We start from the raw sequence: 51,839 nt of genomic DNA, 5'->3' as shown, positions 1-51,839 counted from the left end.
ATTGAGCGGGGCGATCGGCCCCCGGCCGATCCGACCGCTCAATCCCAACACCGGCTTCCAGGCGATCTCGCGCGCCTCGGCGAAGCCGAGGCAGAAAACACAGCCGAGGCGAAAGGACACGGAGTGGACGTCGCCGAGGCTCGGCGGGTGAGTGCGCATGTCGCGTGGGTGCTCGTGCTCGCCGTGGCGACGGAGCTGCGTGTGGGCCGGTTCGGCTTCCATCCGTCCGACCAGGGCTTCATCCTCGCGCAGGCGTGGCGGGTGTTGCAGGGCGAAGTGCCGCATGCCGACATCATCTCCGCGCGGCCGCTCGGCTCGGCGATCCTGCACGTGGTCGATTTCGCGCTGCCGGGGCCGCTGTTCTTCGCGTCCAGCTGTCTGGCGATGGTGCAGATCACCCTCGCGACGATCGCGTTCGCCGTGCTCGTGACGCGGCGGCCGGTCCTGTCGTGGGGACCCGGCCGCACGGCACTGGTCGCGGCGGCGGCCCTGCTGAACCTCAACGGCTTCCCGCTCATGGCATGGCACACCGTCGACGGGATCACGCTCACCGCGTGCGGCGCGTGGGCCCTGGATTCCGGGCTGCGCAAGGGAAACAAGTACGCGCGGCTCGGCGGGCTCGCGCTGCTGGGCGCGGCGGTGTTCGTGAAGCAGAGCTTCGTGCTCGCCGCGGTGATCGGGCTGGTCTGGACCTTGTGCTACCCGAACCGGCTGCGCCGCCTGCCGGGTGACCTGTTGGCGTTGGGCGCGTTCGGGATCGCCTACGTGGCCTGGGTGAGCATCGGCGGCGGCTTCGGCGAGATGGTCGGGCAGCTGACGGGCGGCGTGCCCGCGTACGGCGAACGGCTGCTCGGCCTGTGGCTGGAAGACCCGCAGGTGCTGCTGCACCCTCCGGTGCGGGAGCTCACGTTCTTCGCCGCCGTCGCCGTCGTGCTGCTGGTGCTGCGGCTCGCGGGCGAACGGCTCGGCGCGGCCGGGCGCGCGGCGTCGTGGCTGCTCGCGCTCGGCGGCGCGGCCGCGGTGGCGTGGACGGTGGTCGACGGGCGGCTCACAGCTTCGTCGCGCTGGGCCGACGTGCTGTGGTGGATCCTGGCCGTCGCCGTCGTGGTCCACGCGACCGTGCGGCGCAAGGTTTCCTGGGCCGGGCTGCTGGTACTCGCGACAGGGTTCATGACGAGCCTGTCGTGGGGCAACGACACCCCGACATTGCTCACCGGCTCCCTGGCGCTCACGGCGTTGCTGCTGCTGGGTTTCGTGCTGCCGGACCTTTCGCCGGTGTTGCGCCGCACGTGGCTCACCACCACGGCAGGCCTGGTCACGGTGGCGCTGTGCGGCTGGGCGGTCGTGGCGCACCACGACGAAGCCGCGTACCTCGACCTCTCGCACGACAAGCTCACAGCCGACCTCGGCACGGTCAGCCCGGCCATGCGCGGCATCCGCACGAACCCGGCGACCTACACCTACGTCGCCCAGATCCGCGACTGTCTGCAGCGCTACCCGGCCTCCCGCGTCGCGGTGCTGCCCGACAACCCGTTCGCGTACCCGGCTTTCGGCCTGCGCAACCCGTTCCCGCTGGAGTGGCCGCTGCCGTTGGAGATCGTCGGTGACGCGCCGCAGCGCATGCTCGACACCGCGGCGGATCTCGATCGCGAGGGCGACTACCTGGTGCTGTTCGAAACCGTGCCGAACAAGACGCTGGCGCAGGGCGGCCCGGTGCCCGCTCAAGTGGCGGTGGATGCGCCGATCGTCGACTACCTGGGGCTGGAGAACGCCTTGCGCGCGCGGCTGACCGGACAACCGGTGGCGTGCGGGAGCTTCGTCGGCAAGTGGGTGCGCTGAGGCTTCAGTCCGGCAACGTGTCGTCGGGCGAGCCGGCCGCCAACGTCGCGAGGACCTCGAGCGCGGCCGCGAGGGTTTCCTTGGGTGGCGCCGAAACCGCGAGCCGCACGGCGTTCGGCGCGTGACCTGGGAGCACCGCGAACGAGGCTGCCGGCGACAACGCGATGCCGTGGCGGGCGGCGGCGGCCACGAACGTCTCCGCGCGCCACTGCTCAGGCAGCTCCCACCAGCGGTGGTACGCGGCCGGATCGCCGACGACCGTGAACCCGGCGAGGCGCTCGTCGAGGATCGTGGCGCGCTCGGCAGCGTCGATGCGCTTCGCGGTCTCGACCTCGGCCAGCGCGCCGCCGGTGATCCAGCGCGTGGCGGCCTCCATCGCGAACCGCGTCGAACCCCAGCCACCCGAACGGACGGCGCCCGCGAGCCGCGCGGTCCAGGCCGCCGGCGACACCACGAACCCCGCGGTGAGACCGGGCGCGACCCGCTTCGACAGGCTGTCGACGAACACCGTGCGCTCGGGCGCGAGCGCGGCCAGCGGTTCGACGTCCGGGCGCAGGAACGTGTAGATCCCGTCCTCGATCACCGGCAAGTCGAGGCGTCGCACGGTGTCGGCCAGCTCGGCGCGGCGCGCGGGCGACATGGTCGGCCCGAGGGGGTTGTGCAGCGTCGGCTGCACGTACAGCGCGCGCACGGGCGCCGCCGCGTGGGCGGCTTCGAGCGCGGCCGGGACGAGGCCGTCGGCGTCGGTTTCGATGGGCACGAGCTCGGCACCCAGCCGCGTGGCCAGCGCCTTCACCACGGGGTACGTCAGCGCCTCGACCGCGAGCCGCTCCCCCAGCGGCACGAACATGGAGATCGCGGCGGCGATGCCCTGGCGGCCGTTGCCCGTCACCAGAACCGTCGCCGGGTCGGGCTCCCAGCTGCCGCGAGACAGCAGTCCCGCCGCGGCTTCACGCACCGCTTTCGTCCCCGCGGCGCCCACGGGGTGCAGGGCGTCGGTGAAGACGTCGGCGCGAAGCAGCGGCTCCAGCGCGTACGCGAGCTTCGCGGATTGGCTCGGCAGCACGGCGAAGTTGAGCTCGAGGTCCACGCGCGCGTCGCCGGGTTCGGCCAGCGCGGGCTCGGGCGCCGGGCGCGCGGCCCGTACGAAGGTGCCCCGGCCGACCTCCCCGACGGCCAGGCCGCGGCGGATCAGCTCGCCGTAGACGCGGGCGGCGGTGGAGCCGGCGATGCCGCGGTCGCGCGCGAACCGGCGTTGCGGCGGGAGGCGGTCGCCCGGCCTCAGCCGGCCGGCTTCGATGTCGGCGGCGAGCTCGTCCGCGACGACCCGGTAGTCATCCATCGCCACCTTCGCTTACGCCGTGAACCGCACAGAACCCCGTCCGCATGATGACACCGGCTGGTCACGTTCGGCCAATGCGACCCAGGGAACTCCCCGAACGAGGGTCACTAGGTTAGCCTAACCTGTGTGGAACAGACGATCGCGGAAGCACCGGCCCGGACCGAACCCCGGCTGCACGCCGAGGAACTGACCCTCGCTTACGACGGGCGCACCGTCGCCGAAGACCTCGGCGTGGTCATCCCGGACAAGTCTTTCACGGTCATCGTCGGCCCCAACGCGTGCGGCAAGACCACGCTCCTGCGCGCGCTCGCGCGGATGCTCAAGCCCCGCAAGGGCTCCGTCTACCTCGACGGCTCGGTGATCTCCAGCTACGGCGCCAAGGAGGTCGCGCGCCGCCTCGGTCTGCTGCCGCAGAGCTCCGTCGCGCCCGACGGCATCACCGTCGCCGACCTCGTCGCGCGCGGTCGCTACCCCCACCAGCGCCTGCTGCGCCAGTGGTCCCGCGACGACGCCGCCGTGGTCGCCGAGTCCATGGCGGCCACCGGCGTCTCGGACCTGGCCGAGCGGCTCGTCGACGAGCTGTCCGGCGGACAGCGCCAGCGCGTGTGGATGGCGATGGCACTGGCCCAGCAGACCGACCTGCTGCTGCTCGACGAACCCACGACCTACCTCGACATCGCGCACCAGATGGACATCCTCGATCTGTGCGCGCAGCTGCACGCCGAACAGGGCCGCACCCTCGTCGCCGTGCTCCACGACCTCAACCACGCCGCCCGCTACGCCACCCACATGATCGCCATGCGCGACGGCCAGGTGCTCGCCACCGGAACGCCCGAGGAGGTCGTGACGGAGGAGAACGTGGCGAAGATCTTCGAACTGCCATGCCGCGTCATGCCGTGTCCCGAGACGAGCACCCCGCTGGTGATCCCGAAGGCGGGCCGGCGCGCCGCATAGTCGCTAGGTTGGTGCCGGAGGTGCCATGACCCGCGAACTCTGGACCGCAGTCGACGACTACCTGGCCGAAGCCCTGCTCCCCGCCGACCCGGTGCTCGACGCCACCCTCGCCGAGTCGGGCGCGGCCGGCCTGCCGGCCATCGCCGTGTCGCCCACACAAGGCAAACTGCTCAACCTGCTCGCTCTCACCGCCGGCGCCCGCTCGATCCTCGAGATCGGCACGCTCGGCGGCTACAGCACGATCTGGCTCGCCCGCGCCCTGCCGCCCGGCGGCACGCTGGTGACCTGCGAATACGACCCGAAGCACGCCGCCGTGGCGCGCGCGAACCTCGACCGCGCCGGCTTCGGGCCCGACGTGGCCGACATCCGCGTCGGCGCCGCTCTCGACACCCTGCCCACGCTCACGGGGCCGTTCGACTTCGTCTTCATCGACGCCGACAAGGCCAACCTCGCGCCCTACGTCGCCGAAGCCGTGCGGCTTTCGCGGCCGGGCACCACGATCGTGGTCGACAACGTCGTCCGCGACGGTGCCGTGCTCGAAGCCACCAGCACGGACCCGTCCGTGCGGGGCGTGCGCGAGATGTTCGCGGCTCTCACCGGCGACGACCGCCTCGAGGCCACCGCGATCCAGACGGTGGGAGACAAGGGTTACGACGGTTTCGTCCTCGCCCGCGTGCGCTGACCTGATCGCTTCCCGTGAACGGCGCTCGTGAACGGCGCCCTTCACGGGAAGATCAGCGACCGGGTGGGGCCGTCTGCTTCGCGAGCGGAGGGGCGAACCTCGGCTCGACCCCGCCGTTCTCCTTGATCGGCTGCCCCTGCTCCGCCTGCACCATGAACGTCCGCCAGATGTCCGCGGGCACGGTCGAACCCATCAGTTTCGTCCCCTGCGCGTCGAACAGCCGCCGTTCGTCGTCGGAGCCGACCCAGACGGCCGTGGCCAGCTGCGGGGTGTAGCCGATCGCCCAGGCGTCCTGGTTGTCCGACGAGTTGCCGTGCTGGAACTCGCCTGTGCGCAGGGCGGCGGGACGGCCGTCGGGCAGGAACGTCTGCAGCACGTTCGTCACCTCGGCGGAGATCTTCGCGCTCACCCCCGGGTCGTCAGAGAACGCGGGGTGCTGCTCGTCATCGTGCTGCCACACGACGCTGCCGTCCTGGTCGAGCACCTTGTCCACGAGGTGCGGCGTGACGCGCATCCCGTCGGCCGCGAAGGTCCCGTACGCCCCGGCCAAGTCCAATGGCCGCAACGGATACCGCCCGACGGCGAGGCCCGAGCCGATCAGGAACCCGTCCTTCTCTCGCAGGGTCGGCGAGCCGTCGACCGCCTCCGGGATGCCCGCGTCGCGGGCCGCGGCGCTCACCGCGTCGGCGCCGACGCGTTTGGCCAGCCCGATGTACGGCGTGTCCGCGCCCGAGGTCATCGCCGTGCGCAACGTACAGGTCGCCGGGCATTTCTGCGGGTACTCGAAGTCCTCACCCAGGAAGTCGATCTTGCCCGGCGCTGCCGTGGGTTCGTCGGGCGAGACGCCGGCGCGCAGACCCGCCGTGAGCGTGAAGGGGTAGAACGCCGAGCCCGCCGGGTGTTCCGTGCCGGCGTAGTCGCGGACGCCGTTGTCGCCGCCGTCGTACGCGCGCACCGCCCCGGTGGACGGGTCCACGGACACGAGCGCGCCCCGGAACTCCTTCGGCTCGCCCTTCAGGCGATCGGCCAGCGTCGAGCGCGCGGACGCCTGCGCCTTGCGGTCGAGCGTGGTCTGCACGACCAGATTCCCTTGCTGCAGCCGGGAAAGCGAGAACCCGTTTTGTTCGAGCTCGCTGAGCACCTGCTGCTTCACGTGGTACTCGTCGTAGGTCACGCTCGCGCGCGTCTCCGAGGGCGGCAGGATTTCCTTGCCGGGGTAGGCCATCGTGGCGGCGTCGGCGGGCTTGACGTAACCGCGCTGCACGAGCTTGTCGCGCACGTACGTCCAGCGTTTAGCCGCGTGTGCGTCGCCGGAAACGGCGGGGTCGTGCACCGAGGGCGACTGGATCATCCCGGCCAGGAACGCGGCTTCGCTCCAGGTCATGGAGTCGTCGAGCGGCCGGCCGAAGAACGCGTTCATCGCCGCGGCCGGGCCGAAGGTGCCGCGGCCGAAGGAGATGATGTTCACGTAGCTGGTGAAGATCTGTTCCTTGCTCTGCTGCTGCGTGATCTTCGTGGCGAGCACCAGCTCCTGCAGCTTGCGCCCGAGCGTCGCGTCGTCGTCGCCGGTCGACTTCTTGATGTACTGCTGCGTGATCCCCGAGCCGCCGCCGACGCCGGTCAGGAACGCGCGGCCGATGCCGGTGGGGTCGAAGCCCGCGTTGTCCCAGAACGTCGGGTCCTCGGTGGCGATGATCGCGTCGCGCAGCTTCGAGGGCACCTTGTCGTAGGGCACGAAGGAGCGGTCGCCGTCGGCGGGCAGGACCTTGAGCAGCTCGCTGCCGTCGGAGTACTTCAGCTCCACGGTCTTGTCGAGCGAGGCGAGCACGTCCTGCGGGCTGCGGACGTCCATCAGCAGGTAGGCGACCCAGAACGCGATCAGCGGCAGGCCGACGAAGACGCCGAAGCCGCAGTACGCGATGCGGCGGATCTTGCGCCACCGGCGGTGACGGCGGGCGCGGGGATCATCGGGCGGCTCGTTCGTGACACTGCTGGTGGCTCCATCCGTCTCGGCATCCGTGTCGCGTAGCACGATGGGACGACGGCCGTACGGGTGAAAAGGTTGTGCGGTTCGGTGAGAAATTCACGGCGGGTCACGACAGGAAGGCGCGCAGCAGCGACGCCGTGCCCTCGATGTGCTCGGTCATCGCATGGCGCGCGGCCACGGGATCGCCGGCGAGGATGGCGTCGACGATCGCCTCGTGCTGGGCGTTGGAGTGGTCCAGGTTGGGCTCGAGCAGGGGGATGCGGTCGAGCAGCTGGTTCACGCGCGTGCGGGCGTCGGCCATCGCCGTGGTGAGCGAGCTCGACGCCGTGACCTCGGCGATCGCGAGGTGCAGGCGGGAGTCCTTGCGCCGGTAGTCGACCAGGTCGGCGGCCGCGGCCTCCGCGAGCGTGGTCTTGAGGTGCTGCCGGTCGGCCGGGCTGAGCGTCCGCGCGGCAGCGGCCTCGGCGGCGCCGGTTTCGAGCACGTGGCGCAGACACAGCGCGTCCTCGAAGGCGGCCGCGTCGATTTCCCGCGTTTTGCTCGGTGGCGGCTCGGGCAGGTTCTCGTTCACGAACGTGCCGCCGTAGCGCCCCCTTCGTGACTCCACGTAACCCGCATCGGCCAGCGCGCGGATGGCCTCCCTGAGCGTCACGCGGCTCACCCCGAGCCGCTCCGCCAGCTCGCGCTCCGACGGCAGCCGCTCCCCCGCGCCGACCACGCCGAGGCGGATGGCCTGCAGCAGGCGTTCGACGGTCTCCTCGAACGCGTTGCCCGCGCGCACCGGCCGGAACAGCGCCTCGTTCGCGCTAGCCACCGACGTCTCCACGATGGCGAGTCTAAGCCCGCCTAATCGCAGAGACCTCTTTGCAAAGGATCCTCTGCGGTCTACAGTGGTGCCATGAGCTCTCATGGACGCACCGAACGGATCCTCGACGCACGCACCCTGCGCGCGCTCGCCCACCCGCTCCGGATGCGCCTTCTGGACCTCCTCGAACGCGACGGCCCCGCGACGGCCACCGGGCTGGGCAAACGTGTCGGCGAGAGCTCCGGCACCACGTCCTGGCACCTGCGCCAGCTGGCCGACGCCGGATTGGTCGCGGAAGACCCCGGCCGAGGCTCGAAACGCGAACGCTGGTGGAAAGCAGCGCAGGACTCGACGACCATGCGCGCCGGCGACTTCGCGGGCGACCCGGAACTGGCCGGGCACCTGGCTTCGTTCCTGCACCAACTCGTGGTGCAGCGCTACGAGGAGGAGGCGCGGTTCGTCGCTGAGCTTCCACGGTGGCAGGACAACTGGGAACAGAACGCCTCGATGGCCAGCAACCAGCTCTCCCTGACGCCCGAAGAAGCCCGGCGAATGTCCGACGACATCCTCGCCGTGGTCGACCGCTACCGCCGGCCCGCCCGCCCGGGCGACGACGCGGTGGTCACCCACTGGGCCGCGTTTCCCCGCACCGCCCACCCCGAACCCGACGCCGAATCCACCGAAGAACTGGGGACACCATGATTCCGCACGACTTCACCGAACACTTCGTCCACGCCCGTCAGGCCGAACTGCGCGCCGCCGCCGCGCGCCATCACGCCCGGCCCCGCAGCCACACGCCCCGACAACGCCTCGGCTGGCTCCTCGTCCACGCGGGCCTCCGCCTGGTGACCGAACGGAGCGAACGCGCGCCGTTCAGCCTGCCCGCCTGACCCCTGCCTCGACAGGGCTATTCGCCCAGCGACGGGGCCACTGACGCACCGCTATCGGTGAGACGACGCGCGCCCCGCTCACCAACTGGTGCTCCAAAAGCCGCCGGGGCAGGTCGCCGGAAACCCATCGAAAAGCAAGATGGGACCGTTCGCCCTCCGAACGGTCCCATCCAACCAACACCCAACGAGCACCTCAGCACTCGATGACGTTCACCGCCAGTCCACCGCGCGCGGTTTCCTTGTACTTCACCGACATATCGGCCCCGGTCTCGCGCATGGTCTTGATCGCCTTGTCCAGGGTCACCACGTGGCTGCCATCTCCGCGCATCGCCATCCGCGCAGCGTGGATCGCCTTCGAAGCGCCCACGGCGTTGCGTTCGATGCAAGGGATCTGCACCAGCCCACCAACCGGGTCACACGTAAGACCCAGATGATGCTCGACACCGATCTCCGCCGCGTTCTCCACCTGAGCCGGCGACCCGCCCAGCACTTCGGTCAACGCTGCGGCCGCCATGGCCGAGGCCGAGCCAACCTCACCCTGGCAACCGACCTCCGCGCCCGAAATGGAACCAGTCTGCTTGAGGATCGAACCCAGCGCCCCCGCCGTCAGCAGGAAGGTGACGATGCCGTCGTCCGAAGACCCGCGGATGAAGCGCTGGTAGTAGTGCAGCACAGCCGGGATGATCCCCGCGGCGCCGTTCGTCGGAGCCGTGACCACGCGCCCGCCGGCAGCGTTCTCCTCGTTCACCGCCAGCGCGTACAGGCTGACCCAGTCCATGGCGTACAACGGATCCCCGACGCCGTCCTCGGCGATCAGCTTGTCGTGCAACGCCTTGGCGCGCCGCGGGACCTTCAGGCCGCCCGGGAGCACGCCCTCGTGGGCGATGCCCGCCGAAACGCACGCGGCCATCACGTCCCAGATCTCCAGCAAGCCGGCCCGAACCGAAGAAGCGGAACGCCACGCCAGCTCGTTCGCCAGCATGATCTCGCTGATCGGCAGCCCCGTCGCCGCGCAGTGGCCGAGCAGGTCGGCACCGGTGCGGAACGGGTACGGCACCGGCGTCGAGTCCTCCACGAACACCGCGTCCGTCTCGTACGACTCGTCGCGCACGAAGCCGCCGCCCACGGAGTAGTACGTCCGCGTGCGCAGCTCGGAAGAGCCGGAGAAGGCCCGGAACACCATCCCGTTCGGATGCGCCGGCAGAGACTTGCGCCGGTGCATCGTCAAGTCGGCATCCTCGTCGAACGAGATCTCCCGGACGCCACCCAACAGCAGCCGCCCCGAAGACCGGATCGCGGCGACCCGCTCAGGCACCGTCTCCGTCTCGACGGACTCCGGACGCCCACCCGACAGCCCCAGCAGCACGGCCTTGTCACTGCCGTGGCCGAACCCGGTCGCGCCGAGCGAGCCGAACAGCTCCGCCTGCACCCGCGTCACGCGATCCAGCACGCCCTCGTCGACGAGACCGTCCACAAAGGTCCGCGCGGCCCGCATCGGGCCGACCGTGTGGGAGCTCGACGGCCCGATGCCGATGGAGAACAGATCGAAGACGCTGATCGCCATTGACCCGCCCCTTCCCTCTAGTGTCTGGCCAGCAGCGAGCTGGCCTCTTGCGCTGCGGGGCCTTCGGCCGCGAGGTGCGCCAGGTTCTCCGGCAGCTCCTCACCGCGGTGGGCCTTGGTCTGCGCGTACAGCCGGCCCGCCCGGTACGACGAGCGCACGAGCGGTCCCGCCATCACGCCGGCGAACCCGAGCGCCTCGGCTGCCTGCGCGTGCGCGACGAACTCCTCCGGCTTCACCCACCGGTCCACGGGGTGGTGCCGCGGCGACGGGCGCAGGTACTGCGTGATCGTGAGGATCTCGCAGCCCGCCTCGTGCAGGTCCCGCATCGCCGGCTCGACCTCGTCCGCCGTCTCCCCCATCCCGAGGATCAGGTTCGACTTCGTCACCAGCCCGGCCTCACGCGCCTTCGACAGCACTTCCAACGACCGCGCATACCGGAACCCCGGACGGATCCGCTTGAAGATCCGCGGCACCGTCTCCACGTTGTGCGCCAAAACCTCCGGCCGTGAACCGAACACCTCCGCCAGCTGCTCGGGATCCGCGTTGAAGTCCGGGATCAGCAGCTCCACGCCGGTGCCCGGGTTCAACTCGTGGATCTGCCGGACAGTCTCCGCGTACAGCCAGGCACCGCCGTCATCCAGGTCGTCGCGCGCGACGCCCGTGATCGTCGAGTACCGCAAACCCATGGCCTGCACCGACTCCGCGACCTTGCGTGGCTCCGTGCGGTCCAGCTCGGCGGGCTTGCCCGTGTCGATCTGGCAGAAATCACACCGCCGCGTGCACTGGTCACCACCGATCAGGAACGTCGCCTCACGGTCTTCCCAGCACTCGTAGATGTTGGGACAGCCCGCTTCCTCGCAGACGGTGTGCAGGCCCTCCCGGCGCACCAAGCCCTTCAGCTCGGTGAACTCCGGCCCCATCCGCACCTTCGTCCTGATCCACGACGGCTTCTTCTCGATCGGCGTCTCACTGTTGCGGACCTCCAGCCGCAGCAGCTTGCGCCCCTCGGGCTGCGCGCTCATCGCGACAGGTCCGAGTACAGCGGGTGCTTCTTCGCCAGCAGCTCCACACGCCCGCGCAGCGTCTGCGCCACGGAGTCGTCGAAGTCCGGCTTCAGCGCCTCGGCGATCACGTCGGCGACCTCGGCGAAGTCCTCTGCGCCGAACCCGCGCGTGGCCAGCGCCGGCGTGCCGATGCGCAGGCCCGAGGTGATCATCGGCGGCCGCGGGTCGAACGGCACCGCGTTGCGATTCACCGTGATCCCCACGGAGTGCAGCCGGTCCTCGGCCTGCTGACCGTCCAAAGCGGACTGGACGAGGTCCACGAGCACGAGGTGCACGTCGGTGCCACCGGTGAGCACACGCACTCCCGCCTCGGCGCAGTCCGAACGCGACAGCCGGTCGGCCAGGATCCGCGAGCCCTCGAGCGTGCGCTCCTGCCGCTCGCGGAACTCGTCGCTCGCCGCGATCTTCAGCGCCACGGCCTTGGCCGCGATCACGTGTTCCAGCGGCCCGCCCTGCTGACCGGGGAACACCGCCGAGTTGATCTTCTTCGCCAGCTCCTCACGGCACAGGATCAGGCCGCCGCGCGGGCCGCCGAGGGTCTTGTGCGTGGTCGTGGTGACGATGTCCGCGTGCGGCACCGGCGAAGGGTGCAGCCCCGCGGCCACCAGGCCCGCGAAGTGCGCCATGTCCACCATCAGGCGAGCGTCGACGAGGTCGGCGATGCGGCGGAACTCCGCGAAGTCGAGCTGGCGCGGGTAGGCCGACCAGCCCGCGATGATCAGCTTCGGCTTGTGCTCCACGGCCAGCCGCTCGACCTCGGCGACGTCGACGATCCCGGTCTCTTTGTCGACGTGGTAGGCCACGACGTTGTAGAGCTTGCCCGAGAAGTTGATCTTCATCCCGTGCGTCAGGTGGCCGCCGTGTGCCAGGTCGAGGCCGAGGATCGTGTCGCCTGGCTTCAGCACGGCGAACATCGCCGCCGCGTTGGCCTGGGCGCCCGAGTGCGGCTGCACGTTCGCGTGCTCGGCGCCGAACAGCGCCTTGGCCCGGTCGATCGCCAGCTGCTCGACCACGTCGACGTACTCGCAGCCACCGTAGTAGCGGCGGCCGGGGTAGCCCTCCGCGTACTTGTTGGTCAGCACCGAACCCTGCGCCTCGAGCACACCCACGGGCGCAAAGTTCTCCGAAGCGATCATCTCCAGCGTCGACTGCTGGCGGTCGAGCTCAGCCGCCACGGCCGCGGCGACCTCCGGGTCCACATCGGACAGGTGGGCGTCGAACGTCGTCATTCAGTTCTCCTGGGTGAGCGCGGCGTACGCGGTCGCGTCGAGCAGCTCCGGGACGTCGCCCGTGAGCCGCACCTTCAGGAGCCATCCTTCGGTGTAGGGGTCGGAGTTCACGATCTCGGGGGTGTCCGATGTGGTCTCGTTCACCTCGACGACCTCGCCGCTCACCGGCGAGTACAGCTCGCTCACGGACTTCGTCGACTCGACCTCGCCGAACACCTCGCCCGCGGTCACCGTGCCGCCCACGGCGGGCAGCTGCACGAACACGATGTCGCCCAGCGACTCGGCGGCGAAGGCGGTGATGCCCACGGTCGCGACGCCGTCCACGACGGACAGCCACTCGTGTTCCTTGGTGTAGGACAGGTTCTGGGGGATGCTCACTGTGCTGGAATCCTTTCAGTGCGGCGCAGCCGCTCCGTTGAGGGTGGCGGTGGGGCGGGGGCTGGGCTCTCAGGCTCGGGAGTAGAAGGGCAGGGCGACGACCTCGACGGGCTCGATCCTGCCCCTGATGTCGACGGAAAGCTTCGTACCAGGCTCGGCGTAGGCCCGATCGACGTACGCCATCGCGATGGGGTAACCCAACGTCGGCGAAAGCGCACCACTGGTCACTTCGCCCACCGAAGCGTCGCCGGAAAGCACGGCGTAACCGTGCCGAGGTGCCCGGCGGCCGGTGGCCCGCAGCCCGACCCGCACGCGCGGAACGTCCGCCTTCGCCAGCTCCTCCAGCGCGGCCCGGCCCACGAAGTCACCCGGCTTCTCGAACTTCACCACGCGGCCCAGACCGGCGGCGAACGGGTTCAGCTCACGCGAGAGCTCGTTGCCGTACAGCGGCATCCCGGCTTCGAGCCGCAGCGTGTCACGGCACGCCAGCCCGCACGGCACGAGCCCGAACGCCTCACCGGCGTCGGTCAGCGCTCGCCACAGCGCCGGCGCCTCGGCTGCCGGCACGTACAGCTCGAACCCGTCTTCACCCGTGTAACCGGTGCGGGCCAGGAGCACGTCGTGCCCCTTCACCACGGCGGGCGCGCTCGCGTAGTACTTCAGCGCGCCCAGGTCCGCGTCGGTCACCGCGGCCAGCACGTCGACCGCGCGCGGGCCCTGCACGGCGATCAAGGCCGTGTCCGCGGACCGGTTCTCCACCACGGCGTCGAACCCGGCCACGCGCTCGGCCAGCGCTTCGGCGACCACGTCGGCGTTGCCGGCGTTGGCCACGACCAGGTACTCCTCGTCGTCGAGCCGGTAGACGACCAGGTCGTCGAGCACGCCGCCGTCGGCGTCGCAGATCATCGTGTAGCGGGCGCGGCCCGGCTTCACGCCGGTGAGATTGCCGACCAGCGCATAGTCGAGCACGTCGGCGGCCTGCGTGCCGCGGACGTGGATCTCGGCCATGTGCGACAGGTCGAACAGCCCGGCCGCCTCGCGCACGGCCTTGTGCTCGGCCAGCTCACTGGCGTAGCGGACCGGCATCGACCAGCCCGCGAAGTCGGTGAACAGCGCACCCAGTCCCTTGTGGACGGCGTGCAGGGAGGTCTCTCGGGCTGCGTTTGATTCAGGCACGAGTCTCAGCCTTCGTACGCGTTGAGGGGCGGGCAGGAGCAGACGAGGTTGCGGTCACCGCGCGCCCCGTCGATCCGGCGCACCGGCGGCCAGTACTTGTTCTTGCGCGACACACCCGCCGGGTACACCGCCAGCTCACGGTCGTAGTCGGCGGTCCACTCGCCCACCAACGTCTCCGCCGTGTGCGGGGCGGCGCGCAGCGGGCTCGTCTCCGCGGTCCAGTGCCCGGCCGCGACCTGGTCGATCTCGTGGCGGATGGCGATCATCGCGGCGCAGAAGCGGTCGATCTCGCCGAGGTCCTCGCTCTCGGTGGGCTCCACCATGAGCGTGCCCGCGACCGGGAACGACATCGTCGGTGCGTGGAAGCCGTAGTCGATGAGCCGCTTCGCGACGTCGTCGACGGTCACGCCGGTGTCCTTGGTGATGCCGCGCAGGTCGAGGATGCACTCGTGCGCGACCAGGCCGTCCTGCCCGGTGTAGAGCACCGGGTAGTGCGGCGACAGGCGGGCGGCGACGTAGTTCGCGGCGAGCACCGCGACCTTCGTGGCTGCCGTGAGGCCGGGCGCGCCCATCATGCGCACGTACGCCCACGAGATCGGCAGGATCGACGCCGAGCCGTAGGGCGCGCCGCTGATCGGGCCGACGCCGGTGGCCGGGCCCGCGGCGTCGAGCAGCGGGTGGTTCGGCAGGTACGGCGCGAGGTGCGCGCGCACCGCGACCGGGCCGACGCCGGGGCCGCCACCGCCGTGGGGGATGCAGAACGTCTTGTGCAGGTTCAGGTGCGACACGTCGCCGCCGAACTCGCCCGGCTTCGCCAGGCCCAGCAACGCGTTGAGGTTCGCGCCGTCCACGTACACCTGGCCACCCCCGTCGTGCACGATCTTGGCGAGCCGCTCGATGCCGTGCTCGTACACGCCGTGGGTGGACGGGTAGGTGACCATGATCGCCGCGAGCGTCTCGCGGTTCGCGTCCACCTTGGCCTGCAGGTCTTCGAGGTCGACGTTGCCCTCGTCGGTGCACTTCACCACGACCACGCGCATGCCCGCGAGCACCGCCGAAGCCGCGTTGGTGCCGTGCGCGGACGACGGGATCAGGCAGACCTCGCGCTCCGGCTGGCCGTTCGCGTGGTGGTAGCCGCGGATGGCGAGCAGGCCCGCGAGCTCGCCCTGACTGCCGGCGTTGGGCTGCAGGGAAACCTCGTCGTAGCCGGTCACCTCGGCGAGCCAGCCCGACAGCTGCGCCACGAGCCGGTGGTAGCCCTCGGCGTCCTCGGCCGGCGCGAACGGGTGGATGCCCGCGAACTCGCGCCAGCTGATCGGCTCCATCTCGGTGGTGGCGTTGAGCTTCATCGTGCACGAGCCCAGCGGGATCATGCCGCGGTCGAGCGCGTAGTCCAGGTCGGCGAGCTTGCGCAGGTAGCGCAGCATCGACGTCTCGGAGCGGTGCGTGCTGAACACCTCGTGGGCCATGAAGCCGCTTTCGCGCACGATGCCACTCGGCAGCGCGGTGGCAGCGGCCCCTTCGGCGTCCACACCGAACGCGCGCAGCACCTGCGCGAGGATGTCCGGGCGGGTGATCTCGTCGCAGGCCACGCGCACGTGGTCGGCGTCGACGTGCCCGAGGTTGATGCCCGCCTCGCGCGCGGCCGCGTGGACCTCGGCGGCGCGGCCCGGAACGTGCGCGACGACCGTGTCGAAGAACGATTCGTGCACGACCTCCACGCCACCGGCGCGCAGGGCCGCGGCGAAGCCCGCCGCCAGCTCGTGCACGCGGGTCGCGATGGCCTTCAGGCCGCCCGGGCCGTGGTACACGCCGTACATCGCGGCCAGCACGGCCGGCAGCACCTGCGCGGTGCAGATGTTCGACGTCGCCTTCTCGCGGCGGATGTGCTGCTCCCGCGTCTGCAGCGCGAGCCGGTACGCCATGTTCCCGTCAGCATCCACGGACACGCCCACCAGCCGGCCCGGCAGCGAACGCTCGAGCCCGGCGCGCACGGCCAGGTAGCCCGCGTGCGGGCCGCCATAGCCCAGCGGCACGCCGAAGCGCTGCGTCGAACCCGCGGCGACGTCGGCGCCGAATTCGCCCGGCGAGGTGATCAGCGTGAGCGCGAGCAGGTCGGCGGCCACCGTGTACAGGGCGCCCGCGGCCTTCGCGGCCTCGGAAATGGCGTGGTAGAAGCCGCGGCCTCGCAGCACACCCGAAGCGCCCGGGTACTGCACGACGACGCCGAAGAACTCTTCCGGAAACCCGGTGAGCAGGTCGCGCACCTGCACGTCGATGCCGAGCGCGGCGGCGCGCGTGCGCACGACCGCGATCGTCTGCGGCAGGCATTCGGCGTCAAGGACGATCACATTGGACTTCGACTTCGACGAGCGCCGCATCAGCGTCATGGCCTCGGCGACGGCGGTCGACTCGTCGAGCATCGACGCGTTGGCTGTGGTCAGGCCCGTGAGGTCGGCGACCATCGTCTGGAAGTTCAGCAGCGCTTCGAGCCGGCCCTGGGAGATCTCCGGCTGATACGGCGTGTAGGCGGTGTACCACGCGGGGTTCTCGAGCACGTTGCGGCGGATCACGCCCGGTGTGACGGTGTCGGAGTAGCCGAGGCCGATCATCTGCGTCATCGGGCGGTTGAGCGCCGCGAGCGCGCGCAGCTCCGCGGTGGCTTCCTCTTCGGACGCCGCGGCGGGAAGGTCCAGGTCACGGGCGCGGATGGCGGACGGGACGGCCGACTCCACGAGGGCGTCCAGGCTTCCGTAACCGCATTCGGCGAGCATCTTGGCCCGCTCGGCCTCGGCGGGGCCGATGTGGCGGGCGTCGAACGGTGTGGAGGTGATGGGAGCTCCTCTTGCCGGGCACCGGGCACAGCGGTGCGCTGGGAACTCCCCCTCTGTCATGGGCACCTGAGAGTTTCACCGCACAGCGCGGCTTTCACCTTGGGTGAGGCGCGGGTGCGCCTGCTTTCCAGAGTGGCCTCGCGCGAAGCGGTAGTGGGTACCTGAGAGATTCCGGGGAGTTTGCTCCTTCGGTGCCCCACCGGTCTCATGGGGGCTCTCCCGCTCCTGCTCGAACGGCCCGGTATTCACGTTTGTGTGCTGGCGGCCACGGTACCTGCCGCTTTGCGCGCCAGTCTACCTCGGACGGTTCACGCCACACCCGCCGAGCCGCGGCTGAAGGTGCGCAGGTGACGGGTCTGCGCGGGGAGCGTCACGGGGACCTTCGTGATCTTCGGCGGCCCTGCCAGCAACGCGCACAGGTCGGCACAGCGCGTGAGCAGTACGGCGAGGTCGCGCAGCTCCTCGTCGTCGGTCCCGAGGCAGGACTGGGCGCACAGCGACAGCAGCCGCGCGGCCTCGCCGCACATCGCCTTCACGGACATGCGCACCATCGCGACGTCGGCGGCCATTCCGGAACAGCGGTCGAGCGTGTCGGCGCACAGGCGCGACATCGACGCCGCCGCGAGCATGACCGGTCCCATCGTGGCCGGCTCGCTGCCAGGGTCGGCTTGTTCGGCTCGCCTCGCGAACGCCCGTTCGCACCGCACCCGGCACAGTTCGCAGAGGTCGGCGACCTCCTGCAGCATCGGAGACGCTTCGCGGATCGGCATGGCACCCGCCCGGACCGGGCGACCGGGCCGGTCGCCGCGGTTCCGGTCTACCCACCGCGAAACCGGACAGGGGGCGTCGCCACCGGAACAGGCGGAAGATCAACCCGTCCCGGTGACGTCTGTCCGAAAGCTCTGTCCAAAGGTTCTGTCTAAAGCGGAGTGACGTACGCGCCCGAAATGCCACCGTCCACGAGGAACTGCGACGCCGTGATGAAGCTGGCGTCGTCGCTGGCCAGGAATGCCACCGCGGCCGCGATCTCCTCCGGCTCGGCGAACCGGCCGACGGGCACGTGCACCAGCCGCCGCGCGGCGCGTTCCGGGTCCTTCGCGAAGAGCTCCTTCAGCAGCGGCGTGTTCACCGGTCCCGGGCACAGCGCGTTGACGCGGATGTTCTCCCGCGCGAACTGCACGCCGAGCTCGCGGCTCATCGCGAGCACCCCGCCCTTCGACGCGGTGTAGGAGATCTGCGAGGTCGCCGCACCCATCACGGCCACGAACGACGCCGTGTTGATGATCGAGCCCTTGCCCTGGCGCTGCATGTGCGGCAGCGCTGCCTTGCAGCACAGGTACACCGAGGTCAGGTTCACGCGCTGCACGCGCTCCCACGCCTCGAAGCCGGTGGTGAGGATCGAGTCGTCTTCAGGAGGCGAAATGCCGGCGTTGTTGAACGCGACGTCGACCGCGCCGAACTGGTCCACGGCCGCCTGGAACAAGGCCTCCACCTGCTCGGGATCGGTCACGTCGGCCTGCACGAACAGGCCCCCGACCTCGTCGGCCGCCGCCTTGCCCTGCTCGGGCGTGAGGTCGCCGATCACGACCTTCGCGCCCTCGCTCGCCAGCCGGCGCGCCGACGCGAGGCCGATGCCGCTGGCCCCGCCTGTGATCACGGCGACGCGGCCCTCGAAACGCTGCACCATCTCTCTCATTCCTCCGTGCTCAGGAAAACGTTCTTCGTCTCGGTGAAGGCCGTCGGCGCGTCGGGGCCCAGCTCACGGCCGAGGCCCGACTGCTTGAACCCGCCGAACGGCGTCCAGTACCGCACCGACGAGTGCGAGTTCACCGAAAGGTTCCCCGACTCCACCCCGCGCGCGACGCGGAAGGCCCGCCCGACGTCGCGCGTCCAGATCGACCCGGAGAGGCCGTAGTCGGTGTGGTTGGCCATGCGGATCGCGTCGGCCTCGTCGTCGAACGGCACGACGGCCACGACCGGGCCGAAGATCTCGTCGGCGGCCAGCGGGTCGGCCAGGCTCGCCGGCGTCACGACGGTGGGCGCGAACCAGTAACCCGGCCCTTCGGGCGCGCTACCGCGAAACGCAACAGGTGTCGCGTCGGTGACGTACGACGACACCTTCGCGTGGTGCGCCGCGGAGATCAGCGGGCCCATCTCCGTGCCGTCGTCGCCGGGATCGCCGACGACCACGCCCTGCACGGCGGGCTCCAGCAGCTCCATGAACCGCTCGTGGACGCGGCGCTGCACGAGGATCAGCGAACGCGCGCAACAGTCCTGGCCGGCGTTGTCGAACACGCCGTACGGCGCCGTCGCGGCGGCCTTCTCCAGATCGGCGTCGGCGAACACGACGTTGGCGTTCTTGCCACCCAGCTCCAGGGTCACGCGCTTCACCTGCGCCGCGCAGCCGGCCATGATCTGCTTGCCGACCTCGGTGGAGCCGGTGAAGACGACCTTGCGGACCAGCGCGTGGTCCACGAACCGCTGCCCCACCACCGAACCCTTGCCCGGCAGGACCTGGAACACGTCCTCGGGGATGCCGGCCTCGCGCGCGAGCTCGCCGAGGCGGATCGCGGTGAGCGGCGTGAGCTCCGCGGGCTTGAGCACCACGGTGTTGCCGGCCGCGAGCGCCGGCGCGAAGCCCCAGCCCGCGATGGGCATCGGGAAGTTCCAGGGCACGATCACGCCGACTACGCCGAGCGGCTCGTGGAAGGTCACGTTCACCCCGCCGGGCACCGGGATCTGTTGCCCGATCAGGCGTTCCGGGGCCGCGGAGTAGTAGTTCAGGACGTCGCGGACGTTGCCCGCTTCCCACCGCGCGTTGCCGATGGTGTGACCGGAGTTGGTCACCTCGAGGCGCGCGAGGTTCTCGAGGTCGGCCTCGACGGCGTCGGCGAAGCGGCGCAGCAGCCGCGCGCGATCACCGGGGGCGACGGCTCGCCAGGCGCCGAACGCGGCGTGCGCGCGGGCGATCGCCGCGTCGGCCTCCTCGGCGCTCGTGAGCGCGACCGACCGCACCACCTGTTCGGTGGCGGGGTTGATCACGTCGAACATCCTCGTCACTTGCGCTCCTCTGCTGCTTGGGCCGCTGCTTCGGCTGCTTCGACCAAGGCCCGGAACAGGCGGACGTCGCCGGTGTCCTGCTCGGGGTGCCACTGCACGCCGAGCACGAACTCGTCACCGGGCAGCTCCGCGGCCTCGACGGTGCCGTCGGCGGCGTGCCCGGACGCGACGAGGCCGTCGCCGAGCCGGTCGATGGCCTGGTGGTGGTAGCAGTGGCCCTTCGTCTCGGGCCCGAGCAACGCGGCGGCGCGCGTGCCGTCGACGAGGGTGATGCTGCTGGTGCCGAACGTCGCGGGCGCCGGCTGGTGCGCGGTGTCGCCGAGGGACTCGGGCAGGTGCTGGGTGAGCGTGCCGCCGAGGGCGACGCTGATCACCTGCAGGCCGCGGCACACACCGAGCACAGGCTTGCGCGCCTCGCGGGCCGCCTCGAACAGGCCGAACTCGAAGGCGTCGCGGTCCGGGCGCGTGTACGTGGCCGGGTGTGGCTCGGCGCCGTACTTTTCCGGCTCGACGTCCGCGCCACCGGTGAGCACGAGCCCGTCCACGCGGTCGACGAGGCTCGCGTACCCGTCCGTCAACGGCGGCAGCAGCACCGGAATCCCACTGGCGGCCACCACGCAGTCGGCGTAAACCCGGTGCAGCAGCGTGGCTTCCGTGTCCCAGGCGAGGAACTTGGCCTGCTCGACGTAGGTGGTCAGCCCGATGACGGGTTTTCGGGCGGCGTGCTCAGAGACGTTCGAAGCCACGGATGAGCTCCCAATCGGTCACGGCCTTCTCGAACGCCTCCCGCTCCACGCGGGCGGCGTTGAGGTAGTGGTCCACCACATCGTCGCCGAAGGCCTCGCGCGCGATGCGGCTGCCCGCCAGCACGTCCGCGGCTTCACCCAAAGTGGTCGGCACGGTCGGCTTGTCGGAGCCGTACGCGTTGCCCGTGAACTCCGGCTCCAGCGCCAGCTCGTTCTCGATGCCGTGCAGGCCGGCGGCGATCAGCGCGGCGACGGCGAGGTACGGGTTGACGTCCCCGCCCGGCACGCGATTCTCCACGCGCAGCGAATCACCGTGGCCGACCACGCGCAGCGCGCACGTGCGGTTGTCGGTGCCCCACGCGACGGCCGTCGGCGCGAAACTGCCGCGCACGAACCGTTTGTAGGAGTTGATGTTCGGCGCGAAGAAATAGGTCAGCTCGCGCAGCGCGGCCAGCTGGCCGGCGAGGAAGTGCTCCATGGCCTTCGAGAAGCCGTGGTCGCCGTCGCCGGGCAGGACCGCTGACCCGTCCGTGCCGCGCAGGCTGAGGTGGATGTGGCAGGAGTTACCCTCGCGTTCGTTGTACTTCGCCATGAACGTGAGGCTCTTGCCCTCCTGCGCGGCGATCTCCTTGGCGCCGTTCTTGTAGACGCTGTGGTTGTCGCACGTGGTGAGCGCCTCGGCGTAGCGGAACGCGATCTCCTGCTGCCCGGGGTTGCACTCGCCCTTGGCCGACTCGGGGTACAGGCCGGCGCCCGCCATCTCGTTGCGGATGCGGCGCAGCAGCGGCTCGACGCGAGCGGTGCCGAGCATCGAGTAGTCCACGTTGTACTGGTTCGACGGCTTGATGCCCTGGTAGCGCTTGTCCCACGCGGCTTCGTAGCTGTCGTCGAACACGATGAACTCGAGCTCCGTGCCGACGAACGCCTGCAGCTTCTTGTCGGCCAGCCGCTCCAGCTGCCGCCTCAGCACCTGCCGCGGCGACACCGCGACGGGCCCGCCGCCGTCGACGCGCTCGACGTCCGCGAGCACCAGCGCCGTGCCCTCCTGCCACGGGACGAGGCGAAGGGTGGTGAAGTCGGGGCGCAGCACGAAGTCGCCGTAGCCCGCATCCCACGAGGAGATCGCGTAGCCGTCCACGGTGTTCATGTCGACATCGACGGCCAGCAGGTAGTTGCACGCCTCCGTGGCGTGTCCCACGACCTCTTCCAGGAAGTACTCGGCCGAGCACCGTTTGCCCTGGAGCCGGCCCTGCATGTCGGTGATCGCGACCAGCACGGTGTCGATCGTTCCGGCCGCCACCTGCTCACGGAGCGCGTCGAGCGTGAGCAACCCTCGCCTGCCAGCCATGGCACCGCCCCAAAGGTTTGGATGGGATCCTTTGCGGGTTCTTCCTACCGGCCGGTGCTCGCGGGGTCAATCCGGTCAAAGGTACTGTTGGATTCCATTGCGTAAGAGCCTCGTATGTCCGGCTTGCCCGGCTGAGAAGAATCTGTGAATCGTGGGGGCGCGGGACCAAACGCGCCGTCTCGGGCGTTGGACGGGACAAGAGAGGTGAGAGGGATGACAGAAGCATTCACGCAGTCCACGATCAGCCGGCAGCAGGCGCGGCCACAGCTCCCGACCATGCCCACAGGCTGGCCGATCGGCTCCTACGAGTCCTACGAGCAGGCACAGAAGGCGGTCGACCACCTCGCGGGCACCGACTTCCCGATCAGCGACGTCACCATCGTCGGCATCCAGCCGATGCTCGTCGAGCGCATCGCGGGCCGCATGAGCTGGGGCAAGATGCTCAGCAGCGCCGCCATGTCGGGCGCGGTGTTCGGCCTGTTCCTCGGCCTGGTGCTCAGCCTGCTCAACCCCGCCGCGGGCCTGCTGTCCATCATCATCGGCCTCGTCGCGGGCGTCGCCTTCAACCTGCTGTTCGGCGCCCTGGGCTACGCATCCAACCGCAACAAGCGCGGCTTCGTCTCGCAAAGCCAGCTCGTCGCCCAGCGCTACGACGTTCTGTCGCAGCCCCGCAACGCCGAAAAGGGCCGCGCCCTCCTCGCGGACCTCGCCGCCCGCTCGGCCTTCGGCCACTGACGTAGCTCCCGAAGCTCGGGCGCCTGGGTCTCGAACCCGGGCGCCCGAGTTCTTTTTGCCTTCTGTTCCCGGGTCCGGTGGGGACTACCCAGGACGCGGACCGCGCGCCTCGCCCGCGGCTCTCCCGCGCACCCTTCTTACTCCCACCGGTTCGGCCCACACGAGCCTCAGGCACCCCGGGGCACCGTTTGTCGGGATCAGCCGATCTTCGCGCCCCGGCGGCCCTGCGCACACCGGTTTGCGGAACCGAACCGGGCCCGGACACAAGACGGAACCGGGGGAGCAGCCCCGACCTCTGCTCCCCCGGCCCCTCGCGCGCTCTACCTCGTCGGCGGAGCAGGACTGGTCGGCGACGTCGTCTTCGCCGGGGCCGAGGACGTCGGCTTGGCAGGTGCACTGGAAGGAGCACTCGGCGCCGAAGTCACCGGCTTCGGGATCGCCGCGGCAAACGGCACGCCTGCCTGCTCGTGGCAATACCCGAGGTAGCCGTTGTAGCCGTCGCGGTTGCCGTTGGCGTCCTGGACGCCCTGGACGAGCTGCGGGCGCGGGAAGCGGTTGTCCTCGCCGACCTTCGAGCGGGTGCCGGTGTCCTGCTCGCAGCCGTAGCGGGTGACGGTCAGCGGCCGGCCCTGGTCGTCGTAGAGGTAGACGTCCGTGAGCGGCTTGCCGGAGGCGTCGAAGGCGTAGACGTTGTCGACGTCTTCGTTGCCGTACCGCAGCTGCTGGTTGCCGTAGGTGTCCGTGGACGGCGACGAGTACGACGTCGTGTCCGGGTAGTACGTGCGGTGTGTGATCAGGTCGATCGCGGCGCCGAAGCCGCCGAACGCGCCGCCGATCACGAACGCCGACACCGGCACCGCGATCCACAGCAGCCGGCGGTCGCCGCCGGTCTTCGGCCCGGCCCAGATCACCGCCGCGGCGGCCGCGATGAGGAAAGGCAGCAGCAGCACCGCGTACGAGTGCCGCACCATGAGCAGCAGGCCGAACCCGATCAGGGCCACCGCACACACCACCCACCACGCGGGCTTCAGCGAACGCAGGTACGCCACGGCCTTGTCGCCCTCGCGGTTGGAGCGCCACGACCGCACCGACTCCCGCGTCCGCACGACCTCGGGCAGCTCCAGCACGGCCGAAACCCCGCGGTGGAACAAGAAAATCAGGCTCAACGCGAACACCGGCGCCAGGAGCAGCAGACCCAGCAACCTGTCAGGGTCGAGGCTCACCGCCGCCGCGAAAGCGAACAACGCGAGCCCCGCGGCGCAGAACACCAAGCCCCACAAGGCAAATCTCGCCGCGAACAGGCTCGGGGCCTTCGCCGGAGCCAGCACGGCCGTGGCCGCTTCGGCACCCGCGGGCGCCGGCGGATAACCCCCGGACGCCCGCAGCTCGGCCGCGTAGCTCTCCGGCGAGCCGAGCCGTTCGATGAGCTGCTCGACGCGCGCGTCGGCCCCTAGCTCGGTTTCCATCTCGGCCAGGTGCGGCCGGACGTCCTCCAGGATCTCCTCGATCTCCCCCGCGGGCAGATCGCCGAGCGCGGTGCGGACCCTCGCCAGGTACACGCGCACCGCGGTGGGCTTCTCCGTACTCATGCTGCCTCTCCCAGTAACCCGTTCATCGTCGACGCGAAACTCGCCCACGTCTTCCCCGACTCCTGCAGCCGCGCTCTCCCCGGCTCGTTCAGGCTGTAGTACTTGCGGTGCGGGCCCTCTTCGCTCGGCACGACGTACGACGTCAGCAACCCGGCCTTGTACAGCCGGCGCAACGTGCCGTAGACGGAAGCGTCCCCCACTTCCTCCAGGCCGGCCACGCGAAGTCTTCGGAGCACGTCGTAGCCGTACCCGTCGTCTTCGCGAAGCACGGCCAGCACCGCCAGGTCCAGCACTCCCTTGAGCAGCTGACTGATCTCCACGGCACCCTCCAGTCTTGCGCTTGGAACGGTACCACGCATTGCGCAGTAGTGCGCACGGCGGACGGCCATTCGGCGGAAACCATCCGCGCACAGAGGTGAAGATCAGACTGGAACGCCCAGCTCACGCCGGGTTTCGCGTCGCACGTCGGCCACCAGAGCCGAGCGCCGCCACGCGCGCGTCACCTCGATGAGCCACGCGGCCTCGGCACTCACGTCGGCGGCCACGGCCCGGCTCTCGGGCGCGTCGGCATCGTCGGGCTGGAACCGGTGGTCCGCTTCGCGCGCGACGAGGGCCGCCGCGAGCGTGGCGGCGTCGACGGTCGCGGCCACCCGGCGGGTCGGCACGCCGTCGCGCCGGGCGCGGTCCACCACGCGCGCGGGCAGGTCCGGGTCGAAGTACGGCCGCAGCGCGAGGTGCCCGTCGCGGATCTCGATCACGCGCCGGTACAGCGCGAACTCCGCACCACGCCCGAGCCCGCTCGCCGGATCCAGGGCGATGCCGGGCACGGCGTCGCGCAGCACCGTCCACAGTGGCTCGATCCGGCGGTAGCCGCGGTACGCGCGCATCCAGCGGAACGGCGTGGCGAGCGACGGCCCCCACACCGACAACGTCGACCCCGCCACCGCGAGCACCACGCACGTGGCCCCCAGCACCGCGGCCGGGAGGTCCTCCGTCGCCCCGACGCGGCCATCCGAGATCAGCGCGGCCACGTCGTCGAGGTCCCACAGCGTCCACGCCACCGCCGCCACCACGCCGGCGAAGATCAGCCACAGCCCGGTGCGAAGCGAACCCGCGCGGGCGCGCGTGGCGAAGCGCGCGAAGAACACGGCGACGAGCGTCAGGCTGAGCACGCCGTACACGACGAACACCAGCTCGTACGCGATCAGGAACGGTCGCCCCTCAGCGGCGACGACCGTCTCGTCGCCGGAGCGGTCCGGGCCTGCAAGGGTGAACAGCACGATCTCCACCGCGATCACGAACCACGACAACACCGCGTGCCAGCCCAGGCGCGCGTCGGCGCCGAAGCGCATCGAGCGCGTGAACGCGACCGTGAACCCGATCGCGCCGAACTTGGCGAGGTCGCCGGCGAGCGGCGCGTACTCGGCGTACCAGCGGTGGTGGCCGGCCAGCTCGTCCATCGCCGGCATGCCGTCGGTGATGCCGAGCGCGATGCAGATGCCGAAGCCGGCGAGGAACCACAGCGTCCGCGCCGGCTGATCGCGCCCGGCCTCGAGCAGCTTCACGCCGAAGCCGGCGAACCCGAGCACGCAGGCCAGGTACGCCAGCGTCTCGATCACGGGTTCCGGCGGCGCGGGCGGCCGCCGAACATGTCGTCCATGCGGGCCATGCCGCTGTCCGGTTCCGGCCGCGGCGCCTGCACCTTCGCCGCGCGCTGGGCGAGCAACGACGCCACAAGCTCGGCTTCCTGCTCCTCCACCGCCGAGTACGTGGTCCGCCCCAGCACGCGGCGGACCAGCTCGGGCGAAAGGTTCGGCATCAACGCGCGACTCACGGCGGTGTCGATCGCCGCGCCTTCGGCGCCGGCGTCGGACCCGACGTGCCCGCACAGCAGGTGGCCCACCTCGTGCAGCAGGATGTGGCGCCGGTGCAGGGCCGTGGTGTTGGTGGGATAGAGGATGTAGTCGGCGCGCGCGGTGCTCATCAGCAGGCCGCACGGCCCGCCGGACGGCGCGTTCACCGGCATCAGCTCGATCGGCCGGCCGCGACCGGCGGCGATGCCCGCCACGAACTCGGCGGCGTCGAAGGGCTCGGGCAGCGCCGGCGCCTCGGCCAGGCGACGGCACCGTCGCCAGAGCTCGCGCTGCCGGTCCGCCACCGCTCAGTCCTCCTTCTTCACGCCGCTTCGCGCGGCCTCCCTCCGGGCGATCGCGTCGATCATGTCGCTGATCGTGTCGAGCCCGTCGGGCGAGAGCGTGATGGCCCGCAGCGCCACATCGCGGACACCGGCGTCGCGCAAGGCGCCGAGCAACGCCAGCTCTTCCGCGATCTTCACGCTCTGCTCGTCGTCGAAGAAGTATGCCGGAGGAACGCCGAAAAACTGCGCGAGCGCCTCGAGATGACGCTTCGTGGGATTGTCGCGACGCCCGGTGCGCAGCTGCCAGAGGTACGTGGTGGAGAAGCTCTCCCCCGTCGCCTCACGGCACGCGCGGGCGACCTCCTCGTGGCTGTACTGCTCGCGGTCGGGCCGGCGCACGACGTGGAACAGCTGGTCGATCTTGTCGGCCAGCGACGATCTGTCCGGCTCCGTCATGCTGCTCCTCTTCCGCCGCGTTCATCCTAGTTGATCGCCCCGACAGGCGCATCAACGCGAGCTGCGGGGCCGCGGCTGGCACTTCGGGCAGGAGTAGGACGAGCGGTTCATGAACGGTTCCCGCCGGATCGCCGTTCCGCACCGGCGGCACGGTAGTCCCTCCTGGCCGTACGCGTCGAGGGAACGGGAAAAGTACCCGGATTGCCCGTTCACGTTGACGTACAAGGCATCGAAGGACGTGCCGCCCACGGCGAGCGCGGCGTTCATCACCTCGCCGGCGGCGGCCAGCAGCGCGCTCCCCTGGGCGCTGGTGAGCTTGTCGGTGGGCCGGGTGCCGTGCAACTTGGTGCGCCACAAGGCTTCGTCGGCGTAGATGTTGCCGACGCCGGAGACGAGGGTCTGGTCCAGCAGTGCGCGTTTGACCTCGGTGCGCCGCGAACGCAACACCTTCACGGCAGCCGCCGGGTCGAACCGCGCGTCCATCGGGTCGCGCGCGATGTGGGCGATGGTAGCGGGCAGCAGGTCGCCCTCGACGTCGGCGAGCTCGTCGAGCGCGAGGCCGCCGAACGTGCGCTGGTCCACGAACCGCAGCTCCGGACCGTCGTCGTCGAAGCGGACGCGTACGCGCAGGTGCTTCTCGTCGGGCGTGCCCTCGGGCTGCACCAGCATCTGGCCGCTCATGCCGAGATGCGCGAGCACGGCCTCACCATGCGACAGCTCGAGCCACAGGTACTTGCCCCGCCGGCGCGCGGCCTCGACCACGACACCGGCCAGACGGCCGGTGAAGTCTTCGGCGCCGAGGGCGTGCCTGCGAATCGCGCGCGGGTGCAGGACCTCGACCTTGCTGACGGTGCGACCGGCCACGTGGGCCGCGAGGCCGGCGCGCACGACCTCGACCTCGGGAAGTTCGGGCATGGCGTCCATTCTGCCCGCCCGGTACGACACTTCCGGACCGGCGGGCGTCAGCCTTCGGACTTGGCCGAACCGTCGGAGCCGTGGCCCCGCTCTTCGGAGAGGGCGCGCCACGCCGTTTCGGCGGCCTTCTGCTCGGCTTCCTTCTTCGTGGTGCCGGAACCGTCTCCCAGCGGACGACCCGCGACGAGCACCGTGGCGGTGAACTCCTTGCGGTGGTCCGGACCGGTGTCCTCCACGCGGTACTCGGGCACGCCGAGACCGGAGGAGGCGGTGAGCTCCTGCAGGCTGGTCTTCCAGTCGAGACCGGCCCCGCGCAGGGGCGCCTCGGCCAGCAGGCCGTCGAAGAGGTGGTGCACGAGCTTGCGCGCGACCTCGATGCCGTGAGCCAGGTAGGTGGCACCGATCACGGCTTCGAGACCGTCGGCGAGGATGCTCGCCTTGTCCCGGCCGCCGGTGAGCTCTTCGCCCTTGCCCAGCAACAGGTGCGCCCCGAGACCGCCCTCACCCAGCCCGCGGGCGACACCCGCCAGCGCGTGCATGTTGACGACGCTGGCGCGCAGCTTCGCGAGCTGGCCTTCCGGCAGGTCCGGGTGCGTGGTGTACAGGTGGTCCGTGACGACCAGGCCGAGCACCGCGTCGCCGAGGAACTCCAGCCGCTCGTTGGGCGGGAGCCCACCGTTCTCGTACGCGTACGAGCGGTGGGTCAGCGAAAGCCGAAGGAGCTCGGGGTCGAATTCGACCCCGAGCGCCTCGAGCAGTGTGATGGGATCGGCCGCGGGTCCCCCGGCGGACTTACCCCCCATGGTCGGCTGCCCGATCAGGCGGGCTCGACGACCTGGCGGCCGTTGTGCTGGCCGCACGTCGGGCACGCGATGTGCTGGAGCTTCGGCTGGCGGCAGGCGCGGTTGGAGCAGGGCACCAGCTGAACCGGAGCCGCCTTCCACTGGCTGCGGCGCGCGCGCGTGTTGGATCGCGACATCTTCCGCTTCGGGACGGCCACGAGTAGATCTCCTTCAGACTGTCTGCCCGCGTTCACGAGCCGAACTGACTTCTCCCGGATCGAGCTGGACGCTCGTCAGGCTTGCTCTCCGGAGCCGTGCGCAGGCTTTTCGCCCGCGTTCTCGTCGAATCGCTCGACCAGCGCGGCCCACCGAGGGTCTATCTTCTCATGCCCGTGTCCGGGCTCGAGATCGGCCCACTTGACGCCGCATTCGGTGCACAGCCCGGCGCAGTCCTCCTCGCACAGCGGCACGAGGGGAAGCGCCAGGACCACGGCGTCGCGGACGATCGGTTCGAGGTCGATCCGGTCGTCGATCAGCCGCGGGATCTCGTCCTCGTCGGTGGTCTCCTCCGTGGCCGTGCCGGGGTAGGCGAACAGCTCGGTGAGGTCGACCTCGATCTCCTCGGTGAGGGGGTCGAGGCAGCGCGAGCACGTGCCGGTGGCGGTGGCGCTTGCCGTTCCGCTGACCAGCACACCCTCGACCACGGATTCGAGGAGCAGGTCGAGCTCGAGGACGGAGCCGGCCTCGAGCGAGATGACGTCGGGCACACCGAGGGCGGCCTCGATCGGCACGCTCCGGCGCACGTCGCGGCTCAGGCCGGCGCGCCGGCCGAGCTCACGGGTGTCGACCACCCACGGGCTCTTGTCGTCGAGCTGTGCGGGGCGGGTGTTCTGGGCAGGGTTCTCTGACATCGGATACCAGGGTACGCACGGTGCGCCAGTGGTTTCGCGCTGGTGCCGAGCGTCACTCCCGCAGGGGGTCAGACCTGGTAGTCGTACAGCGTCGGACGACCGCCGCTGCCGCCCAGGTTCACCGGGGAACGCAGGTGGTTGCGGCCCGAGTCGACGGTGCGCAGCGTGGTCGCGAGCAGCTCCGAGAACTCGGCGAGCTTGCCGTCCACGTACGCGTCGCAGTCGGCGCGCTGGCGGTCGGCCTCGGCGTGGGCCTCGTCGACGATGCGGGCCGACTCGGCGTGCGCGGCCTGGACCACCTCGGTCTGCGAGACGAGCCGCGTCTGCTCGGCGCGGGCGTCCTCGATGGCGCGCTCGTAAGCGTCGCGGCCGGCCTGGATCATGCGCTCGGACTCGGCGCGGGAGCGGTCGGTGAGGTTCTGGTACTCGGCCTGCCCGGCGGCGACCATGCGCTCGGCCTCGTTGTGGGCGTCGCCCATCATCTGCTCGGCGCGGGCGCGCGCGTCGGCGAGGATCCGCTCGGCCTCCGACGCGGCGTCGGACACCGTGCGCTCGGCCTCTTCGTTGGCGCCGGCCACCGTCTCGCCGGCTTCCTTGCGGGCGGCGTGCAGCAGGTCGTCGCGCTTGTCGAGCACGTCCTGGGCGTCGTCGACCTCGCCAGGCAGCGCGTCGCGGACGTCGTCGAGCAGCTCGAGGACGTCACCGCGCGGCACGACGCAGCTGGACGTCATGGGCACCCCGCGGGCCTCTTCGACGATCGTGACGAGCTCGTCGAGTGCCTCGAAAACCCGGTACACGGCCACTCCCTCAAGCAGTAATCCCCGTTTCGCTACCGATCAGTCTGCCCGCTTGCCGGCCTGAAGCGGTGAACGCGCGCCGGACTGGGCGTGTCCTCTTGCGAACGACTCATGACGCAGCGTGCCGCCCCACCCGGCGCGGGTGGGGCGGCACACAGGCCGGTCAGGGATTTCAGGAGTTGAGGTCGATCGCCTTGAACGTGGAGTAGCGGTCCGGCGTGTAGGCCAGCTCGCCGCCCTTGCCCTTGATCACGCGGTCGTTCGTGCCCACGGGGAACAGCTGGTAGTAGCCCGCCGCGCAGGCCGGCAGCACGCCCTCGCGGTTCTCGTAGGTCTGGCCGGTCGCGCCGCTGCGCACCTGGTTCACGACCGACTTCGCGGCCGAGGACAGAGTGGAGTAGCCGATCTTCGCCAGGCCCGAGAGGTTGCCGCAGGAGCCGGTGTCGCCGCCGCCACCACCGTTGACGTCGATGACCTTGAAGGTCTCGTAGTGGTCGCCGGTGTAGAAAAATTCGCCACCCTGGCCGGTGATGATCCGGCGCGTGCCGCGGTTGCTCGCACCGGGCGTGGGCACGGTGTACTCGTGGTAGTAGCTCGAAGCGCAGGACGGCAGGATGCCCTCACGGTTGTCGAAGACGACGCCGTCGTTCTTCGGGTACGGGAAGGGCCCGCCCTTCTGGATCAGGTTGTAGGTCGTCGTCGCCTCCGCGGGGAGCGAGGACAGCGACGTGTGCGAGAAGCCCGACAGGTTGCCGCAGGAGTTCTGCAGCACGGACGCCGGCGCCGCCGGGGCAGCGGGTGCCGCGACCGCGGCGGTGCCCAGCCCGAGGAATCCGACCAGCAGCGCGAACAGGACGGTCGCTAAACGCGAACGGTGGTTGGCCATTTTCGGACCGTAACCCGATCGGATGGTCGCGAGGCTGCCGTCAAGTGAACAGCTTCGAGCGTTCCCCGAAGTCCCGACGATGGTCGCAACCCGTTCGGGCGAATGCGCCGGGTGAACGTGCGAAACTGCTCGGATCTTGTTCGGGTACGAACCGGATCTTGTTCGCGAACGAGCGGTTTTCGTCCGGGACCGCGCTCAGCCCTGGTGCGGGAACACCTTGCCGAGCCGTTCGAACACCACCGGCGGCACGAGCCGCTCGACGTCGCCGCCGAGCGCCGCAACCTCCTTCACCAGCGAGCTGGAGACGAAGCCGTAGGCCGGGTTGTTGGCCATCAGCAGCGTCTCGAGACCGGTGAGCTCGCGGTTCATCTGGGCCATCTGCAGCTCGTAGTCGAAGTCGCTGACCGAGCGCAGGCCCTTGGCGACGGCCGCGATGTCGTTCTCGCGGCAGTAGTCCACGAGCAGGCCCTGCCACGAGTCCACGCGCACGTTGGGGAGGCTCGCGGTGATCTCGCGCAGCATCTCCAGCCGTTCCTCGACGGTGAAGAGGCCCTTCTTGCTCTTGTTCACCCCCACGGCGACCACTACCTCGTCGAAGAGGACGGAGGCCCGCTCGATGATGTCGAGGTGTCCGTTGGTGGCCGGATCGTAGGAACCGGGACAGACCGCACGCCGCATGCGCGGACGCTACCAAGCCGCGACGCTGCGCGCGCACTTCGTGACTGCTGCGTCACACCTGTGATCGACACGTGTACTCGGCCCAGTGCAGGGCGGTGTCGCCGTACTTCTTGTCACGCGTGGGCGTGTAGGCGCCGGGCCAGTCGGGCGCGCCGTCGCGAGCGGCGCGTTCGATCACCACCAGGGCGCCGTCGGCGAGCCAGCCGCCTTCGTCGAGCGCGGCCAGCACGGAGCCGAGCGCGGCGGCGTCCACGGCGTACGGCGGATCGGCCAGCACCACGTCGAACAGGGCGGGCGCGGGCGCGGCGACCACGGTCTCGACGGGGGCCGCGCGGACGGTGCCGCCCAGGCCCAGGGCGCCGACGTTGCCGCGCAGCACGTCGGCCGCGCGGCGGTCGGCCTCCACGAACCAGGCGTCGGCGGCGCCGCGGGAGAGGGCTTCGAGACCGAGGGCGCCGGAGCCGGCGTAGAGGTCGAGCACGCGGGTGCCGTCGAGCTCACCGGCCACTTCGAGCGCGTTGAACAGGGCTTCGCGCACGCGTTCGGACGTCGGGCGGGTCCCCTTGGGCGGCACCTTGAGCCGCCGGCCGCCCGCCTTCCCCGCCACGATCCTCGTCACCCCGCCATCTTCGCCGAACGTCGCAGTGTGGCGTTGGGCAGGACTTGCTGAATCACGCGCGCGCGGGCGCGTACAGTCGTTCTTCGCCCTCGTGAGGCATCGAGTCGTTTAGGAGCGTTGCGTGTCGGAACCCCGGGTGAGACGGGCGGAGATCGCCGTCGAGCAGGCCCACGTGGATCGGGTCTACACCCGGCTCGCCGAGCTGCGGGTACAGGCCGAGGCGATGCGCACGAAGGGCTACGAGCTGGGGCAAGGCGCCCAGCGCGAGGCGATTTTCGAACAGGCCTCGATGCTTTTCGAACGCGACATGATGGTCTTTCACGCCAACCAGACCCTCCAGACGCTCGACGCCGAGTACGAGGGCCTCGTGTTCGGCCGGCTCGACCACCTCGACCGCGACCACATCTACGTCGGCCGCCTCGGCATCCGCGACAACGAGTTCGACAACCTCGTCACCGACTGGCGCGCGCCCGCCGCCGCGGCGTTCTACCAGGCCACGGCCGAGGAGCCGATGGACGTGGTGCGCCGCCGGGTCATCCGCTGCTCCGGGCAGAACGTGCTCGACGTCGACGACGACGTGCTGATCCCCGACGCCGTGCCCGAGGACATGCAGGTCGTCGGCGAGGGCGCGCTGATGGCCGCGCTCGGCCGTTCCCGCGGCGAGAAGATGCGCGACATCGTCGCGACGATCCAGAAGGAACAGGACGAGGTCATCCGCGCGCCGTGGCGCGGCGTAACCGAGATCACGGGCGGTCCGGGCACGGGCAAGACCGCCGTCGCCCTGCACCGCGCCGCGTATCTGCTCTACCGCCACCGCCGCCAGCTCGGGGGCGCCGGCGTGCTCGTGATCGGGCCGTCCGGGGTGTTCACCACGTACATCTCGCGGGTGTTGCCGTCGATGGGTGAGACGAACGTGGAGCTGCGCGCCCTCGGCGAGGTGCTCGACGGCCTCGCCGCCACCCGCCAGGACACCTCCGAGCTCGCCGCGATCAAGGGCTCGCTGCGCATGCGGAAGGTGCTGCTGCGCGCGTTGCGCGATACACCGCCGGAATCGCCGCAGGAGATGCGCATCGTCTACCGCGGCGAGGTGCTCAAGCTCTCGGCGCGCGAGCTGGAGAAGGTCCGCCGTAAGGCCCACACCCAGGGCGCACCGCCCAACCGCGCGCGCGTACGCACGGCCGAGCTGCTGCTGGGCGCGCTCGCCGACAAGGCCGAGGAGTACGCGAAGGCCGACGGCAAGCAGCTCGACCGCGCGGAGCTGATCAGCGACCTCGGCGAGCGCATCGAGTTCCACCGCTTCCTCGTCGTCTGGTGGCCAGTCCTGTACCCGGCGCAGATCCTCAAGTGGCTCGGCGACGAGAAGCGCCTCGCCGCGGTCGCGAAGGGCGTGCTCAACCGCCACGAGATCTCCCTCCTCTCCGCCGACTTCGCCGAGCGTTCGCGCGGCTGGTCCGTCGCCGACGTCGCCCTGCTCGACGAGCTGCGCGTCCTCGTCGGCCCCGAACCCAAGCGGCGCCGCCGCCAGACCGTCCTCGAGGCCGAGCCCGAGCGAGGCAGCACCGGCGGCGGCACCCACCGGCCCGAGCACTACGACGAGTACTCCCACGTCGTCGTCGACGAGTCCCAGGACCTGTCCCCCATGCAGTGGCGCATGGTCGGCCGCCGCGGCAAGTACGCCAGCTGGACCGTCGTCGGCGACCCGGTGCAGAGCTCCTGGCCCGACCCCGACGAGGCCGCCGCCGCGCGCGACCAGGCCTTCGGCGTGAAGACCACCCGCCGCCGCTTCACGTTGCGCACCAACTACCGCAACTCCGCGGAGATCTTCGACCTCGCCGCGAAGGTCGTCACCGGCCACGCCCAGGCCGACGAGCTCCCCCGCGCCGTCCGCACCACCGGCATCGAGCCCGAGGTCCGCCCCGTCGAGGCCGGCGCTCTGGAAGGCGCGACGCAGGCCGCGGTGAAGGAACTCCTCGGCTCGGTCGAAGGCACCGTGGGCGTCATCACGGCCATGGACCGCGTCCCCGAGGTCAACGCCTGGTTCACCGACGAGACCGACGAACGCCTCAAGGTCGTCGGCAGCCTCGACTCCAAGGGCCTCGAGTACGACGCCGTCGTCCTCGTCGAACCCATGGATCTCGTCACCGAGTCCTCCACCGGCCGCCGCGTCCTCTACGTCGCCCTCACCCGGGCGACCCAGCACCTCATCGTCCTGGCCTCGAACCCGGACTGGCTGCCCAGCACCTGACCCTCCGCCGCCTTCAGGCATTTGCCTCTCAGCGGCGACGCCCCGGCTGGCTCGGCATCTCCGGTCTTGGCCAGGTGATCGAGTCGACCGGACTCTCGGGCCCGGCGCCCGCCGCGCTCCCAGATCCCGCGGCCGCCAGTGCTCCCGGACCCCGCGGCCGCCGCGCTCCCGGGCCCCGCAAGTACTGGCGGCCCACGCCTCGGCCGGCGAGCCGCGCGGCCGCGGCCAGGATGGGCCGGGCGCAGGTTCGCCGCTGATCGGCGACACCCGCGCGACCCAGACGCCGAATGACCTCGCGCCCGCCAAGGCATGCTGCGCATACAAGAGACCCGCAACCCATCGCCTGACCGTGAGGCTGGCCACAACCAGGCCACGCACCCGCTCGCTCCGACTCGTCCGCGTCCGCGCCGTCTCGCCGGGGTCGCGGCCCCGACGACACGGCGCGACCCAGATTCGCCACTGATCGGCGACGGCCTCGCCTGCCGCGGCGACCAAGACACGCACCACCGAACCCAGCACTCCGGCAGAGGCCACGCACCCGAGTGGACCGTGGCCACAAGCCCGGCCCCGGCCCGACCACGGATTCGCCGCCGAGTGGCGAACCCCTCGCCACCCGGCGGCGAACCGCTGGTGCGTCCGATCTCGACCGAACGCCGGCCACCCGACCTTGACTCGCCGGGAAGGGAACAGCCGTCGTGTGCGTTACTGCTCAGCGTGAGTTCTCTGCCTGACGTCCCGCTGTCCGTGCTCGACCTCTCCCCCGTCTCGGACGGGCACGGGGTCGGCGAAGCGCTGCGCAACACCATCGACCTAGCCCGGCACGCCGAGCGGCTGGGGTACCGCCGCTACTGGCTCGCCGAGCACCACAACATGCCGGGCATCGCCAGCTCGGCCACGGTGGTGCTGATCGGGACCGTCGCCGACGCCACGGAGTCGATCCGCGTGGGGTCGGGCGGCATCATGCTGCCCAACCACGCGCCGCTCGTGGTGGCCGAGCAGTTCGGCACGCTGGAGGCGCTGCACCCGAACCGCATCGACCTCGGCATCGGGCGCGCGCCAGGCACCGACCAGCGCACGGCGCTCGCGCTGCGCGGCCCCGGCGGGCTGTCCGCCGAGAACTTCCCCGAGCAGCTGATGGAGCTGCTCGAGTACTTCGAGAGCGACCCGGCGCGCGGCGTCAACGCCGTGACCGCCGAGGGCAACAAGCCGCCCCTGTGGCTGCTTGGCTCGTCCGGCTTCAGTGCGCAGCTGGCCGGCCGCCTCGGTGTGCCGTTCTCCTTCGCACACCACTTCGCGGCCGAAAACACGCTGCCGGCCGTGCAGCTCTACCGAGAGAACTTCCGCCCGTCCGAGACGCTGGCCGAGCCGTACGTGATGCTCGGCGTATCCGTGGTCGCCGCGGAGACCGACGAGCGCGCGCAGTTCCTGGCCGGCCCCAGCGGGCTGACGTTCCTCAGCCTTCGCCGCGGCCGCCCCATCGCGCTGCCGACGCCCGAAGAAGCCGCCGAGTACCCGTACACGGAGATGGACCGCGCGTTCCTCGCCGACCGGTTCGGCTCGAGCATCATCGGCTCGCCCGAGACCGTCCGAAAGGGACTCGACCAGCTCCTCGCCGACTCGGGCGCCGACGAGCTCATGGTCACCACCATGGTCCACGGGCACCAAGACCGCCTGCGCTCCTACGAGATCCTGGCGGACCTCAAGAACTGACGGCACGCAGAAGAGAGATCCCGGCCCGAGTGGCCGGGATTTTTCTTTTCCGTTCCCCGCACCTAGCTCCTCGTCGTCGCTCAGTGGCAACGGGACCGGCGCTGTGCACGACGCTCATCCGTCTTGTATCATTCACTTGATACAAGACAGGGGGATCACACCATGCAGCTCGACTCCGTGGTCGGCGTCGCGATCGCTTGCGGCCTGTTCGGCTTGGCCATCCTGTTCGTGCTCTGGCCAGGTCAACGCCAGGGCGCGCGCCTGCTCGCCAAATGGGGCTTGCCGGACGCAACCCCGGACCAGGTGTCCGTGGCCGTGCGCTATCTGCGTCGCCGCAGGTTCTGGTATCCGTGGCTCTTCGTGGGCCTCCCGTTCATTCCCGGCGCGGCGGACTTCGCGAACTCCATCGACCTCAACGCGATCATGACCGTGCTCCTCCTCGGCGGGTTGATCGCCGAAGTGCTCGCGCAACGTCCGTCTCCGAGCGCGCGACGCGAAGCCGTGCTGGCGCCACGCGGCATCCTCGACTTCGCCCCGCTGTGGGCGATCGTCGTCTCCGCGCTGGCAGCGCTCGCCGCCGCGGTCCACCTCGCCGTGATCGGCGAATGGACGTTGTTCGGCATCACCGTCGCGGCCACCGCCGTCGCGTGGGGCGTGGTGCTCCTCGCCGTCCGACGGCCGGCCGCGGGTGATCCCGACGTCGACCTGGCGCTGCGCTGCCGCAGCGCACGCGTCGCGCTCGGGCTCGCCACCGGCATGTGCGCCTGGCCCGGCGGCAACTTGCCGTCGTTCCTGGCGTTCGTCGTCACGCTGGCCGCGTTCATCGCGATCGCCACGCCGCCGCGGAAACTGCCCGCGCCGGTGACGGCGAAGTAGATGCCGTTGCGAGTGACCGTCGATGCTGACAACGGCGTCGCGCCCTGGCGTCAGGTCCACGACCAGATCGTCCGCGCGATCGGCACCGGCGCGCTGCCGGTCGACGCCCGGCTGCCGCCGATCCGCCAGCTCGCCCGAGACCTCGGGCTCGCCTCCGGCACGATCGCCCGCGTCTACCGCGAACTCGAGGCCGCCGGCTGGGTGACCACGGCTCGCGCCAAGGGAACAGTCGTCACCGGCTCGGCCGAGCGGCCGGACCGCGCGTCACTGCTCCGCGACGCTGCCACCGAGTACGCCCTGCGCGTTCGAGAGCTGGGCGTCGATCCGGAGGAAGCCGTCGACGCCGCGCGGGCAGCCCTGAGCGACGTTCCGCAGGACCAACAATGATCCCCTGAACCCGGCCGGCGAGCTTTTCGCCACTTCGCAGACCACATCCGGTACGGCTCGGGCACACCTCCTTCTGGCCGTACTCACTCGTGGTCGCGCACCGGGGCGAAGATCACCGCCGAAGCGGAATCTGCCCGTGGGCAAACGGGTTCAGTCCTGCAGCAGCACCCTCCCCACCGCGGCGATCACAGGCTCGAGGATCTCGAGCTCTGTGCCCACGCACTCCGTGATCCCCGCGCCGATGACGTCCATTTCGGACAGTGCATCGATCGCCCGGACAAGCTCGCTGACCGTCAGCCCACCGGGCTCCGGGTAGTTGACGCCACCGAAGGACGCCGGGTCCAGGACGTCGAGGTCGAGGTGCAAGTACACCTGCTCACCGCCGGACTCACGCAGCGTCGCGACGGCATTGTCGGTGCGTACAGCCAAACCTCGGCCGATGGCCTCTTCCTCCGGGGCGTCGAAAGCCCGCGTGCCGAACAAGGCCACCCGGCCGGCTTCGACAGCCGGGCTCGCCGCGAACTGCTCGTCGCCTTCGCCGAGCAGCGACCGCAGCACCATGCCGTGGAACGCGCCCGACGGCGACGACGAGGCCGTGTTCAGGTCGGGGTGCGCGTCGAACCAGGCGACGCCGAGCGCCGGGCCGTAGCGGTACCGCGCGACGCCGATCGGCACGAGCTCGACTCCGCAGTCGCCGCCGATCGTCAGGACCGGGCCGCCAGGTGCTTCGAGCGCGGCGAGTTGCGCCCCTCGGTTCGTGCCCGTGAGCACGGCCCGGTTGGCGACGCCCGACACCGCGTCGGAGGTTTCGGGGTCCTGGTGGATGTGGTGCACCGGCAGGCCGAGGACGTGGCCGGCCAGCTCGGAAAGCGCGAGGCAGCCCTCGACCAGTCCCCGTGCCCGGGGGCCGATCGCGCCCTGCCACTGCGGCACCGCGTTGATCAGCATGCGCCCGACGTTAGCGCGGCGACGCCGGTCGAGACGAGCCCATCACGGCGCGAACGGTCCATTCGCGCCGTGATGGCACGAATGGACCGTTCGCGACGGTCGAAACTGGCGCAGCGACGCGCTACTCGAGCACGATGAGGAGGTCCCCGCCCTCGACCTGCTGAACGGAGGTGATCGCCAACCGACCGACCTTGCCCGCCGCCGACGCGGTGATCGAAGCTTCCATCTTCATCGCCTCGATCGTCGCCACGGTCGCGCCGGCCTCGATCTGATCGCCTTCCGCCACCTGCAGCGTCACCACACCGGCGAAGGGAGCCGCGATCTGCTTCGGGTTGCCCTTCTCGGCCTTTTCGGTCGCGGGGACGTCCGAGGCGATGGAACGGTCGCGGATCTGGATCGGCCGGAGCTGGCCGTTGAGCGTCGACATCACCGTGCGCACACCGCGCTCGTCGGCCTCACCGATGGCTTCGAGCTCGATGAGCAGCCGGACGCCGGGCTCCAGGTCGACCGCGTACTCCTCACCCGGGCGCAGACCGTAGAAGAAGTCCTTGCTGGACAGCACACTCGTGTCGCCGTAGGCCTCGCGGTGGGCTTCGAACTCCTTAGTCGGGCCGGGGAACAGCAGCCGGTTCAGGGCCGCGCGCCGGTTGTCGGTGAGATCCTTGCGGTCCTCTTCGGACAGTTCCGCCACGGGCTTGGCCGCCGAACGGCCCTCCAGAGCCTTGGTGCGGAACGGCTCCGGCCAGCCGCCCGGCGGGTCGCCGAGCTCGCCGCGCAGGAAGCCGATCACGGAGTCCGGGATGTCGAACTTGTTGGGCTCGGCCTCGAAGTCCGCGGGTGAGACGCCGGCGCCCACGAGGTGCAGCGCGAGGTCGCCGACCACCTTGGACGAAGGCGTGACCTTCACGAGGTGGCCGAGGATCTTGTCGGCCGCGGCGTACATGGCCTCGATGTCCTCGAAGCGGTCGCCGAGGCCCAGCGCGATGGCCTGCGTGCGCAGGTTCGAGAGCTGGCCGCCCGGGATTTCGTGGTGGTACACGCGCCCCGTGGGCGACGCGAGGCCGGCCTCGAACGGCGCGTAGATCTTGCGCACGCTCTCCCAGTAGGGCTCGAGGTCGCCGATCGCCTGCAGGTCGAGGCCCGTGGTGCGGTCGGAGTGGTCGGTCGCCGCGACGATCGAGCCGAGCGACGGCTGCGAGGTGGTGCCGGCCATGGATGACACGGCGCCGTCGACCGCGTCCGCGCCCGCCTGGATCGCGGCGAGGTAGGTGGCCAGCTGGCCGCCCGCCGTGTCGTGCGTGTGGATGTGCACGGGGAGGTCGAACTCCTTGCGCAGCGCCGTCACGAGCTTCGCGGCGGCTGGTGCGCGGAGCAGGCCAGCCATGTCCTTGATGGCCAGGATGTGCGCCCCGGCGCCCACGATCTGCTCGGCCAGCTTGAGGTAGTAGTCGAGCGTGTAGAGGTTTTCGTGGGGATCAGAGAGATCGGAGGTGTAGCAGAGCGCCACTTCGGCGACGGCGGTACCCGTTTCGCGCACGGCTTCGATGGCCGGCCGCATCTGCTCGACGTCGTTGAGGGCGTCGAAGATGCGGAAGATGTCGATGCCGGTGGCGGCCGCCTCCTCGACGAAGGCGTGCGTCACCTCGGTGGGATACGGCGTGTAGCCCACGGTGTTGCGGCCGCGCAGCAGCATCTGCAGGCAGATGTTGGGCACGGCCTTGCGCAGCTGCTCGAGGCGTTCCCACGGATCCTCGGCCAGGAAGCGCAGAGCGACGTCGTAGGTGGCGCCGCCCCAGCACTCGAGGGACAGCAGCTGTGGCACGGTCGCGGCGACGACCGGGGCTACGGCCAGCAGATCCTTCGTGCGCACGCGCGTGGCGAGCAGCGACTGGTGGGCGTCGCGGAATGTCGTGTCGGTGACGCCGAGCATCGGCGACTGCCGCAGCCAGCGGGCGAAGCCGGCCGGGCCCAGCTCGGTGAGCTTCTGCTTCGAGCCGTCCGGCGGTGTCACGTCGGCGGGCAGCTTCGGCAGCTTCGCCGTCGCGTCGAGGGTGCGCGGGCGCTCGCCGTGGGGGCGGTTCACCGTCTGGTCGGCCAGGTAGGTGAGCAGGCGCGTGCCGCGGTCCGCCGAGTGGCGGGCGGTGAGCAGGTGCGGGCGTTCCTCGATGAACGACGTGGTGACGCGGCCTTCGCGAAAGTCCGGGTCGTCGAGCACCGCCTGCAGGAACGGAATGTTCGTGGAGACACCGCGGATGCGGAACTCCGCGACCGCGCGGCGGGCGCGGCCCACGGCGGTCTTGAAGTCGCGGCCACGGCAGGTGAGCTTCACGAGCAGCGAGTCGAAGTGGGCGCTGATCTCCGTGCCGGAGAACGCGGTGCCGCCGTCGAGCCGGATGCCGGAGCCGCCCGGGGAGCGGTAGGCGCTGATCATGCCGGTGTCGGGGCGGAAGCCGTTGGCCGGGTCTTCCGTGGTGATGCGGCACTGCAGCGCGGCGCCGCGCAGGTAGATCTTGTCCTGCGAGAGGCCGAGGTCGGCCAGCGTCTCGCCGGAGGCGATGCGCAGCTGGGACTGCACGAGGTCGACGTCGGTGACCTCCTCGGTCACCGTGTGCTCGACCTGGATCCGCGGGTTCATCTCGATGAACACGTGGTTGCCCTGGCGGTCGAGCAGGAACTCGACGGTGCCGGCGTTGCGGTAGCCGATCTTGCGCGCGAAGCGCACGGCGTCGGCGCAGATGCGGTCGCGCAGCTCGGGGTCGAGGTTCGGCGCGGGCGCGAGCTCGACCACCTTCTGGTGGCGGCGCTGCACGGAGCAATCGCGCTCGTAGAGGTGGATGACGTTGCCCTCGCCGTCGGCGAGGATCTGCACCTCGATGTGCCGCGGGTCGACCACGGCCTTCTCGAGGAACACCGTCGGGTCACCGAAGGCCGACTCGGCCTCGCGGGCCGCGGCTTCGATGGACTCGCGCAGCATCGCCGGGTCCTCGACGCGCCGCATGCCGCGGCCACCGCCGCCGGCGACGGCTTTGACGAACACCGGGAAACCGAGGTCGTCGGCCGCGGCCACCAGGGCATCGACGTCGCTGGAGGGCTCCGACGAACCCAGCACCGGCACGCCAGCCTCGCGCGCGGCCTTCACGGCGCGCGCCTTGTTGCCCGTGAGCTCGAGGATTTCGGCGCTCGGGCCGACGAAAGTGATCCCCGCCTGCTCACAGGCGAGCGCCAGGTCCGGATTCTCCGACAGGAAGCCGTAACCCGGGTAGACCGCGTCGGCACCCGCCTTCTTGGCGGCCTTGACGATCTCCTCGACGGAGAGATAGGCGCGCACCGGGTGGCCGGGCTCCCCGATCTCGTAGGCCTCGTCGGCCTTCAGCCGATGGAGCGAGTTGCGGTCTTCGTGCGGGAACACGGCAACCGTGCCCGCCCCCAGTTCGTAGCCTGCGCGGAACGCTCGGATCGCGATCTCACCGCGGTTGGCCACCAGCACCTTGCGGAACATGCCCGGTCCTTCCCGTTTCGGATCGGTAGTGAAGGCACGTTACCCGGTTCTTCTCGCCCTCCGGGAGCCGAAGTCCAAGTGATGGACATCATGCGCGCCGACCTGCGTGCATGATGCGGGGATCCGGGGCTCGCCGCAACAGTCAGGACGTCGGTGCGGCCAGGGTGCAGAGCAAACGGTTGGCAGTGCCGGAAGGCACGTTTTTCAGCACGTCCGGGGACGCTGCCTGCACCAACGCCTTGTCGACGTCGGCCGGCGCGGCGTCCGGGTGCAGGGATCGGTAGACGGCAGCGGCGCCTGCGACGACGGCCGCGGCCATCGACGTACCCGATAACGTGCCGACGTCCGACGAGCCCGCGATGGGCGCCGGGATGTCGACGCCCGGCGCGTAGAGGTCGACGGGCGTCCCGAAGTCTGAGAAATTCGCCACCTGATCCTGCACGTCGCTCGCCGCGACGGTGAGCGCGGCCGGGACCCTCGCCGGCGAAACCTGGCTGTCGTCTTCGCCACCTTCGCCCGCGGGGACGACGGTGGGCATCACCGCGGCAAGGCCGGCCACGGCGTTGTCGAGCTGCTCGTTGGCGACGCCGCCGATACCGAGCACGGCGACGGCCGGTTGGTGGGCGTTCTGGGCGACCCAGTTGATGCCCGCGATGATGTTGTCGGTGGACCCGCCGCCGTCCTTGTCGAGCACGCGGACCGGGAAGATCTGCGCGGCCTTGGCGACGCCGTAGCTACGACCGGCGACGATGCCGGCGACGCGGGTGCCGTGGCCGTTGGTGTCGGAGGTGTCGGCGCCGGTCGTCAGGAAGTCCTTGCCCGGCTGGACGCGGCCCTGGAAGTCGGGGTGCTTGGCGTCGACGCCGCTGTCGATCACGTAGACCGTGACGTCGGCGGCGTCGGATTCGTAGCGGTACTTCTGGTCGAGGCCCGTCGGTTGATCGATCCGGTCGAGCGCCCAGCTCGGCGGGTTGACCTGCGTGCCGCTGGCCGCGAGCGCGGGCGAGTTTCCCACCACCACCAGCAGGAACACCGTTGTCGCCGAAAAAAGACCACGAGCCGTTCGGTTCCGCATTCCTGCGTCGTATCCCGAGCGCGCGGCGACGGCAACTCGACGTCACACGATGGGCTGGTCCGTGTTTGGGCTCGAAATCCGGTTGCCCACTCGCCGGTGCGCGGCGAAAGTGATCATGGAGCGAACCAGGGGGAACGATGAGCGCCAACGCGTACATCGCCGTTGTCCTCTACGAGGCAACGAGCGATTCGCCCGCGTACGAACCGCTGTACCGCGAAGACTTCGTGCTCGTGTACGCCGAGAGCGAAGAAGCCGCGCGCGAAGCCGTGACCCGGCGCGTCGAAGGCGAGACGGGCAGCCACCGCAACGAGCAGGGCGAGCTGATCACGTTGCGCTGCAAGCGGGTGGTCGACGTCGCGCGCGCCCTCGAGGACGACCTCACGCACGACGCCGACCTGTACGCCCGGCACTTCCGCGATTTCGCCGCCTATCGGCGATTCGAACCGCTGATGGCAGACTAGCTCCGGGGCACGTGGTCGCTGACGGACATCGTCGGCAGGTAGACCAGGGCATCGAAGGCCTGGACAACGTCCACCTGGGTGAACATGTGGGCGTGGCGCATGCTCGTCGGGCCCGCCACGCCTTTCGTGCGGTTGGCACGCAGGTCGACGAGGCAGGCGTCGGAGCCGGCGAGGGTGGCTTCGACGCTGTCGTCGCCCGGCGGCGGGAGCTCTTCGGTGTGGACGCGGAAGCCGAGGCGTTCGCCCTCGTCCGGGGTGAGGCCGCTGGTGGTCCCGGTGCCGGCGGTGACGCCGAGGGTGAAGTAGTCGTTGCCGAACTCGGCGGCCAGGTGGGTGCCGGCCGAGGGGAAGACCAGGCCGGGCGCCGCGGCGAAGGGGACGCGCTGGAGATGTCCGTTGTGGACCATCACGACGATCTTCGCGCCTTCGCCGTGTAGGCGGCGAAGCAGCTTCACGGTCGACGCCATGTATGTGTCGCGCGACGAACTCTGCATCGGCGGCGCGACGCCCGCCATCATCGCCGCCAGCTCGCGCAGGTACATGTCGATGCGCAGGGCACCGAGGGCGTGGTGCTCGGCGATGGCGTGAGCGTCCCGGTCGCGCCATTGCGAGTAGACGGGTGCCAGCGATTTCAGGTGGGACAGGAGGGCGGTGAAGGCTGCCGTCGCGGCGTCGCGCGCGGGGGCGGCCATCGCCGCGTAACGGCCAGGGGCGACGGCACTGCTGACGGACGCGTATGGCTCCGAAGCGGTGAGGCCGGCCTCGACCAGCGGGAGTACGTCGGGGGCGACGTCCTCGAGGTAGCGCTGCACGGCCTTCAGCGCGGGCACGGGTGAGCCGCCGGAGCTCGGGACGTCGAGGCCGGCGTAGCGAACGCCGCCGTGGCCGCGGAGCCAGGTGAGCATGTCGTGCGCCTCGGGTGAGTCGCCGAGGGAGAAGGTGAAGCCGTCTCGCCCGATTTCGGCGACGTCACCCGGAGCGCCGCGCAGCCAGCCGTCGACGAGCTCGCCCTCAGCGAACCCCGACTCGAACCCGAGCACGGTAAAGCCGCGTTCCTCGACGAGGTGGCGCAGCAGCCGGTTGCGGAGCTCGCCGAACTCGCGGATGTGGTGGTTGTTCTCCCCGATCGCGACGATGCGCGCGTCTCCGATCAGGTCGGCGATCGATGAGACGTCGTCGGGCGAGAAAGGTGTGCGGAAGTCGAGGTCTGGCATACTGGGCACACTAACGCAACTGGAGTCGCACTTGGCAAGCGAATTGGCCGGAACCCGCCGACCGGGTGGGCGCACGGAACGCACGCGCCTCGCCGTGCTGCAGGCGACGCTCGACCTGCTCGCGGAGCAGGGCTTCACGAACCTCACGGTGGACGCGGTCGCCGACCGCTCGGGCGTGCACAAGACCACGATCTACCGCCGTTGGGAGTCGACGGACGGGCTCGTGGCCGCCGCGCTGCGCATGGGCACCGAACAGCCGTGGACGGCGCCCGACACCGGCTCCCTGGCCGGCGACCTGGCGGAGACGCTGCTGGAACTCGTGCAGTACTTCACCGAGCCCGGCCTGCGCGAGCTCCCGACGGCGTCGGTGCTGGCGGCCTTCCACTCCCCGCGTGCTGCGGAGGCGCTGCACGGGTTCTACGAGGACCGGCACGGCCGCTCAGCGGTGATGGTCACGCGGGCGATCACGCGGGGCGAGGTGCCCGCCGGGACCGACTCGGCGGAGGTCGTGCGGGTGGCGAGCGGGCCGATCTTCTACCGGTTGTTCATCTCCCGGGAGTCGGTGACGGCGGCTGACGCGCGGGTGGCAGCGGAGGCAGCTGCGGCGGCGGCGCGGGCTGGGGTTTTCGTGCGGGATGCGGCGGGTGAGGACGCGGAATCAGGGGCTTGACGTCGGTGTCGCCGGTGAGTGGCAACGAGTTGTGGGCCGCGATGATCGTCGCCGCCGCTGCGCAGCCCCTGCGGCGGCGGGAATCCGGCTTCTCCGAAAGAGTTCGGGTGACCACGACAGACCTCGGCTGCCGACTGTCTTGGCCCGAGATGTTCGAGGTGCTGAGCACAAAGCCGGTGTTCCTGTTCGTGCGGGCGTTGCAGTCCTGACCAGGTAACACCGGTGATCGCCGTTGAGGGGCGAAAAGGGTCACCCGCGGGGAGAGGTGCGGTAGCGGACTTCGTCGATGGTGACCGTGCCGTTCGCGAGGGAATCGACCTTGGTGCGGCCGTCGGGGGTCCAGCCGGTGCGTTCGTAGAAGGTGCGGGCGCGGGTGTTGCCGGCGAGGACCCAGAGGGTGGCGGTGCGGAAGTCGGTGGCCAGGGCGGTGAGGGCGTGGGAGTGGAGGGCGCGGCCGTAGCCCTGGCTCCAGAATTCGGGCAGCAGGTAGATCGACGCGAGTTCGCCGGTATCGGGGGTGGCGTCATCGTCGCGGCTGGGGCGGGAGGCGGCGAAGCCGGCGATGGTGCCGTCGGGGGTTTCGGCGACGAGGACGGTGTGGCGGGGCGCCTGGGCGGACAGGCTTTCCGCCCAGAAGGTTTCGCGGCGGGACGCGGAGAGGCCGGCGAGGAAGTCGGCCGGAAGGAGGCCGGCGTAGGCCGCCTGCCAGGAGCCGACGTGGACGCGTGCGATGCCGGGAGCGTCCGCGACGACGGCCGGGCGGACGGTGGCAGTCGAGCCAGGTGTGGTCGCGAGGCCGAAAGCAGCAGAGCTCGACGAAGTCACAGCGCCAGAGCCGGAGGTCGACGACTGCACCGCCCTGGAGCCGGCACCGGACACCGAAGCAGGCTCCGCACCAGAGCCAGAGCCCGAAGCAGGCACAACGACGGAGCGCGAACGCGAACCTGAGCCAGAACCAGCCGAACGGCCCGAGGGCTCCGAGGGCTCCGACGGCTCCGACGGCTCCGACGGCTCCGAGGCGGTCAACTCTTCTCCAAGTACTCCGCGCGCTCCATGTCCACCACATCGGACACCATCTGGGCCAGGCCAGGGTACGAAGCGAGCGTCGGGTCGCGCACCACGATTTCCTGCGACTGGGCGCGCGCCTCGGTGATCACGTCTTCGTCGCGCAGGAGCGACAGCAGCTTCAAGCCCGAGCGTTTCCCGGACTGGGCCGCGCCGAGGATGTCGCCCTCGCGGCGGAGTTCGAGGTCCAGGCGGGAGAGTTCGAAGCCGTCGGTGGTGGATTCGACGGCGGCGAGGCGTTCGCGGGTGGCGGTTCCGTCCAACGTCTCCGTCACCAGCAGGCACAGGCCCGGCACGCTGCCCCGGCCGACGCGGCCGCGCAGCTGGTGCAGCTGGCTCACGCCGAAGCGGTCGGCGTCGAGGATGACCATGGCGGTGGCGTTGGGGACGTTCACGCCGACCTCGACGACGGTGGTCGCCACGAGGACGTCGATCTGGCCGGCGCCGAAGGCCCGCATGACGGCGTCCTTCTCGTCGGCGGGCATGCGGCCGTGCAGCGCCGCCACGCGAAGGCCCTTCAACGGCCCGCCCGCCAGCTCCGGCGCCACGTCCAGCACGGCGAGCGGCGGGCGCTTGTCGCTCTTGTCCGACGTGGGCTCGTCGCCGATGCGCGGGCACACGACGTACGCCTGGTGCCCCTTCGAAACCTCCTCGCGCACCCGCTCCCACGCCCGGTCGAGCCACGCGGGCTTCTCCGCCACGGGCACCACGGTCGTCTTGATCGGCGAGCGCCCGACGGGCATCTCGCGCAACGCGGACGTCTCCAGGTCGCCGTAGACGGTCATCGCGACCGTGCGTGGAATCGGCGTCGCGGTCATCACCAGCACGTGCGGCGAAGTGGAGTCCGAACCGCGCGAACGCAGGGCGTCGCGCTGCTCCACGCCGAAGCGGTGCTGCTCGTCGACCACGACGAACCCGAGGTCGGCGAACTGCACGGTGTCCTGGATCAGCGCGTGCGTGCCGACGACGATGCCTGCCTCGCCGCTCACCGTCTCCAGCAGTGACTTCTTGCGTTCCTTCGCGCCCATCGACCCGGTGAGCAACGTCACGCGCGTCGCCTTCTCCGCGGCCCCCAGCTCCCCCTCCATGCCGAGCTCGCCGAGCATTTCCCGCAGCGAACGCGCGTGCTGCGCCGCCAGCACCTCCGTGGGCGCGAGCATCGCCGACTGGCGCCCCGAGTCGACGATCTGCAGCATCGCCCGCAGCGCGACGACGGTCTTGCCCGACCCCACCTCGCCCTGCAGCAGGCGGTTCATCGGGTGCTCGGTCGCCAAGTCCGCGGCGATCTCGTCGCCGATCGCGCGCTGGCCGGCAGTCAGGTCGAACGGCAGGCGCTTGTCGAACAGGTCGAGCAACCCGCCGTCGGTGTGCGGGCTGGCCTTGGCCGGGCGCGACACCGCGGAATGGCGCCGCTGCGCGAAAATCAGCTGCACGGCCATCGCCTCGTCCCACTTGAGGCGGTGGCGCGAGGTCTCCAGGTGCGCCCAATCTTCGGGCCGGTGGATGCCTCGCAACGCCCGTTCGAGACCGGGCAGCCCGTGCTGCTTCAGCACGTCGGCGGGCATCGGGTCGGCGTCGACCTCCAGCACGTCGAGCACCTGCCGCACGCATTTCGCGATCGACCACGTCGGCATGCCCTGCGCCGCCGGATACACGGGGATGATCTCGGCCAGGAAGTTGTCGACGGCCTCGGCTTCGCGTTCGGCGTCGAGCAGCTCGTACTCCGGGTTGGCCAGCTGCAGGGTGTCGCGGAACGCCGTGACCTTGCCCGCGAACAGGCCGGTCTTGCCCGGCGCCAGTTCCTTCTCACGCCACGCCTGGTTGAAGAACGCGCAGGCCAGCCGACGTTTCCCGTCGGTGATGACCATGTCGAGGATCGTGCCGCTGCGCGACTTCATGCGCCGCTTGCTGATCTTCTCGATCCGCGCCAGCACGGTCGCGTGCTCGCCCAGCTCCAAGCCGGCGATGTCGGTGAGCTCGCCGCGCTCGGCGTAGCGGCGCGGGTAGTGGCGCAGCAGGTCGGAGACGGTCTCGATGTCCAGCGCACCCGACAGCGCTTTCGCCGTCTTCGCGCCCAACAGCAGCGGCAGCTTTTCGCGCAGCCCGGCCATTTCTATTCGACCCCCATCAGCAGCACGGCTCCGGCCTGGCCACTGGCATAACTCGTCAACTCCACTTCGGGGTGCTCCAGCCGCAGCTGCTCGGCGAGCTCCGCGGTCACGCCCGGCGGGGCGGCGGCCCCGCTCAGCACGGTGACCAGCTCGCCGCCGAGCGTCAGCATCCGGTTGAGCACGCTCATCGCGGCCGCGACGAGGTTCGTCTCCGAGGCCGGCGCCGGTTCGATCAGCACCACCTCGTCGTCGACCAGGCCGATCACGTCACCGGACTGGGCCCGGCCCACCCAGGTTAGCGACTCCTCGCCCGCGATCCGCACCTCGCCACGCCTGGTCGCCGCGGCGGCCTCGGCCATGGCGACGACGTCGTCGTTGACCCGCCGGCCTTCGTCGTGCACCGCGAGCGCGGCCAGCACCTGCACGGGCGACGTGCACGGGATCACCACGACATCGCGGTCACCCGCCATCGCGTGGCCCGCCGCGGCGTCGGCCGCGGCCGTGAGATCGAGACCGCCGGGCAGCACGGTCACGTGCCGGCCCGCGGCCGCGTTGAACAGCCCGATCATGTCCTCGACGCCGGGTTTCCCGCCGTCGGGCACGGCCAGCACGGCAACGCCCTCGGCCCGCAGCAGCTCGACCAGCCCTCCGCCGTGCACCACGGCCACCACCGACCGGTCCAGCCCGCCGCCCGGCTCGATCGGCGTGGGCGTGAGCAGCGGTTCGATGCGGATCCGGCGCGGGCGGCCCAGCTCCAGCCCCGCCTCGATGGCCGCGCCGATGTCGGCGCAATGGACGTGCACGGCGTGGCTGCCCGAACCGTCGCCCGCCACCGTGACGCTGTCGCCGAACCCGCTCAGCCCCTTGCGCAACGCCGGCAGCCGCGCCTCCTCGACGCCGTCCAGCAGGTACATGACCTCCCACGCGTACGGCGCGGGCTCGGCGGCAGCAGGCGCCTCGACGGTGGCCGTGAGCTCGTGCTCGGGCTGCGTCGCGGTGCCGCTGATCACGCCGGCCAGCGCGTCGAGCACGGCGACGAGCCCTCGCCCTCCAGCGTCGACGACCCCCGCTTTCGCGAGGGCCGGCAGCTGCTTCGGCGTCTCCTCCAACGCGGCCGCGGCCGCCGCGGCGACGGTGGCGGCGACATCGGCCAGCGACCGCGTGTCCTCCTGGACGGCTGCGGCCACGACGTGCAGCACGGTCAGCATCGTCCCGGCGACGGGCCGGCTCACCGCGCCCGTGGCGATCCGGTCGGCGTGCGCCAGCGCGGCCGCGAGACCCGCGCCGTCGAGGTCGTCGCCCTCGGCCGCCCAGTCGGCGATCCCCCGCACGACCTGGGAGATGATCACCCCGGAGTTGCCGCGCGCGGCGGCGACGGCGCCCTTCGCCAGCACGGTCAGCGCCTCGGCCACGTCGGACGGCTCCGCGGCGGCCAACGCGTCGCGCGCGCCCGTCATCGTGTGCAGCAGGTTCGAACCCGTGTCGGAGTCCGCGACGGGGTACACGTTGATGCCGTTGATCGCCGGGCGCAGCACCTCCAGGCTGCGCACACACGCGGCCGACCAGGCCGACACCGCCACCACGTCCAGCACCCGCACCCCGTAACCTCCTCGCTGGTTCCCGCGAGGGTATCGACTTCGCGAGTGTCGATCCCGTAGGACTCGACCTCGCAGGCGTCGATCCTGCCGGAGTCAATCTCGCCGGTACCGCTCCTGCAGGTACGACCCCGTGCGGACCCTACCCAGACGAGTAGTTACTATGGTCGAGTTGCCCAGCTGGTCTGGGCGCCATTCTTTGTCCCATATCCAGAGGAGTTCGACGTGGCTGCCGTGTGCGACGTCTGTGGCAAGGGACCGGGCTTCGGCAAGTCGGTCTCGCACTCCCACCGGCGTACCAACCGCCGGTGGAACCCGAACATCCAGACTGTGCACGCCAAGATCGGCGTGTCCCAGCGCAAGCGCCTCAACGTGTGCACCTCGTGCATCAAGGCGGGCAAGGTCGTCCGCGGGTAAGGCGAAAGCTTGGGATGGCGAGTGCTCGTGGAGAGCACTCGCCATTTTTTTCGCCTTACGTGTGTTCTGGGGGTCGAACCCCCAGACCCCCGCCAGGGGCAAGCCCCCTGGACCCCCGCGAGTGGTCACCACTCGATAGAGCCGCCTCTTGTCACCTCAGGAAATCGGTCAGCACGGTGCGCAACGATTCGGGCGCGTTGAGGACGCCGTGGTCCTGGCCTGGGATCGACTCGTACCGCGCGTGGGGCACGGTTTCGGCGACGGCCCGGGCCGAAGCGGCCATCCACGCCTCCCCGGCACCGCCCGACAGCACGAGCGTGGGCACGGTGACAGCGGCCAACCGGTCGGCCGGCAAGCGGCCGCCGGGACCGGTCACGGTGATGTCGTAGGGCAGCGTGTGCGCGTAGCCGGCGAACCAGTCCCACACCGGTTGCCCCTTCATGGCCGCCACGCCTTCGGGCGGCACTGACACGCCTTCGGTCAGGAACAGCTCCACGGCGCCGTCGCGATCACCGTCGGCCACGAGGGCACTGATGCGCTCCGCGAGGTCTTCACCAGGGCGTGGCCGCTGAGAGTCCACGATGAACGGCGGCTCGTACACGGCCAGCTTCGTGATCGGCAGCCCCCGGGCCGCCGCTTCGAGAGCCAGGATCGCGCCCGACGAGTGGCCGAAAACCGCCGCCGAGCCGCCGACCGCGTCGATCACGGCCGACAGGTCGTCGAGCTCGCGCTCCACCGAGTACACAGGCGCGTCCCCGCTCTCACCACGGCCTCGCCGATCAACGGCAACGCCCTGGAATCCGGCCTCGGCCAGCACGACGGCGAGCGCGGCCACGGTCGTCCGGTCATTCACAGCGCCGCCGACGAGCAGCACCGGCGACCCCGCGCCGTAGGTGTCGAACGCGATCGGCGTGCCGTCGGCGGAAGTGACGGTGGTGGTCATGGCTGTCCTCCTGGGTGTCGTTCTCACCTTGGAGGTCGGAGCGACGACCCGCGACCGGACAGGCTCAGGGAAGTTTCCACTCCACCGGCGCCGCGCCCTGGTCGGCCAGCAGCTGGTTCGCGCGGCTGAACGGCCGCGAGCCGAAGAAGCCGTTGTGCGCCGAAAGCGGGCTCGGGTGCGCCGACTCGATGCACGGGATCTCACCCAGCATCGGCCGCAG

General features: G+C 70.6%; 50 protein-coding genes and 1 riboswitch (1 of these 51 running past the window's edge). Of the genes, 14 read left to right on the top strand and 36 right to left on the bottom strand.

Annotation, left to right across the window (positions count from 1 at the left end; translation table 11 throughout):
- Positions 1-147 precede the first annotated feature (147 nt).
- Positions 148-1,839: a hypothetical protein gene (locus tag AB0H62_RS39630; protein ID WP_360591799.1), complete on the top strand. Its 1,692-nt coding sequence runs from the start codon at positions 148-150 to the stop codon at positions 1,837-1,839.
- A 4-nt stretch (positions 1,840-1,843) separates the two neighbouring features.
- Here AB0H62_RS39630 and AB0H62_RS39625 read toward each other — a convergent pair whose 3' ends face one another.
- Positions 1,844-3,181: a PLP-dependent aminotransferase family protein gene (locus AB0H62_RS39625; protein WP_360591797.1), complete on the bottom strand. Its 1,338-nt coding sequence runs from the start codon at positions 3,179-3,181 to the stop codon at positions 1,844-1,846.
- 126 nt (positions 3,182-3,307) lie between these two features.
- Here AB0H62_RS39625 and AB0H62_RS39620 point away from each other — a divergent pair, with 126 nt between their 5' ends.
- Positions 3,308-4,135 carry an ABC transporter ATP-binding protein gene (locus AB0H62_RS39620; protein WP_360591795.1) on the top strand — a complete coding sequence of 276 codons (828 nt, stop codon included), beginning with the start codon at positions 3,308-3,310 and terminating at the stop codon, positions 4,133-4,135.
- Between the two features lie 25 nt (positions 4,136-4,160).
- Positions 4,161-4,817, top strand: a complete 657-nt coding sequence (locus tag AB0H62_RS39615; RefSeq protein ID WP_220237693.1) for an O-methyltransferase — start codon at positions 4,161-4,163, stop codon at positions 4,815-4,817.
- Between the two features lie 52 nt (positions 4,818-4,869).
- Here the strand turns inward: AB0H62_RS39615 and AB0H62_RS39610 are convergent, their stop codons facing one another.
- Entirely contained in the window at positions 4,870-6,747 is a 1,878-nt protein-coding gene (locus tag AB0H62_RS39610) for a transglycosylase domain-containing protein (protein WP_360591807.1), read from the bottom strand.
- Between the two features lie 163 nt (positions 6,748-6,910).
- The gene (locus AB0H62_RS39605) at positions 6,911-7,633 is read right to left on the bottom strand and encodes a GntR family transcriptional regulator (RefSeq protein WP_220247439.1); all 723 of its coding nucleotides are present in this window, start codon (positions 7,631-7,633) and stop codon (positions 6,911-6,913) included.
- A gap of 69 nt (positions 7,634-7,702) precedes the next feature.
- On the opposite strand from AB0H62_RS39605, the gene AB0H62_RS39600 reads away from it, so the two are divergent.
- Together AB0H62_RS39600 and AB0H62_RS39595 are read left to right on the top strand one after the other, a co-directional pair.
- Entirely contained in the window at positions 7,703-8,311 is a 609-nt protein-coding gene (locus AB0H62_RS39600; RefSeq protein ID WP_360591793.1) for a helix-turn-helix domain-containing protein, read from the top strand.
- Complete coding sequence (locus tag AB0H62_RS39595) at positions 8,308-8,499, top strand: hypothetical protein (protein WP_220237690.1); 192 nt, start codon at positions 8,308-8,310, stop codon at positions 8,497-8,499. The genes AB0H62_RS39600 and AB0H62_RS39595 overlap by 4 nt, the downstream gene beginning before the upstream one ends.
- A gap of 193 nt (positions 8,500-8,692) precedes the next feature.
- Here AB0H62_RS39595 and AB0H62_RS39590 read toward each other — a convergent pair whose 3' ends face one another.
- From AB0H62_RS39590 to AB0H62_RS39540, 11 genes are all read right to left on the bottom strand, one after another.
- On the bottom strand, positions 8,693-10,063 hold the full coding sequence (locus AB0H62_RS39590) for an L-serine ammonia-lyase (RefSeq protein ID WP_360591791.1): 1,371 nt from the start codon (positions 10,061-10,063) through the stop codon (positions 8,693-8,695).
- 17 nt (positions 10,064-10,080) lie between these two features.
- Entirely contained in the window at positions 10,081-11,085 is a 1,005-nt protein-coding gene (gene lipA / locus AB0H62_RS39585) for a lipoyl synthase (protein WP_220237688.1), read from the bottom strand.
- Complete coding sequence (gene glyA, locus AB0H62_RS39580; protein ID WP_220237687.1) at positions 11,082-12,356, bottom strand: serine hydroxymethyltransferase; 1,275 nt, start codon at positions 12,354-12,356, stop codon at positions 11,082-11,084. Before glyA ends, lipA begins: the two co-directional genes overlap by 4 nt.
- A complete protein-coding gene (gene gcvH / locus AB0H62_RS39575; RefSeq protein WP_220237686.1) occupies positions 12,357-12,734 on the bottom strand; it encodes a glycine cleavage system protein GcvH in 378 nt (125 codons plus the stop codon).
- Positions 12,735-12,803: 69 nt separating this feature from the next.
- Complete coding sequence (gcvT, locus tag AB0H62_RS39570; RefSeq protein WP_220237685.1) at positions 12,804-13,910, bottom strand: glycine cleavage system aminomethyltransferase GcvT; 1,107 nt, start codon at positions 13,908-13,910, stop codon at positions 12,804-12,806.
- A 5-nt stretch (positions 13,911-13,915) separates the two neighbouring features.
- A complete protein-coding gene (gcvP, locus tag AB0H62_RS39565; RefSeq protein ID WP_360591788.1) occupies positions 13,916-16,804 on the bottom strand; it encodes an aminomethyl-transferring glycine dehydrogenase in 2,889 nt (962 codons plus the stop codon).
- Positions 16,805-16,882: 78 nt separating this feature from the next.
- Positions 16,883-16,976: riboswitch (glycine riboswitch) on the bottom strand.
- Between the two features lie 76 nt (positions 16,977-17,052).
- Positions 17,053-17,514 carry a hypothetical protein gene (locus tag AB0H62_RS39560; RefSeq protein ID WP_220237683.1) on the bottom strand — a complete coding sequence of 154 codons (462 nt, stop codon included), beginning with the start codon at positions 17,512-17,514 and terminating at the stop codon, positions 17,053-17,055.
- Between the two features lie 149 nt (positions 17,515-17,663).
- Positions 17,664-18,431, bottom strand: coding sequence for a 3-oxoacyl-ACP reductase (locus tag AB0H62_RS39555; protein WP_220237682.1), 768 nt, complete (start codon positions 18,429-18,431; stop codon positions 17,664-17,666).
- 5 nt (positions 18,432-18,436) lie between these two features.
- On the bottom strand, positions 18,437-19,795 hold the full coding sequence (locus tag AB0H62_RS39550; RefSeq protein WP_360591806.1) for an aldehyde dehydrogenase family protein: 1,359 nt from the start codon (positions 19,793-19,795) through the stop codon (positions 18,437-18,439).
- 5 nt (positions 19,796-19,800) lie between these two features.
- Positions 19,801-20,550 (bottom strand): gamma-glutamyl-gamma-aminobutyrate hydrolase family protein, encoded by a 750-nt coding sequence (locus AB0H62_RS39545; protein ID WP_360591785.1) that lies wholly within the window; start codon positions 20,548-20,550, stop codon positions 19,801-19,803.
- The gene (locus tag AB0H62_RS39540; protein WP_220237680.1) at positions 20,531-21,898 is read right to left on the bottom strand and encodes a glutamine synthetase family protein; all 1,368 of its coding nucleotides are present in this window, start codon (positions 21,896-21,898) and stop codon (positions 20,531-20,533) included. Before AB0H62_RS39540 ends, AB0H62_RS39545 begins: the two co-directional genes overlap by 20 nt.
- Before the next feature lie 213 nt (positions 21,899-22,111).
- On the opposite strand from AB0H62_RS39540, the gene AB0H62_RS39535 reads away from it, so the two are divergent.
- A complete protein-coding gene (locus AB0H62_RS39535; RefSeq protein WP_220237679.1) occupies positions 22,112-22,633 on the top strand; it encodes a general stress protein in 522 nt (173 codons plus the stop codon).
- 320 nt (positions 22,634-22,953) lie between these two features.
- Here the strand turns inward: AB0H62_RS39535 and AB0H62_RS39530 are convergent, their stop codons facing one another.
- The 13 genes from AB0H62_RS39530 to rsmD all read right to left on the bottom strand — a co-directional run bounded on the left by AB0H62_RS39530 (position 22,954) and on the right by rsmD (position 32,403).
- A complete protein-coding gene (locus AB0H62_RS39530) occupies positions 22,954-24,222 on the bottom strand; it encodes a hypothetical protein (protein WP_360591783.1) in 1,269 nt (422 codons plus the stop codon).
- A complete protein-coding gene (locus AB0H62_RS39525; protein WP_220237677.1) occupies positions 24,219-24,542 on the bottom strand; it encodes a PadR family transcriptional regulator in 324 nt (107 codons plus the stop codon). Before AB0H62_RS39525 ends, AB0H62_RS39530 begins: the two co-directional genes overlap by 4 nt.
- 102 nt (positions 24,543-24,644) lie before the next feature.
- Positions 24,645-25,841 carry an MAB_1171c family putative transporter gene (locus tag AB0H62_RS39520; protein WP_220237676.1) on the bottom strand — a complete coding sequence of 399 codons (1,197 nt, stop codon included), beginning with the start codon at positions 25,839-25,841 and terminating at the stop codon, positions 24,645-24,647.
- Positions 25,838-26,380, bottom strand: coding sequence for a hypothetical protein (locus AB0H62_RS39515; RefSeq protein ID WP_220237675.1), 543 nt, complete (start codon positions 26,378-26,380; stop codon positions 25,838-25,840). Before AB0H62_RS39515 ends, AB0H62_RS39520 begins: the two co-directional genes overlap by 4 nt.
- Before the next feature lie 3 nt (positions 26,381-26,383).
- Positions 26,384-26,815, bottom strand: a complete 432-nt coding sequence (locus tag AB0H62_RS39510; RefSeq protein ID WP_220237674.1) for a helix-turn-helix domain-containing protein — start codon at positions 26,813-26,815, stop codon at positions 26,384-26,386.
- A gap of 51 nt (positions 26,816-26,866) precedes the next feature.
- The gene (gene mutM / locus AB0H62_RS39505) at positions 26,867-27,730 is read right to left on the bottom strand and encodes a bifunctional DNA-formamidopyrimidine glycosylase/DNA-(apurinic or apyrimidinic site) lyase (protein WP_360591780.1); all 864 of its coding nucleotides are present in this window, start codon (positions 27,728-27,730) and stop codon (positions 26,867-26,869) included.
- A 47-nt stretch (positions 27,731-27,777) separates the two neighbouring features.
- Positions 27,778-28,533: a ribonuclease III gene (gene rnc / locus AB0H62_RS39500; protein ID WP_220237672.1), complete on the bottom strand. Its 756-nt coding sequence runs from the start codon at positions 28,531-28,533 to the stop codon at positions 27,778-27,780.
- A gap of 14 nt (positions 28,534-28,547) precedes the next feature.
- Positions 28,548-28,730 (bottom strand): 50S ribosomal protein L32, encoded by a 183-nt coding sequence (gene rpmF, locus AB0H62_RS39495; RefSeq protein ID WP_220237671.1) that lies wholly within the window; start codon positions 28,728-28,730, stop codon positions 28,548-28,550.
- Positions 28,731-28,805: 75 nt separating this feature from the next.
- On the bottom strand, positions 28,806-29,423 hold the full coding sequence (locus AB0H62_RS39490) for a DUF177 domain-containing protein (protein ID WP_220237670.1): 618 nt from the start codon (positions 29,421-29,423) through the stop codon (positions 28,806-28,808).
- A gap of 68 nt (positions 29,424-29,491) precedes the next feature.
- Positions 29,492-30,220 (bottom strand): DivIVA domain-containing protein, encoded by a 729-nt coding sequence (locus AB0H62_RS39485; protein WP_220237669.1) that lies wholly within the window; start codon positions 30,218-30,220, stop codon positions 29,492-29,494.
- A gap of 172 nt (positions 30,221-30,392) precedes the next feature.
- Positions 30,393-31,106, bottom strand: a complete 714-nt coding sequence (locus tag AB0H62_RS39480) for a ribonuclease domain-containing protein (RefSeq protein WP_360591777.1) — start codon at positions 31,104-31,106, stop codon at positions 30,393-30,395.
- Positions 31,107-31,301: 195 nt separating this feature from the next.
- Complete coding sequence (gene coaD / locus AB0H62_RS39475; protein WP_220237667.1) at positions 31,302-31,784, bottom strand: pantetheine-phosphate adenylyltransferase; 483 nt, start codon at positions 31,782-31,784, stop codon at positions 31,302-31,304.
- 52 nt (positions 31,785-31,836) lie between these two features.
- Positions 31,837-32,403, bottom strand: coding sequence for a 16S rRNA (guanine(966)-N(2))-methyltransferase RsmD (rsmD, locus tag AB0H62_RS39470; RefSeq protein WP_220237666.1), 567 nt, complete (start codon positions 32,401-32,403; stop codon positions 31,837-31,839).
- Between the two features lie 121 nt (positions 32,404-32,524).
- Between rsmD and AB0H62_RS39465 the strand changes: the two genes are divergently transcribed.
- The 4 genes from AB0H62_RS39465 to AB0H62_RS39450 all read left to right on the top strand — a co-directional run bounded on the left by AB0H62_RS39465 (position 32,525) and on the right by AB0H62_RS39450 (position 37,621).
- Positions 32,525-34,648, top strand: coding sequence for an ATP-binding domain-containing protein (locus AB0H62_RS39465; protein ID WP_360591775.1), 2,124 nt, complete (start codon positions 32,525-32,527; stop codon positions 34,646-34,648).
- Between the two features lie 714 nt (positions 34,649-35,362).
- Positions 35,363-36,358 carry an LLM class flavin-dependent oxidoreductase gene (locus AB0H62_RS39460; protein ID WP_360591773.1) on the top strand — a complete coding sequence of 332 codons (996 nt, stop codon included), beginning with the start codon at positions 35,363-35,365 and terminating at the stop codon, positions 36,356-36,358.
- 162 nt (positions 36,359-36,520) lie between these two features.
- The gene (locus tag AB0H62_RS39455) at positions 36,521-37,234 is read left to right on the top strand and encodes a hypothetical protein (protein WP_360591772.1); all 714 of its coding nucleotides are present in this window, start codon (positions 36,521-36,523) and stop codon (positions 37,232-37,234) included.
- A complete protein-coding gene (locus tag AB0H62_RS39450; protein ID WP_360591770.1) occupies positions 37,235-37,621 on the top strand; it encodes a GntR family transcriptional regulator in 387 nt (128 codons plus the stop codon). It begins immediately after the preceding gene.
- 150 nt (positions 37,622-37,771) lie between these two features.
- Here AB0H62_RS39450 and AB0H62_RS39445 read toward each other — a convergent pair whose 3' ends face one another.
- From AB0H62_RS39445 to AB0H62_RS39435, 3 genes are all read right to left on the bottom strand, one after another.
- Complete coding sequence (locus tag AB0H62_RS39445) at positions 37,772-38,569, bottom strand: arginase family protein (protein ID WP_360591768.1); 798 nt, start codon at positions 38,567-38,569, stop codon at positions 37,772-37,774.
- Positions 38,570-38,690: 121 nt separating this feature from the next.
- Positions 38,691-42,068: a pyruvate carboxylase gene (locus AB0H62_RS39440; RefSeq protein ID WP_220237660.1), complete on the bottom strand. Its 3,378-nt coding sequence runs from the start codon at positions 42,066-42,068 to the stop codon at positions 38,691-38,693.
- 142 nt (positions 42,069-42,210) lie between these two features.
- Positions 42,211-43,143: a S8 family peptidase gene (locus AB0H62_RS39435; RefSeq protein WP_360591765.1), complete on the bottom strand. Its 933-nt coding sequence runs from the start codon at positions 43,141-43,143 to the stop codon at positions 42,211-42,213.
- A 137-nt stretch (positions 43,144-43,280) separates the two neighbouring features.
- On the opposite strand from AB0H62_RS39435, the gene AB0H62_RS39430 reads away from it, so the two are divergent.
- Complete coding sequence (locus tag AB0H62_RS39430) at positions 43,281-43,604, top strand: DUF4288 domain-containing protein (protein ID WP_360591763.1); 324 nt, start codon at positions 43,281-43,283, stop codon at positions 43,602-43,604.
- Here AB0H62_RS39430 and AB0H62_RS39425 read toward each other — a convergent pair.
- Positions 43,601-44,818, bottom strand: coding sequence for an erythromycin esterase family protein (locus AB0H62_RS39425; protein WP_360591761.1), 1,218 nt, complete (start codon positions 44,816-44,818; stop codon positions 43,601-43,603). The two genes, AB0H62_RS39430 and AB0H62_RS39425, sit on opposite strands and share 4 nt — an antisense overlap.
- Before the next feature lie 31 nt (positions 44,819-44,849).
- Between AB0H62_RS39425 and AB0H62_RS39420 the strand changes: the two genes are divergently transcribed.
- Both AB0H62_RS39420 and AB0H62_RS39415 read left to right on the top strand, forming a co-directional pair.
- Positions 44,850-45,488 carry a TetR/AcrR family transcriptional regulator gene (locus AB0H62_RS39420; RefSeq protein ID WP_360591759.1) on the top strand — a complete coding sequence of 213 codons (639 nt, stop codon included), beginning with the start codon at positions 44,850-44,852 and terminating at the stop codon, positions 45,486-45,488.
- Between the two features lie 14 nt (positions 45,489-45,502).
- A complete protein-coding gene (locus AB0H62_RS39415; protein ID WP_360591757.1) occupies positions 45,503-45,697 on the top strand; it encodes a hypothetical protein in 195 nt (64 codons plus the stop codon).
- A gap of 40 nt (positions 45,698-45,737) precedes the next feature.
- Here AB0H62_RS39415 and AB0H62_RS39410 read toward each other — a convergent pair whose 3' ends face one another.
- The 3 genes from AB0H62_RS39410 to AB0H62_RS39400 all read right to left on the bottom strand — a co-directional run bounded on the left by AB0H62_RS39410 (position 45,738) and on the right by AB0H62_RS39400 (position 50,262).
- Complete coding sequence (locus AB0H62_RS39410) at positions 45,738-46,313, bottom strand: GNAT family N-acetyltransferase (RefSeq protein ID WP_360591755.1); 576 nt, start codon at positions 46,311-46,313, stop codon at positions 45,738-45,740.
- 197 nt (positions 46,314-46,510) lie between these two features.
- A complete protein-coding gene (gene recG, locus AB0H62_RS39405; protein WP_360591753.1) occupies positions 46,511-48,664 on the bottom strand; it encodes an ATP-dependent DNA helicase RecG in 2,154 nt (717 codons plus the stop codon).
- 2 nt (positions 48,665-48,666) lie between these two features.
- Entirely contained in the window at positions 48,667-50,262 is a 1,596-nt protein-coding gene (locus AB0H62_RS39400; protein ID WP_360591751.1) for a DAK2 domain-containing protein, read from the bottom strand.
- A 222-nt stretch (positions 50,263-50,484) separates the two neighbouring features.
- Between AB0H62_RS39400 and rpmB the strand changes: the two genes are divergently transcribed.
- Positions 50,485-50,676 (top strand): 50S ribosomal protein L28, encoded by a 192-nt coding sequence (rpmB, locus tag AB0H62_RS39395; protein ID WP_091623274.1) that lies wholly within the window; start codon positions 50,485-50,487, stop codon positions 50,674-50,676.
- A 151-nt stretch (positions 50,677-50,827) separates the two neighbouring features.
- Here the strand turns inward: rpmB and AB0H62_RS39390 are convergent, their stop codons facing one another.
- Together AB0H62_RS39390 and AB0H62_RS39385 are read right to left on the bottom strand one after the other, a co-directional pair.
- Positions 50,828-51,619 carry an alpha/beta hydrolase gene (locus AB0H62_RS39390; RefSeq protein ID WP_360591749.1) on the bottom strand — a complete coding sequence of 264 codons (792 nt, stop codon included), beginning with the start codon at positions 51,617-51,619 and terminating at the stop codon, positions 50,828-50,830.
- A gap of 64 nt (positions 51,620-51,683) precedes the next feature.
- A protein-coding gene (locus tag AB0H62_RS39385) for a uracil-DNA glycosylase (RefSeq protein WP_360591747.1) crosses the window boundary here: on the bottom strand, positions 51,684-51,839 show its 3' portion. Its footprint extends 522 nt past the window's final position; only the last 156 of its 678 coding nucleotides appear in the window; the start codon falls outside the window, past its right edge; the stop codon is at positions 51,684-51,686.

The organism is Amycolatopsis sp. NPDC050768 (assembly GCF_040654155.1).
In the GTDB taxonomy this organism is placed as follows: Bacteria; Actinomycetota; Actinomycetes; order Mycobacteriales; family Pseudonocardiaceae; genus Amycolatopsis.
Note: the sequence above shows the minus strand (reverse complement) of the source record. Positions and strands in the feature narration are given on the sequence as shown.

Bases quoted from the DNA above. Each gene is read 5' to 3' on its own strand.
- AB0H62_RS39430 (WP_360591763.1), top strand. From the start codon at position 43,281: ATGAGCGCCAACGCGTACATCGCCGTTGTCCTCTACGAGGCAACGAGC.
- AB0H62_RS39590 (WP_360591791.1), bottom strand. From the start codon at position 10,063: ATGGCGATCAGCGTCTTCGATCTGTTCTCCATCGGCATCGGGCCGTCG.
- glyA (WP_220237687.1), bottom strand. From the start codon at position 12,356: ATGACGACGTTCGACGCCCACCTGTCCGATGTGGACCCGGAGGTCGCC.
- AB0H62_RS39555 (WP_220237682.1), bottom strand. From the start codon at position 18,431: ATGGTGCAGCGTTTCGAGGGCCGCGTCGCCGTGATCACAGGCGGGGCC.
- AB0H62_RS39560 (WP_220237683.1), bottom strand. From the start codon at position 17,514: ATGCCGATCCGCGAAGCGTCTCCGATGCTGCAGGAGGTCGCCGACCTC.
- AB0H62_RS39450 (WP_360591770.1), top strand. From the start codon at position 37,235: ATGCCGTTGCGAGTGACCGTCGATGCTGACAACGGCGTCGCGCCCTGG.
- AB0H62_RS39625 (WP_360591797.1), bottom strand. From the start codon at position 3,181: ATGGATGACTACCGGGTCGTCGCGGACGAGCTCGCCGCCGACATCGAA.
- AB0H62_RS39510 (WP_220237674.1), bottom strand. From the start codon at position 26,815: ATGACGGAGCCGGACAGATCGTCGCTGGCCGACAAGATCGACCAGCTG.
- AB0H62_RS39550 (WP_360591806.1), bottom strand. From the start codon at position 19,795: ATGTTCGACGTGATCAACCCCGCCACCGAACAGGTGGTGCGGTCGGTC.
- lipA (WP_220237688.1), bottom strand. From the start codon at position 11,085: ATGAGCGCGCAGCCCGAGGGGCGCAAGCTGCTGCGGCTGGAGGTCCGC.
- AB0H62_RS39535 (WP_220237679.1), top strand. From the start codon at position 22,112: ATGACAGAAGCATTCACGCAGTCCACGATCAGCCGGCAGCAGGCGCGG.
- gcvP (WP_360591788.1), bottom strand. From the start codon at position 16,804: ATGACAGAGGGGGAGTTCCCAGCGCACCGCTGTGCCCGGTGCCCGGCA.
- AB0H62_RS39600 (WP_360591793.1), top strand. From the start codon at position 7,703: ATGAGCTCTCATGGACGCACCGAACGGATCCTCGACGCACGCACCCTG.
- AB0H62_RS39480 (WP_360591777.1), bottom strand. From the start codon at position 31,106: ATGGCCAACCACCGTTCGCGTTTAGCGACCGTCCTGTTCGCGCTGCTG.
- AB0H62_RS39615 (WP_220237693.1), top strand. From the start codon at position 4,161: ATGACCCGCGAACTCTGGACCGCAGTCGACGACTACCTGGCCGAAGCC.
- coaD (WP_220237667.1), bottom strand. From the start codon at position 31,784: ATGCGGCGTGCGGTCTGTCCCGGTTCCTACGATCCGGCCACCAACGGA.
- mutM (WP_360591780.1), bottom strand. From the start codon at position 27,730: ATGCCCGAACTTCCCGAGGTCGAGGTCGTGCGCGCCGGCCTCGCGGCC.
- AB0H62_RS39455 (WP_360591772.1), top strand. From the start codon at position 36,521: ATGCAGCTCGACTCCGTGGTCGGCGTCGCGATCGCTTGCGGCCTGTTC.
- AB0H62_RS39435 (WP_360591765.1), bottom strand. From the start codon at position 43,143: ATGCGGAACCGAACGGCTCGTGGTCTTTTTTCGGCGACAACGGTGTTC.
- rnc (WP_220237672.1), bottom strand. From the start codon at position 28,533: ATGGGGGGTAAGTCCGCCGGGGGACCCGCGGCCGATCCCATCACACTG.
- AB0H62_RS39490 (WP_220237670.1), bottom strand. From the start codon at position 29,423: ATGTCAGAGAACCCTGCCCAGAACACCCGCCCCGCACAGCTCGACGAC.
- recG (WP_360591753.1), bottom strand. From the start codon at position 48,664: ATGGCCGGGCTGCGCGAAAAGCTGCCGCTGCTGTTGGGCGCGAAGACG.
- AB0H62_RS39440 (WP_220237660.1), bottom strand. From the start codon at position 42,068: ATGTTCCGCAAGGTGCTGGTGGCCAACCGCGGTGAGATCGCGATCCGA.
- AB0H62_RS39530 (WP_360591783.1), bottom strand. From the start codon at position 24,222: ATGAGTACGGAGAAGCCCACCGCGGTGCGCGTGTACCTGGCGAGGGTC.
- AB0H62_RS39425 (WP_360591761.1), bottom strand. From the start codon at position 44,818: ATGCCAGACCTCGACTTCCGCACACCTTTCTCGCCCGACGACGTCTCA.
- AB0H62_RS39445 (WP_360591768.1), bottom strand. From the start codon at position 38,569: ATGCTGATCAACGCGGTGCCGCAGTGGCAGGGCGCGATCGGCCCCCGG.
- AB0H62_RS39540 (WP_220237680.1), bottom strand. From the start codon at position 21,898: ATGGCTGGCAGGCGAGGGTTGCTCACGCTCGACGCGCTCCGTGAGCAG.
- AB0H62_RS39390 (WP_360591749.1), bottom strand. From the start codon at position 51,619: ATGACCACCACCGTCACTTCCGCCGACGGCACGCCGATCGCGTTCGAC.
- AB0H62_RS39595 (WP_220237690.1), top strand. From the start codon at position 8,308: ATGATTCCGCACGACTTCACCGAACACTTCGTCCACGCCCGTCAGGCC.